Genomic DNA, 40,908 nt, shown 5'->3' on the forward strand with positions numbered 1-40,908 from the left:
CCATGCCGAAACCACGCAGCGTCGTGTCGTCCAGAACGCCGGTGCCATCAGCCAGACTGCTGTCGTTAAAGATATTCAGCACATCGATCTGCTGGCTTTCCGGCGCCTGCGCCGCAATCGCGATCAGAAAGTCGTCGCGCTCACCCGCCAGCTTGATGCCGTTGGTCAACGACCTGTCGGCACCGGCAGGGCCACCTTCGACGGCCAGTGGGCCCTGTAGGTCAGACAGGCGATGCGCCTTGACCGCAAAGATTTTAACACCGTCACGGGTGCTCGGGACCTCGTAGTAGATGTCAGCCTTTAGCGTGATCTTCTGTTCGTCGTAAAAGTTTGCGTCGGTAAAGGTCGCAACGACCGCGATGCGGTTGACCTCGACCATGGTGGCCGATCCATTCGACAGCCATCCCGCATCCGAGAAAGCGTCATCGGACATTGGGTCGAGTGTGAACTGTAACTTGTCGTCCTGCGTGTCGTTGTCGCCGCGGATGATTGCGATCTTGGCATCGACAAAATCGTCGGTGCCGACATTCGTGATCCGCACGCGCTGTCCTTCAAGGAACCCCTCGCGGAGCCACCCCTGAACAGCCGCATCCAATTGGTTGCCAGTGGCATCGGTGCGGATCAGACGGGTGGATTGATCACCGGTCAGCGGATCGGTTTCGGTCGCAAGCTTTGCATAGCCGGTCCAGACGTCGCGTTCGTTCAAAAGCGACAGGATCACGGTATCGACCTGGGTGGCCGTGGGCGACGCATCGGCATCGGTCGTGGTCAGCGTGATCGTCTGCGTCGTGACGCTTTCGATGGCGTAATCACCGTTCACGTCCGCGCCACTGACATCCGTGCCAGCAATGCGGATCAGGTCACCCGTGATCCAGCCGTCGGCCACAAAATCGCCAAAGTCAGCGCCGGGGCCACGGGTCAGGGTCAGCTTGCCACCGATCTCTTCAAAGACGATGGCGCCCGCAAATTTCTGCGTGGCGCGCACACCGCCGATGGTCTCATAGGTGGCCATTTTATCGCCGATTGCGACGACATCGGCAAGACCGTCGGTCAGAACCGCGACATTGACGTCCGACGTCGGCTGCTTGGTCAGACGCAACGTGTAGTCTTTGGTGTCGCTACCATCGGGGATCAGGACGGTCGATCCACCGGACTGCTGCACCAGTGATCCAGCTGTTTCATTGTCCAGCACCGTGACAGGCAACAGACCGCTGCCCGACCGCAGGTTCGGAAAGACAAAGTCGGGGTCCGTGGTGTCGATCCCACGGGCAAAGCCGATGGTCGCGGTCTGCGGGTCTTCGCGCACCGCATCATCGCGGGCTTCCAGCCCGATATTGATCGGGGTGTCCCACGTCAGATCGGTAAAGGTTGCCGTGCCGACGACAAGGTCGCCATCCCCATTGATATAGCGCTCCGCCGTCAGAAGGATTTTCAGGTCTGGGTTGCTGTCGATATTGACCAGACGCAACGCCCGGTCGGACAGATCGTTCAGCGTCAGCTCGACAACAACAGTTCCAGCGGGTTTTTTCGCCAGATCGATCTGGATGATGTCAGTCAGCCCCGTGGTTTCGTCGCCTTCGATCAATATGGTGCGACCATCCTCGACCAAGGTACTGTCGACCTGACGGATGTTGATGCCCGGCGTATCATTGTCTTTGACCTGTACTTCGACGTTGGCCACGTCGATGGCGTCATAGGCGGCACTGTTCGAAATGACCGAATGCTGCATGACGACCACGCGGTCGCCTTCGGCGCGGGTGTCATCCACCGCGTAAAGCGAGACGGTCTGCGCCTGATCGTAGTTGGTGTGATCGAACCGCAGCACAACGGCGCGGTTCTCGATCACGTCATGCAGATCGACGACGCCATCGCCGTTGATATCGAACCCGGCATTGCGGGTAAAGTCACTGGGCACAGCGGCACCTGCCACCGTGGACAGCCAGAACGTATCGCCCGGTCCGTTGGGCAACGGCGCGGGATTGATCAGCGTGTCGTTCCGCTCTTCCTCGGGCGAACGCGCCGCCGACACGGTCACATAGACAACCTCGCCCTCCGCCAGCGCCTGCGCCAGCCGCACCGTATAGCTGTCGACCGCATCCGGCCCGCCTTCTCGAACGGCGGTAAAGCCGTCGGGGCCTTCGTCGATGACGACCAGACCCTCGCCTTCTGTGGCGACGTTGTAGTTGAACCCATCGATCAGCAGACCGTCATAAAGGGTGTCATCAGATGTCACCAGATGATCGACGGCACCAGATACGCCCTCCAGCTCACGGGTCACGATATCCTCTGTCACGTCGCCTGCGACATTGATTGTATCCGACCCCAGACCGCCGATCACGCGGTAGGCCACGCCAAACGCGGTGGAGCGGATAAAGAACTCATCATCGCCTTCAAGGCCATCGACCTCGACCACTTCCATCGTGGAATAGCGGACATTCAGACCGGCACCAAAGATACCCTGCGCTGTGATCACGATGTCATCGGCAAATTCGGTGCCAAGGATCACCAGCTTGTCAAAGCCCGTGCCGCCATCGACCGAAACCGGCGCGTTGACGTTGTAGCGCACTTCGTCCTGACCGCCACCCGCGCGGATATCAGGTGCTTGACCGATCGAGAATCCGAGCCCGATTTGCGGCACGGCCACACCTTTGTCGTCCAGCACGATCTCGTCGTCGGTCACATCATCAGGCGTCAGCAACAGGTCGGTAAAGTTGATGTTGCCGTCACCATTGGTGTCAAAGAGGTAATCCGTCCCGCCAGATGTCACGGTGCGCAGAGAAGCGCGCAACGCGGCGCGATAATCATCGTCCGGTCCGGCCAAACCAAAGACCGAGGTCGCCATCAGCGCGTTGATGGCGGCGTCGGCAGTCAGGCCACCCGTCTGCAGGTCCCGAAGTTCCGACAGAACCACGACACCGGCATCCAGATCGTCCTGTGTGTAGGCACCGTCATGGTTCCAGTCAAAGTCGATGGTCGCGGCCAGTGCAAACGCGCGGATGATGAACAGATCATTGTCGTCATCGCCTTCAAGCCGCAACTCGGACTGATTGGAATAGACCCGGAATTCATCGTTGCCTGTGCCACCCTGCGCCAGCAGCGGCGAAGATGACCCCGCGCTCAACCAGCCCCGTGACGTGGCAACCAGTTCGGGGAAAACGTCCTGCGCCAAAAGATTGCCTTCGGACACGTTGCGCTTTTCGCCAAAGATCTGGCCGATCTGGAACGTGTCGTCATCGGCCCCGCCGTCCAGCGTGGTGATGACTGTGGTGTCATCGGTAAAGAACGCGTCGTTGCCGCCACGACCTTCGACGACCAGACGACCGTTGATGCCGGTATCGTAGGCAATCCGCTGGACCTTGGTGCTTTCCTCGTTGTTGTAGATCACGTCCTGATAGCCGTCGATCTGACCGTGCAGGATCGCCACGTATCCCGGACGGTCCGCTGTCTCTCCCGGCAGGAAATTGGCGGCCCGCAGTAGAAAGATATCGTCCGTCTTGCCGTCGTTGGTGCCGTCATTGCCAAAGATCGACAGTTGATCGGCGCCGTCATCTTCTGCGCCGGTATCCAGCACGTTGATGATATAATTGCGCTCATCGCCTTGGCTGCCCAGCGAATAAACGCTGTAGAAATCAAGGTCCGACTGACCGTCGAGTGTCAGCGTATGCTCGGCGACGACCTCGTGACCCGGCGCGAGATTGCCCTTCGCATCCACAGCGTTCGGTCCGGTCTGCGGCGATGTCTGTGTCGCCGTATCCTGTAGGTAATAGACCGCAAACCGGTCTTCACCGTCGTCAACGTCATTGGCCACATCGGGTGTCGCCCCGCCATGGACGCGCGTCTTTGATCCCAGCTTGATATAGCCGTCCATCCCACGCACCGTGGTCCCGGCCACGCCGCTGGTGTCGCCAAACTGGAAGAAATCGACATCGGAACCGCCGAAAACCTGCGTCAACCGTGCTTCAAAGTCATCGTCCGTACGCAACGGCGCCCGCGTCAGGTTCGGCGAAGAGGTGCCAATCGGGGTCCCGCCGTTACGTTGACCTGCAACGTCCAGAATTGCCCCCGCCATGATGACACCGCGCAGAACCATCGTAGTCCCGATATTTACATCCCTATCGCCATAATCACCGCGAATGATGATCCCTTCGCCCGCGATGATCCCGGCATTGTCGTCAAGGGTCACGTCGTCGCCGACACGCAGTTCGACCGCGCCCAGTTCCGCGTAGACCAGTCCTTCGGCAATGATCCGGTCGGCATCCGCATGGTTGCCCGGTGCAATGCTGTTGCCTTCGGCAAACCGGGCCGATCCGCTTTCGATCAGTTCGAAATTCTCGCTGGTCGAGGTCGAACCGGTGGCCTCGCGAACGGTCAGCCGGATATCTCCGACATAGCTGTGTGCCAGTACCAGACGCAGTTCTTCGGCGACCTCTGTCAACCAGATGCTACCGTCCGCTTCGAGCGCCACATCGTCGGAATCAACCTCTAGGCCAACCGGGGTCAGGCCGTTGCGGCTGTCGATTTCAAGATCGTCACCGACCTCACCAATGGTGGAACCGACGCCGTTGGCATCAAGATCGATGCTCAACCCGATGATATTGGCCGCATCGTCATTGCGTGCATCGACAATGGAACCGCCCGTCGTCCGCAGGGATACGTCCGAAATCGAATGAACGGTGTGGATGTGCAGATCGCCAATCACCTCGTCGATGAAAATGCCATCGCTGGTCGTCGCGGTGTTATCAAACGCCCGCAGCACGCCCGTCCCAGCCAGAGTCACGCTGCTGCGATCAACGTCGATTTCAAGGAAATTGGACGCATAGCCGATCCCGCCGCCGAAACCGCTGGCACCGATGGTCGGCGTTTCGACCTCTCCGTCGGTACCCTGAATGTCGTCCGCGTCGGGATTCACGAAACCCGATGCCGCAATCAGGGTGATGTTGAAACCGGCGATGTCGGCATCCGCCTGATTGTTGACACCCTGCGCATCCACAAAGCTTCGCGGCGCATACAGCAGCACATCGTCGTCGGTGGATGTGATCGTGCCGACCCGGAAATCCCCGGTCAGCTCTGTCATCGCGATCCAACCGTTCGTCAGCGCAGAAACATGGCCCGCGCCCGTGGCATTGCCGGTGGTATCGGTTTCCGTCAGTGCGAGGATGTTGATCCGCACATCGCCTGGGGCAGAATTTGCCGCCGCGACCACGATGTTGCCCGTGCCAGACACAGCGCCCGCCTGCAAACCGGCAAGGGTCCGCAGTTGTGTGACGGGGTCGATACCACGGAAATCAAATGTCGTTTCGGGTGTCGATGAAATGCCTTCGGCAAACGCACCGCGATCCGTCTTGTTGGCTTTCTGATCGATGTCATCGAAAAACACCTCATAGGTGTTGTCCGCAGGCGCCGTATTGTTCTGGGGGTGCTTGACGATCACGCCGCCACCGCCGCCCAGTCCGTCCTGCAGCCATGTTGCCTGCAACAGCACGTCGGCGGTGTTGCCCGCCGCCACGCGATCAATGTTGACCAGATAGGCACCGTCCGCCTTTTCGACATTCGCAAGGTCCTGCCGCAGCAGCGCGCGCACGTCGAGATAGGCATCGTTGCCGGCATCCACGGTGATCACTTCGACGGCTGTCAGCGTGTGACCGTCAGTCAATGTGCCGCCTCCGGTCAGGTCGACCGCAGTTCCGCCTTCGACCAGCGACAGGGTTGCTGCGTTTCCGTCAGCACTCAGACGGATGTAATAAAGATCGCCATCGGTCAGACCGCCCAACGCTGCCGAACCAGAGTCCGTATCATAGCGCACAAGTTGGCCGTCAAAGAACTTGTTGCCCAGCCCCAGGAATATCTGGTTCGACAGGGCACCGACTTGCGCCGTGGTAAAGCTGAACGCTTCAGGTGTGCCCACGGAATCGACCAGGTCGATGACGATACGCTGACCATACCGGCCCGCATCCTGTGCCGCATCGACGTTGATGATCTGGCTGCGCACGACCGACGTGTCACGCGACTGCGTGCCCAAGATAGAGCCTTGGGTGTTTTCGATCGTGGTCACACCGATCGGATTGTTGATATCACCGTTCAATTCGATATCGCTGTTACCGGTGTTCCGAATCGACACCAGTGTCGGTGCGACATCGGTCACGATGTTAAATGTGAGCGTCCGATTGCCTGCGGCCTGGTTCGTCGGCGCCAATACGACAACGGGCGGCTTTTCCCCGAAGACATTGATATCATTGATCTGAATGGTCTTGTCGGACTCGTTCAGGATCGTGATCCGTTGCAGCGAATTGCGGAACGTCCACGTGCCGCCCGATCCCGCGATGCTGTCAGAATCGAAAACGACATCGCCCGGTCCGGGGTTCTGGATGTCGTTGACGTAGATCTTGTCGCCCTCGATGCTGCCGGACTGTATCGCTTTAAAGCTGTCGCCCTGCGCCGCGCTGTCGTCGATCGTGATGACTTCGGCGTTGGTGATGATTGCGTTGCTGTCGACCGTGACCTGCTTTTCGACCAGCAGATCGGGCGACCGACCGGACAGGATCGTGACGTCACTGTCAAAGACAATAGGCTTGGTGGTGGTGATACTGGGGTCATTGCCGGACGCCCCGCCCGAAGCCAGCGACCGTTTGGAGACGACCGCAGTTTCCGTGATATTGGTGCCAAGGTTGTTCTCTGCCACCACAAGGAAGGCCAGACGCTGCGCGTCTGAAGCCGGTTCCTGTGCGTAGTTGTAGAATGCCAGGTTGCCATTCGCCTCGTCGCGCGGGCCGGCCGTGATATTCGCCAGCGCCGCGCCCGTCACGATCGCGTCGACCGTGACAGTGGTTGCGGAATCCGAATCCACCTTGCCGAACAGACCGCTGGAGCGGGAGTAGCTGTAGGATTTTGCAATGACCCCGCTATTTTCGATCAGGATGTCGACGCCTTCCCAGCCAGTCAGCCGGGCAGAGCCACCGATTGTCACGCTGCTGTCGGCGTCAAAGGCGGTCGTCGCCTCACCATCGCCTTCGCTGTAGAAACCGCCGCCGCGCCCGCTGGCGTCGGTGCGCAGATCGACATCGTTCAGATAGGCCTCAAGGCTCAACTCGCTCGCCTCGATCAATGCGCTGCCTGCAATCGTCGTGAATGCGCCGGACCCGTCGTTGGCCCTGGATCCGGCATCGGCCGATCCGTCACCGCCAAAACCGACACCTTTTGCGTTCGCCGTCGCCTTGCCGGTCGTGCTGCCCTCGGCCACGAACTGTGCAAAACCGCCGACAAAGATGACGGCGTTGCTGCCGACGCTGACGTCAGACGTGAAATCGGTGTTCGAATAGGCCTTTGCGTTTGCGACACCGACAAATCCGCCGGTTGTCGCCTTGGAACTGATGCTGGACTCGTTGTCGGCCAGCGATTTGACCGACAGGTTTCCACCTGCGATCAACTGCGTGTTGTCGCCGATGCTCGCCGTCGATGTCAGATCACCGTTACCGGAATTATGATTGACCGTCGCCTTGCCCACAGCAACGAAACCGCCGCTGCCGTTGCTGGCGTAGGCCGTTGTCTTGGTAAATGCGTCGGACTCGATGGTCAGATCGCCACCGGCGCTGACCAGTGTCGCCAGAACGTTGGCAGACACCGTAGGCGTGCTGGTCATATCGGCGGTATTTACGGTGCCAGAAACGATCCCGCCGCCGGACCCTTTTGACGTAGACGATGACTGACCGTCACCGGTCTGGGGGGCCACCACCGCCAGTGACAAGCCACCGGGCGCATTGATGACATCGTCCGTCTGGCCCGTGTTCGCTGTCACGTCGATGCGCAGGTCGTAGAAATTGTTCGACCCGGTCTGGTCGAGGTCGATGGCTTGGGACCCGATGTAGTGATCCTGTCCCGCCACGTTGAACGAATTCAGCGTTATGACGCCGCCACCCGGGGCTGCGGCCAGCCGAATACGGTTTGCGTCGCCCGCATCTTTGGAATGAACATAATACGTCTGCCCATCGGTCAGGCCGCTGATCGGTGCATCCTCCAGCAGCGCCAGCGAATGGATGCGGTCGTCGGACTTGTCTGCGTCCAGCGCCACGATCGGCGTGTCGATCGTATCGGTCTCGGCCGAGGTCCGTTCGACCACGGCATCGGCGTAGGTGCCCGCACCGCTGACGTAGACGGTGTCTAGACGTAGAGTCGTGCCACTGTTCAGAACGACGGAACCGGTATAGACCAGACCGCCCGCTTTAAACCGCACAGTGCCGCTGGTGATCCCCGCATCGGCCCAGGTGCCGCTTGACAGGGTGACAGTCACCCGCAGATCGGGGTCGCCTGCGGTGGCGACGTTGGCCGACCCGATGGTCATCTGCTGATCGACCCGCGTGATCTGGCTCAGCGTCTGGTTCAGGACCAGCGTGTCTCCATTGACCGCTGCGATTGTGTAGGACGAACCGTTGTTGCCGTTGCTGCCCGCAATTGTCAGCGTGTCGCCCACCTGGAACCCGTTGTCGGCCCAGTCCGCCCCGTCTGTGCGCAGAATGCTGTCGCCGCCCGATGGCGTGCGGACGTAGTAGACGTCCGTACTGACGGTGTCCGACGTCTTCAGTTGCAGCGAACTGCCGGCATCGTCCACATTGGCCACGCGGTAGATTCGGCCGCTTTCAAGACCGCCGATAGGGTCTTGGGTGACTGTCGTTTCGATGATCTTGGCCGCTGGCGAAGCATCCGGATCCGGATCGTCGATCAGTTTGGTCGTCGTGGTCGCGACCGCCGTATAGACGACCAGATCGCTGTTGCTGAAGCCGTGCGCAATCAGGTCGCCTTCGTCGTCCGAATTGGGATCGAGATCGACAAAGAAGATGCGGTTGTTGTTGGTCGTCTGTTCCCGGGTATCGGTATCGTCGGCCAGTTGTGCGGCGGTCACATCCACCTGAACAGTCAGGAAATTCGACTTTGGCGGCGCGACATAGGTCACGGCCTGCCCGACTGTGAAACCATTGCTGCCGACGTTGATGTAGTTGTCCGACACGTCGGTCGAGTCGAAATCGTTGAAATTGTTCTCGACATAGCTTGCAGAGGTCTTGGCCGCGCTGTCCACCAGCTTGATGGTGAAGTCATCGACCACAAGAACGTAAAGCGTCGTGCTGTTCAGGATATCGGGCTGCGCGGTATCTTCGCCCGCGCTGTTCACTTCATGCAACACGACCTTGTCGCCGCTAAGATAGTTGTGTGGATTGCTGAACGTGATTTGTTCGGTCAGCGGATCAATCTGGCTACCGTCGAACCGGTTACCAAATGCAATCACATCCGTGCTGAAACGAATGACATTGTAGCTGCGGTCGCGCAGACCAAGACCATCGTCCAGATCGACCTGACCCGACAGGCCCGGAACCGTGCTGCCCGTCGCAGCATATTCGATCAGGTCGCCGGTCTCCAGCCCGTGCCGATCCACGACCAACGTGTTCTTTGTCCCATCGGCACTGTCGATCCGATACGACGGCACATCCGACGACTGGCGGTCGGCCTTGGCCTTGACCGACACGTTCCCCGTGGTTTCAAGAACGACGCCTGCGCGGATTTCAGCAGAAACCGTTGGATTGACGGTGGTTTTGGACTTGGACAGCGCCACGTTGATCGCGCCGCCGCTGGTGCCCTTTGTATAGGCGTCCGCCTCTGGTGTGCCCAGCGCGTCGATGGTGATGTTGCCGCTGGCCAGTAGACTGATTTCACTGCCGATCCAGGCCTTGACGGTCGAATTAGCCTCAGCCTCGGAATCGTTAGTGGTGACTGAAATCACACCGCCCCCCGCCGCATTGCTGCGGGCCGAAGCCGTGTCCTGCGTCACCGCATCCATGTCGAGACTGCCAAAGGTGAAATCGACGTTGCCCGTGGCTGTCGTGCGATCCGCGAAATACGCCTTGGCGGTGCCGTTGGCGTAGGCAAAGCTGTCGGTAATCCCGACTGCGCCCAAAATGCCGACGTTCAGACCGTCGGTCAAAGCCTCGGCCTGATTCCGGCCATTGGCCTCGATCTTGACCGCGGCGTTCGGTGCGTTGAATACCGCCTGATTGCCGACCCAAGATTGCAGGTTGGCGTTGGCATAGGCCTCGGATTTATTGATCTGAACACCAATGCCTGACACGCCCGCCGCCTCGGCCACGGCCCGCGCTTTGCTGGTGTTGCCGTCTTGCGCGTTATGCGTCGTCAGGATCGAGATACTGCTACCGCTGATCGTGCCGCTTTGGATCACGGCATCGATATCTGGCGAAACGGTCGCCGTCGATTCCACGAATCCGACGCCGCCTATTCCCCCGGACTTGCTGTCTGAATTGGCAAAGGCATCGCCATCAGACGTGGCCTTGACGATCACAGCGCCGCCGACAGTGACGTTGCCAGCGATCTTGGCTTCCAGCACCGGCATTACAGTCGCGCGCGAAATCGGCGCAGTGCCAGCCACAAGTCCGAGCGACGCCGCATTGGCCATCGTATCGGCGCGGTTGCGCCCGTTGGCGCTGACGGTCAGCGACGCGCCACCGGTCAGGACACCGTCCATCAGCGACTTGGCGCTGCCGCTGGCCTCTGCAATGGCGACACTGGCACCCAGACCCAGCGCACCCAGCGCAAAGGTCTGCGCATCCGCCGTTGCGGCATTGCGCACATCGGCACTGACGGTGACAAGCCCGGTGCCTGCATTGAAACCGCCGCCATTCATGATGGTGGCGGCCACTCTGGCATTGGCCTTGGCCAAAGGCACAGCACCCTGTCCACCGACCAGCCCACCGCCTGCCGCCAATGCGATGGCATGGGCGCCGCGATCCGGGTCCATCACCAGTACGGTCGGCACGTTGTGCATGGCCTCGACGCTTAGACCGTTCGAACTGCCGGTAAATCCTGTACCGATCTGCGCCGTCGTGTCGGGTGACGTTTCGACAATGGAAATACTGACGCCCACACCCGCCAAGGTGCCCGCAGTGATACCGAACATGTTCGCAGTACCATCGTGACTGCTGATGGCCGTGACGCCCACATTGCCAGTCGCATTGATTGCCACGTTGTTGCCGATTTCGGCAACCACATCGGGCGTGATCTTCAGATCGGCGACATTCACGCCGACCGCGGCCAAACCACCACCCGCCCCGGCGTAGGTCACGACATTCGCGTCGATTTCTGAAGTCGCAAGAACGGCGACAGAGCCAACCGAAGTGGTCTGACCGATCTGCGCACCGTCACCGATCCGCGCCATCGTATCAGCCTGGTTCGTGCCATCGAAGCTGTCGGTGTTGTTCAGCTTGACGATACTGAAGTTGAAACCGGCAGCCACAGAGCCACCCAACGTGACCGAATAGCTGGTGATATCCAGGTCCTGATCGTTCGCTGCCGTGACGTTCAGCTGGCTTGCGCCATCGACTTTGCCGCCATCGCTGACTTCGGCCAATTGCTTTGAGTTGTCGGTGACGACATTCACACCGGCACCAATGGCAACTCCGCCTGCCTGCACCCCGACAGAGGTGGCGCCGATGTCGCGTGTTCCGCTACCCCCCACCGTGACGATTCCGCCCGCGACGGTTTCGCCGCCCAGACGACCGCGCACGTTGCTGTTGATGTTCAGCACCGTAATGGCCGCGCCGACGGCAGCCCCGCCGACCTGTGCGCTGGTGGTGATGAACTTTGTCTCGATCACCTCTTCTGCCATGACGGCGACATCACCGGCCGTCTTGATCTTGGCGTTGCCCTGCACGATGGCCGACACGCCCGGTTCGTCCTGCGCCGCAAGCAGCAGGTTGGCATTTAGCGTCGCCGTGCTCAGCGACCGCGACGTGATGTCGACGCCAGACAATCCACTGGCCGCGCGACCGTCCGCGCTGTTGGCATCCGCACCCGCAGCTCCGCCTGACACGGCACCCAACTGGCCGTCGACCTCACCCGCGGAATTGTCGGCGGTCTTGCCGCTTTCGTCCTGTGCGTTGCCGCCGCCGGTATCCAGCGCGCTGCCGGTGTCGTTGCTGCCGCCATTGTCGGCGGCTTCGTTATTGTTTTCGTAGGTATCCGAAAATGCCTCTCCCACAGCAAAGACAGAGATAGCGCCGCCCAAAGCCAAAGCCCCGCCCGCGCCCGAAACGGTGAAACCCCGGATCAGTTTGTCAGACACGGCGCCGACCACGACGATGTCCTGCGCGTTGACATCGGCCCCGGCAAATATCTTGGCGCTGACGTCATTGGTAATCATGCCGTAGTTGACGACACCCGAGATGCCCACAAGCCCGCCAGCCACGCCAACCGTCGCTGCGGTCAGCGATGTCCGGTTCGCCGCCCCGACCCAGACGCCCTGATTGGGGCCGGCATCATTGCCGACGGTCAGATAGTTCGCGCTGAACTGATTGATCTGCGCATCGCGCCCGATCCAGGCCGCAGTGTCGCTGTCGACGATTGTCGCCCCGACCGCGCCAGCCACACCGGCATAGCCCCCCGCAGCACCGGCGGCCTGAACTGTCAGGAACGTCTCGCTGCTTGTCGCCTGAACGATCACACCATGCGCTTCGCCCGTGAAGAACGCGCCGGTGTCGTCGTTCATGTCTCCCGTCAGGATGTCCGCATATCCAGTCCCGTTGCCGCCCGCATCGACCTGCGCGCGATCGCCGATTGACGCGATGGTGCTTTTGTTGACCACGAAGATCCCGACGCTCGCCCCAACACCCGCACCGCCGATGCCCACCCCCGCACCACCGGCGATCATGGTCATGTCGCTGTCGTCGTTGGCCGATACCAGAACATCACCACCCGCATCTATCACCGTATCGTTGCCGACCGACGCTGTTGTGGTGTTGTCGATGGATACCACCCCGACACCGCCGCCGATGGCAAAGGTTCCGCTTGCGGCAACCCCGGCAGCCACGATCAGGAATTTGGCTTCGGCATTCGCACGCACGATCACATCGTCTGCCGCAGCGACGCGGACGGTCCGGCGGTCGTTTGCATCGGCGACGGATTCGCCCAGCAGCGCCTGCGTGTCCTGATTGATCACCGACACGTTGACGCCCGGCGCACCAGCCCCTGCGCCACTTAGCGCAAGGCCGACGCCGACGCCCGTGTGATTGAAATCGCTTGCAGCCGCGACCAGAACGGACTGTTCCGTGTCTGCTGCGGTCGCATTTCCATCGGGGGCAAAGCTGTTGATGCTGCCGCCGTCCTTGACCTGCGCCGTTGTCGTCACATCCACGATATTGACGGCGGCCCCAATACCCACCGCGCCCGAGCCGGACGCCGCAAAGCCAAAGGCCAGCGATTCCACATCGTCCTTTGAACTGGCCGAAACTGCGACGCCGCGCACGATCTCGGTGCCGGCCAGCGCAACACGCTCGCGCGCCAGACCGGGATCGCCTTCCAGATCATCGCCATCGGCGGACTGGTTGCTCTTGTCCGGGGTATCGGCAATGTCCTTGTCCAGATCGCTACCAGCGGGCGTTCCGATCTCGAACGCTTCGCGGTCGGGCGTCTGGCTATCGAGCTTGATCGCGTCCTCGTCGATGCCGGACTTTGTGCTGCCTGTGTCGTAGTCCACCGTAAAAGTACCATCGCGCGCGATCACGGTGTCCAGCCCCAGACCGGTCACATCCGCGCCCGTGTCGATGGTGGCAGTCGTGGTTTTATTGATGACGGCGACACCCGCGCCGCCACCGACACCAGCGCTGCCGCCGACGGCAGCCCCGCCGACCAGCAAATCAGCCTCTGTTTCGTCCACAGCCTGCACCAGAACCGACCCGCGTGCGAAAACGTCGCTTTGGGCGCCGATGCTTGCGGTCGTGGTCAATGTCAGGACATAGACGTCCGCAGCCACACCGACACCGACACTGGCGCCGCCCGCTGCCGCGACCGAGAACGTCTTGATATCCTCGGTGGACTGCGCATTCACGATGATGTTGCCATCGGCAATGATTTCGGACGATCCGCCTATCTTGGCCTCGGTCGTCTTGGTGACCGTGTGAACGTTGACACCGGCACCAACGGCAGACGAACTGGACAATGCAATCGCACCGGAAACGGCCAGTATTTCAGTCGTGCTGTCCGCGTCGACGATGACGCCGGGGTTGTTCGCGGCCGCGGTCGCATCGACCAAGACATGATCGCCGATCAAGGCCTTTGTGTCTTCGGTCAGAACCGACACCAGAACTGACCCGCCGATCCCCACCGAACTGCCCGACACACCCGCAGCCGCCACGATATTCAGAATGTCATCGGTCGAGACCGCCCTGACCGACAGCCCGATCGGACCACCCGTCACAATACTGGTGTAGTCGCGAACATCCGCTTCGACATCGTCGTCATGGACAAGCACGCTGCTTGCGATTCCGACGCCTGCCCCGCCGACACCAAAGGCCACACCGCCGGAAATCAGTTTCAGATCGAAATCGCCGTCTGCCTTGACCGTCACATCGGTCCCGGCGGACAGACTCGTCGTGTTGTCATCATCGGTGCCCGCCAGAACCAACGCCCGCGTATCGGTGATCGCCACCATCACGGCCACCGACAACGCCACGGCGTTGCCGCCACTGGACGCGCCAAAGGTCGCAGCAAAACTGGTAAAATCATCGTCCGCCGTCGCGTTGACCGAAACCGCACCGCCGCTACTGTTTAGGGCCGCGCCCGAACCGACCTGCGCAAGTGTGTCGCGCGTGATGACATTGACGTCGATGCCGACGCCGACGCCGGATCCACCCGCCGACAGGCCGATTCCGCCCGCACCGGTGAACAGCGTCGTCATGTCCGTCGCATTGACCGTGATGTCACCGCCCGCATCGACGGTCGTGTTGCTGCCGACCGACGCTTCGGTGTTGATCAGCATGACGTTTACGCTGGACGACCCACCGACAGCAGTGCCACCGTTGGATGCCGCGACACCAGCCGCAAAGTTGGTGAAAGCCACATCGACAGAGACTTCGTTCACCTGAATCTCAGTGACGTCACCCACGTCGACTTCTTGACGCTCGATCAGGACAAGCGTTTCTTCCAGGGGTTTGATGGTGCTGTTGGCCGTCACATCCACAGTGCCCACAGCATCCAGATCGGCGTTGTTGCCGACGATAGCTTTGGTATCCATCGTGTTGAATATGTTCACAGAAATCGCGATGCCGACGCCCGTGCCACCCTTCGTGCTCAGCGCGGCCCCGCCCGAAATGTTCTGCAGGATCGTGTGGCTTTCGGCCTTTACCGTGACGTTGCCGGTCGTGGCGTTTAGAACGGTCTCGTCCCACGGATCAACAGTATCTCCCGTGGCGCGGGCGCCTGCGACCTCGGCCTTCATCGTGCTGTCGACGTAGTTCACGGCGATTGATCCGCCGATCCCGGTTCCGCCGGACACGGCACCGGACAGTGCCCGGACTTGATAAGTGTTCGCATCATCGTCTGTTGGATGCACCGCCAGCACGGACACGTCCGAACCGGTCAGGCTGGCGCCTTGCCCGACACGCGCGGTGGTATCCAGCAGTGAAATGTTCAATGCGACCGCCGCAGCGACGCCGGTATTGGCGCTGATGTCGGTGGCCGTGGCAATCCCGATGGCACGTGCCGTCACCTTTGACTCAGCCTTGACCGTCACGGCGCCGCTGCCCACAAGTGTCACATCATCACCGACGCGCGCGTCGATTTCCGCGTTTAGGTAATTCACAGCAACGGTGGCCGCGACTTTGGTGCCGCCGGATTTGACCGATGCCTGATCCTCGACCCCCTTGCCGCCCTCGTCCTGCGCCTTTGTATCGGCCTCACCGACTGTAGAGGCACCTGTTTCCGTCGGTGCCTTGTCGGCCTTGGCACCGCCCTTTTCCTGCGCGAATGTCGTGTTTTCGGCCGCTTCCTCGTCCGAGGTATTCGAATCCTCGGCGCTCTCGCTGCCATCGCTGTTGGTCTTTTTCTTCTTCTGGCCCGTCGCACTCGCCTTTGACGTCGCACTCGATTCGATCACACCCTTGCCGTGGACATCGATCGTGCTGGCCCCAGTGAGCGACCGGTCAATAAAGGCATCCGTTTCGTCGTCACCGATGTTCAACGCGACCGATGCACCGACGCCGACGTTGCCGCCCGCGGCCTCACCGTCGGCTGTGGTCGTGATCGTCGCCGTGTGATCCGCTGCGATCAAAAGCGCGCCACCGGTCAGGACCAGCGTTCCGCCGCCCGACCCCAGAACGGCTTCTGTAACGTTTTCGACATAGGCAACAGCCACGCTGCCGCCGATGGCGGTGTTACCGGCGGCACCCGCCTCGGAATTGGTGGTCAACGTGTCGCTCGACTGGGCCCGCAGGGTAAGCGCACTGACGGCCCCGTTCAGCGTGGTGCCCTCATCCACGGTTGTCCGCGTCTCGTTGAATCCGACGGTCAGCGCGATACCCGCACCGACACCCGTGCCCTGACGGGCCTTGCCGATGGCGGCCGATGTGGCCTGCACGGTCGTTGTCTCGTCGCTCACAGCCTCCAAAACGACAGCCCCGCCGGTCAGCGTGATCGTGCTGTCAGCTCCGGCGGAATCGCCGATGATGGCTTCGGTCGTGGCATTGGCCACAGACAGTGCGAAAGACCCCGCAATCCCGATCTTGCCGCCGCTCGCGCCCGATGTCGCCTCGGCCTTGAAGTTATGTTGCGGGTCGCCGCCCACATCCTTCATCGTCGACTGCAGGGTCAGACCCGTCGCCGTTATTGTCGATCCTGCGCCGATCCGGGCACGGTTGGTCATGTCGGCCACGTTGATCGCAACACCGACACCCACAGAGGTGCCCGTGCCGGTCGTCGCGGAATCGCCTTCGCCCCGTGCCGTTGCGTCCATGTTGTTACTGGTGATCAGTGACAGGCCCGCGCCGCCGCTGCTGACTGTCAGCCCGTCGGCCAAAACGGCCTCGGCGGTGCTGGACGACACGTTGACCGCGAGTGCCGCCGCGATGCTGACACCCTTGCCGTTCTTGCTGGCCGAAGTGCTGGTGCCCTTGCCGGTGTCAGAGGCATTGTTCGCCATCGCGGTGTTCTGAGTTTTCTGGGTGTCTGCCGTCTCGCCGGTGCTGGCGTCGTTGTCACCATCAGTGTTCTTGTCCTTGGCCCCCTTGGCCGACGCTTTGGATATCGTCTCGGACGCCCCATCGACCCGCGCGCTTAGACTGATACCGCCGGTCGCAGTCAGATCACGCTCCAGCGTTGCGCGACCGGTGTCATCGACCAGACCGATCGCAATCGCAGCACCGATGGCGGTCGACGCCTCGGCCGTACCGTCCGCCGTTGTCGTGGCCCTGCCGTGATGCACCACGTCGGCGGACAGATCGCCGCTGATCGCCAGTGCAGACGGGGATATGCCGATCCGCGCCGTTGTCATGTTATCCACGACCGCGACGGCCACGCCGCCACCGACCCCGGTTTCGGACTGTTTGCCAGCACCGCCGCCCGACGCAAAGGTCGTGTTTTCGTAGCTGCCATTGGCGACCAGCGCCAGATTGGCGACACCGGTCAGAATCGCACCGTCGGCGATCTCGGCTTCGGTCACCGCATTGTTGACGTTGATCGCGATGGACACACCCACGCCTGTCTTGCCAGAGGTCGCGCTGGCCGTCGCAGAAACTGTATTTTCGGACACGGACGCAGCGGACAGGCTCACGTCTTCGTCGGTCGCGCTGATCCGTCCGTCTCCGTCGATGCTGGCGCGGGTATCGGAATCGATGATCCCAAGGGCAAAAGAGCCCGCCGCCCCGACATCGCCGCCGCTTGCGCCCGACACCGCCGTCGCGCCAAAGTCGTGCTGGCTGTTACCGTCCTTGTCGGTCATCGTCGCGCTGGCCGTCAGGCCACCCGTGACCGACGATGTGCCCTGCAGGCCCGCGACATTGCGCATGTTCGCCACATTGATCGCGACCGCGACACCGACGGATGTCGTCTGCGCACCCTCGCTGGCGATACCAGATGCATCCGCCTTGGCGTCCATATTGTTCGACGTGGTCAGCGTGACGTCACCCGTCACCGCGCGGTCGATCAGCGTGGCGGATGCTTCGGCCTTTGACACGTTCAGGGCTAGTGCCGCAGCGACGCCCACCGAATTATTAGAGCCGTCCTTGGCAGAGGTGTCGTTGTTGCCCTCATCGGGGTTTACGTCGGCACCCTTGTTCTTCTGGTTCGCAAGCGCGACCTTGTCGTTTTTCTGCTTGTCGGCATTCGCATCGGTTCCGTCTTCGGCGTCCGCCTCGCTGCTGGCCCCTGCCGCCGACGCCTTGGACGTCACGATGGACGCGCCATCCGCGATGGCTGTCATCGTCAGTGCCGCGACGCTTGCATCACGTTCTAATTCCGCGCTTGCCTTGTCGGTCACGAATCCCAGCGCGATTGAGGCGCCGATGGCCGCATCCGCGCCCGTCGCGTCGCTGCCGGCCTTGGTCGTGGAACTGCCGGAATGGGTCGCGCTCAACGTCAGAACGCCAGCCGCATCCAGATCATCATCGCCTGTGCCGATCCGCGCTTGCGTCAGGCGGTTGTCCACCGCAACGGCAACCGCACCACCGACCGTGGTCCCGCTGGATTCAGCGCCCGATTCAGCCGTCGTGGTCGCCACATGGGTGCCGCTGGCCGTCAGTGAAATATCGTTTCCGTTCGTCAGATCAGAGCCGTTTGCGACCGTGGCGGTCGTGTCGTGATCTGTCACGCCGATGGCGATCCCGGCCCCGACGCCCAAGGTTCCGCCATCATCCTGATTGGCGCTGGCGGTCGTGGTATCCACACTGTCAGAGGTCGCGGTCATCGCGGCATTGGCGCCACCCAGATCGACCGACGACGCGCCGTCCATGCTGGCGGCCGTATCGGAATCGACGATCAAAAGCGCGAAAGAGCCCGCAACCCCCGTGTCACCGCCCGACGCACCTGCCGTGGCTGCAGCGCCAAAGCTGTGCTGGCTGTCGTCGGCGTCGTTCATGGTGGCGGACAGGACCAGATCGCCGCTGCCGGTCTGCGTGACACTGGCACCGTCTGTGATCTGGGCCACGTTGCGCATTTCCGCGACGGTGATGCCGACCGCGATGCCAACACTTGTGCCAGACCCGGCGGCGGCAGAACCATCGGCATCCGACGTGGCATTCATATCGGCTGTTGTCGTCAGCGACACATCTGCCGCACGCAGCGTCACGCCATCAATCTGTGCCACGGCCATGCTGCTGGAAATATTCAGCGCCAGCGCGCCCGCCACGCTGACGTTGCCACCACCGCTTGCGCCGCCGTCACCCGATGAATTGGCCGATGCTTGCTCATCGGCGGATACGTCGGTGGTTTTGCCCCCGGCATCGCCCCGGGTGTTGGCATAGTCGATCTGCTTGTCGCGTTGTCCGTCCGCGCCACCATCGGCAGCGTCGGGCGCGGCCTCTTTCTCTGCCCCGGCAGCGGATGCTTTCGCTTCCGCCTTCGATTCGGCTTTGGTCAGCGCCGACATCTCGAAGCTGCCTGTGGTCGTCAGATCGCGGCGCAGGGTCGAACTGCCGTTGTTGTTGACAAAGGCGAGACCGATGGCCGCGCCGACGGCTGTCGTGCCGCCCGCGGCTGTGCCGTCCGCCAGCGTGGCACTGGTGCCGGTGTGGGTCGTGGCCGCCGCCACATCGCCGTCCAAATCCAGTGCGCTGCCCGGATCACCAAAGTCGGTCACCGTATCGTTGTTCACAACGCTGATCGCGACCGCCCCGCCGACCGTGGTGCCGGTGCCTGCCGCGCCGGCCTGCGCCGTGGTTGTATCGCTGTGTTTTCCAGTCGCGATCAGGGTCAGATCGCCCGTCGCACCGGTGAAATTTGCATTGCCCAACAGGGCCGCCGTGCTCAGATGGCTGCCGACGTAAAGCGCCACACCAGCCCCCACCCCGACAGAACTGGTGGCAACAGTGCCTTCGCCCTTCAGCGCAGCGGTGTCCGTCTTGGTGGCAGAGCTTGCCGACGCCAAAACATCCGCGCCATTCAAGTTCAAATTGGCGCCGTTTTCGATGATCGCCTGCACGTCGGTGCTGACGATGCTGATCGCCAAGGAACCCTGAAAACCCGACTCCGCCGATCCGCCACCACCCGAGGTCGCGGTCAGCGTATAGCTGCTGTCAGCATTCAGCGTCGACAGAACCGACACCTTGTCTGTGTCCGTAAAAATGACGGTTCCGCCGATCGCGGCGGTCACTTTGGTATCGACAATGCCCATCGCCACCGCCACGCCGACGCCTGTGCCGCCATCGGTGGTCACCGTTCCGTCCGCCGTCGCGGTAATGCTTTCCGTCGCGGTGGCGTCAAGGATCACGTCACCCACAGATGCGATGGTACCGCTGCCCGACACGCTGACGACGGTATCGGACCGATAGTCCGACACCACGACCGCCCCTGCAAAGCTGACGGAATTGCCCTCTGGCGTGGTCGCCCCGTCGTTCTGCGTGCTCGCATCCTTGTCGGAATCCGCCAAACGCTGTTCGGATTCATTTTTCTCGTCGCCGGTGCTTTCAACTGCGCCGCCTGCCGTCGACGTGGATTTTGTGGTGATGTCGCTGTCCAGCGTGGCAGTCAGATCGACACTGTCGGGCGTATCGACATTGCCCAAGATCGACGCGCTGTCGCTCATTGACACACGTGTCGTGGCCTGCACTGAACTGACCGCAACCGTTGCACCGGCGCTGCCCGCCGTGCCGTCCGCATTGCTGACCACCAGCAGGTTGGTGGCAGCGTTCAATGCGACCGCGCCATCGGCGCTGATGATTGAAGCACCCAACATGTCAATGGTCGATGTTGCCAGAATCACGGTGACCGAAACGGCTGCATCCGATGTTTCGTCGTCGTCCGTGCCATCGGCCTTGTCCGTCGCGTCGATGTCCAGCGTTACGGTCGTCCGCGCCGTCACATCGCCCGTCGCCGTCACCGTTCCACCATCCAGTCCGATCGTGGCCGACGGCAATGCCACCACCAGCGCCCCACCCAGCGGACCGATGATCAACGGATCGGGCGTGAACGTCGCGGACGCCGACGCTGTCAGCGTCACGGCGCCACCAGTTGCGACGACGCTGCCAGCGATGTCGATATCGGCGACAGGCGCCGCCACGTAAACGCCGGGAATCAGGTTAGTCGGGTCGATGGCATAGCTGTCTTCGGTCGCCACCGCGTTGAACGTTACGCTGCTGCCCGTCACAGATGCGCCCGACGCGACCGCGATGCTTTCGGCATTCACCGTGATCGCGCCTGCGGTCACGGTCCCGGTAAACAGGACGGAATCGCTGCCACTTTCGCCGTTGATGGTCAGACTGGCAGGACCCAGATCCAGGTTTCCGACGGACAAAAGATCGCCCTGCGCCTGCGCAATACCATCGGCAGAGGGCAGACCCAGATCATCGCCCATGTTGATGGTCAGGCTGGCCGTTGGTGTCGACAGCGCCAAGCTTTCGAACGTGGGGATCGCATCGTTCGAGGTCACGACCACAGTGCCCCCCGATTGCGACAGTGTGGCGTCGTCCGACACTTCGACACCCATCAAACCCATGTCGAACGTGTAATTCTCCACCGTCATGTCGGTGGCGTCGATTGGTTCCAGACCGTCAAACTGCAGCACGACGCCATCGCGGTCGATAGTGCCCGACGTGCCGCCGGTGGCCGCGTAATGCACGCTGTCAAACGTGCCACCGTCCAACACCATAGAGTCGTAGCCGCCGTCGCCACCATCGATCGTGCCGCTCAGCACGCCGGTCGCACTGACGATGAAAGTATCCTCGTTGTCGGCGGCGCCCTTTGCGGTTTCGACGTTGACGAAACGCACGCCTGCGACGGTTCCGGTATCGCGCCCGTCGATGGTCCATGTCGTGTCACTTGACGGACCGGCTATCGTGTCATCACCCCCTGCACCGTCGAAACGCACGCTCACGTCCTGCATCGCAGCCGTCACGCTTAGGGTCAGGCGGTCGTTGTGCGCGGTGCCGGTGATGATAATTTCTGTTGTCTCGGCGGCTGCACGCTCGCCCACGATTTCGCCGGTTTCATCGTCGTAGACACGGTAAGCTGTGGCCGTTTCGTCGTATTCAAGGGTGTAGCTGGCCCCACCGTCCCCAGCCATATCGACCGACAGCGGCATCAGATCGGCAGACAGCAAAAAGCGTGGTTCCATCGCCTCGAGCTTGACAGCCGAGACCATGACCGGGGTCGTCACCTTCGGCGAAGGCGCGACATTTGCGAATGTTCGGTGGCGCGTACGACCGCCAAACCATGACAACGGAGACGTTCGACCGCGTGGCTTGCGATTCTCTAGTCCAAACGCCTTGGCGCCAAATGGAAAAGCCATCTTGTCCCCCCTTAAGAGAAGCAGTTTAACTGGCTTTTGTCCAAAAATGTGCAGCTAGAAGGATCGACGAAGCCAGGCCGGCAGTGGTCAAAACGCGCTTAATCTTTAAGTTGAGTCGAGGGTAGGTTACTGCAAGTGAGGCGACTTTTGGAAAAAAAGTTAAATTAACTTTTGATACGCCCCAGTAATGCCCTCATCCCTATTCGAATGTCAGGGTGCAGCGGTGTCCACCGGGTAGCGCGCCGTCTGGATTGGGCAGTTCCAGTTGCACAACAAAAGTGCCACTGGCCGCGTCGAACACTTGATCGACGGACGTGACCGCGGCGCTGTATGCGCCGCCAACAGGCGCGGCAGGCAGAATGGTCGCGTCTTGGCCCAGCGTAATTTGTCCAAACAGCGATATCGGCACAAAGGCTTCGATCCGCAACGGGTCCATCTGAACGATCCGAACAAGGTAATCGCCCTGCCCGATGAATTCACCCGCGGACAGATTGCGTTCTGTCACCACTCCCGACAGCGGGCTGACGATCTTGCGCTGGCCCAACGCCGCTTCGGCGCGGGCCAACTCCTTGATCGCCAGATCCCGGTTCAATTCCGCCTGCGCCAAAAGACTTTGTGACGCGATCAGCTCTGCCTCTACCTGATCCAGTTGCTCCTCTGTCGCCACCCCGCGTTCGCGCAATGCCTTGATCCGTGCGTAGCGCCGGTCGACCATTTCAAGCTGCCGGGTCTGGGATTCGATCACGGAGGTATTCGTCGCCCGCAGCCGCAGCAGATCCACCGTGCCTGCTTCGATCTTGTCGTTCAGTCGCGCCAGTGTCTGCCCCGCGATCACGTCGTCGCCACGTTCGACCGGGACGCTTTCCAGCAGGCCCGCGACCGGGCTTCCGACCTCGACGACGGCGGCAGGGTCCATCAGGCAATCCACGTCCGCCGCCGCGACGGCAGAGGGCCAAAGCATCGCCAAAGCTAAAACCGTTCTCATCCCAAACCTCCCGTGAATGACAGCATCTTGTGTAGTCGTTTGTCCTGACGCACCAGATCCTTGCGCGCCCGCGCATGGGCGCGCTCTGCCGTGCGCTGGGCCCGGTCGAACAGTTTCAACCGCACACCCTGCGAAATCAGCGGAAGCTGGCAAAAGCTCTTGGACAGCGGCGCCCGGATCACGTTCAGCAAATCGTCCTCCATCGACAGATAAGTCGACACGCTGCCCGGCTCGCCCCGGCGACCGGCGCGCCCGGCCAGTTGCCGGTCGATCCGTCCGGCATCGTGCCGTTCGGTCAGGATCACATGTAACCCGCCTGCCGCGACGACTTGTGGCGACAGGCCGATATCCACACCGCGGCCCGCCATGTTTGTGGCCACCGTGACGCGACCGGCCTGTCCGGCTTCGGCGATGATTTCAGCTTCTTCGCTGTCGTTCGTGGCATTCAGCACGCGGTGCGCGATCCCCGCCGCCGTCAGCGCAGCACTGACCTGTTCTGACGCGCCCACCGACCGCGTGCCGATCAGTACTGGCCGTCCGCGCAGTGTTTCGGCACGCACACTTGCCACCACGCGCGCCCACTTTGCCACCGACGTGCGCAGCACAACGGGCCTGCGAAACCGCAACCGCGACCGTTGGTTGGGCGGGATGCGCTGCACGTCCAGCCGGAACACCGACCACAACTCTCGCCGGGCCTCACGCGCGGTTCCGGTCATCCCCGAAAGCCGGCGATAACGACGAAACAGGCGCTGGTAGGTCATGCGCGCCATCGACAGGTTTTGCGGCGTGACTTCGACCCCTTCTTTGGCTTCGACCAACTGATGCAGCCCGTCCGACCAGCTTCGGTCGGGTTGCACCCGCCCGGTGTATTCATCGACGATCTGCACCTTGCCGTCGGTCACAAGATACTGGTCGCCACGGGTAAAGAAATTCAGCGCCGACATGGCCTGCCGCAAGGCTTCTTCACGCTTGATCGCGGAACGCCACGACGGCCCCAGCCGTCCCGCCCGCGCAGCAATAAAAGCCCGCCCGGCGTCCTTTAATTCGACACGGCGTTCATCGGGATAAAGCTTATAATGGCTGCCCCGCGTCATTTCCCTGGCCAGCCGCAAGGCCGTTTCGGCCCATACTTTTTCGTCCTCGGGATCGCTCTGACGAGAGATGATAAGCGGGGTGCGCGCCTCGTCGACCAGCACAGAATCCGCCTCGTCCACGATGGCGAAATGCAGGCCCCGCATCACCAGCTTGCTTTCAAGCGCTGCATCGCCCGTCAATCGGCGCAGCCTGCGTCGCAGATCGCTCTTGTCGTCGCCAAAAGCCATCTGGTCGCGCAGGTAATCGAATGCGATTTCGGTGTTGGACGCATAGACGATATTGCACGAATAGGCGTCCTGCCGTTCATGCGGCTTCATATCTTCGGTCAGCAACGCATGGGTCAGGCCCAAGCGGTCATAGATCGGTGCAAGTGTCTGCAAATCCCGCGCGGCCAAGTAGCCATTGACAGTGATCACATGGACCGGCAGCCCCGACATCGCGGCAGTGGCCGCTGCAAGGGCGGCGGTAATCGTCTTGCCCTCGCCTGTGTCCATCTCGGCCAGCGCACCGCGCAGCATCGCCAGCCCACCGCGCAACTGCACGGGATGGTGCCGCAAACCCAGTTCGCGGCCACACACCTCGCGGACCAACGCCAGCGCGCGCGTGATTGACCGCCGCGTCAATCCATTGCGGCGCAGCACATTGCGCACCTGCGCGATTTCAACGCTCAGCGCCTCTTCAGACAGGCGTTCCAGTCTGCCAGCCTTGCGCAGGATCGCGGACAGCGCCCACCGATCCCGCACCGGCCGCGCCAGATGGCGCAGCCAAAGTCCGCTGCCCGCAACAATCGTTTCGGCACGGGCGATCCAGTCGTCACCCGGATCTTCCCTCTCGGGGTAGAAATCCAGCCGGACGTCGCGCGGGGCAGCGGCGGTCATTGCTCAGACCTAAATCTTGGCCTTTGCATCCTTCTGCTCCTTTGCGGGCGGCGCCGTGTCTGCATCGCCCATGTCGGGCACGGCCATCCGGCCCACCATGCTATTGAAATGGCGAAGCGAATGCAGGTGCAGGTAGGCGCATTCCAATTCGTCGGTATTGAACATCTGGGCCAATGTGTCGGCGTCGATCTTCTTGAACCGCTCACGGTCAATGACTTGAAAGCCCGACAGCGAACGTGCCTCGCCCCCGACCAGATTGAATCGCGCCTGCATCGGCTGCAACAGGTCCAGCGACTTGAGCCGTTTGCAAAAGGCCTGCGTGCGCCGGAAATGCGCCTGATATTCCTGCAGGAAGCTCAGCACGTTTTTAAGGTACTGGGTCTGCTCTCCGTCGCTGTCGAACAACCGTTCGCCGCGACCATCCGTATTCACACCTTCGAAACCTTCGTCGATGTTCAGGATGAATTGCTTGCCGGTGCTGTCGGTCGAAAACACAAAGGGATAACGCCGCACAAAGGCCGGGATATAGCCGCCGGTCCAGTGGCCGTCATCGTCCACGAACAGGTTCTCGTCTTCACGGCTGCCCAGAATGGCCGAAGGCATCACGACGTCTTCGTTACCGGCAAAAACAATCGGGTAATGCGCCGCCGCTGCCGAAAACTCGACCGCGGTCAGCGGGACCGAATTGACGTTTTTGGCATAGGAATAGGTCTCACCCGCCTTTAGCGAGGTATTCGCGTGCTTTTCCTGACTAACGGGTGTCGCCTTGGTGTAGAACAAGAGTTGCGTAGCCATCTTAAAGTTCCTTTCGGTTTCGAAGTTGGTTGTTGTCAAACGATGGGGGCAAAGACGCGCAGAAAGACCTGTGCTGCGCTGCGGTAAAGGCGGGCGGCCAAGGGCGAGGTGTCATGCGAAAAACGGACATGCACTCTGTCGCCATAAGCGGTGACGGTCTGCGGTTCGGTCAGCCTGAGTTCCATCTGATAGACCCCTTCAAGTGCGCGCCGTCCCTGTGGCGGGCTGGCCGGGTCCAAAAGGATCGGACCGCCACCTTCCTCTGACAGTGCAAGGCTTGGCAATTCGCGCGACAGCGATGCCGCGGCGCGCGAAACGGTCGCGGGATAAACATGTTCGGTGTCCTGTGCGAAACGGACCGACAGGCCTCTGGTTTCGCGGCGGACCAGTTCGGCGCGGGCTTCGGGGACGGCGATCCGGATCAGCGGGTCATTGAAATCCGCGACCACCGCAATCAACTGCCCGGCCTCGACGTAGCGACCTATCAGATCGGCCTCGTTGGTCAGAACCACGCGGCCGGGCGTGTCTGCGCGCAGGATCAAGGCGTCGACCCGTTGGTCCATCAAAGCGATTTCCGCGATGCCGGCGTCGCGTTCCTCTTTGATGATCTTGCTGGCGACCGGGTCGATGGACCGCTGCGCATCCAGCCTGCGGTCCAGTTCTGACAGCCGCGCTTCCAGCACCCGACGTTGCGAAGCGAGCAGCGGATCGTCGATTTCGACGAGGGGCGTGCCAGCGGCAACCGTATCGCCGGATTTGACCAGAACCGCGCGGATCACACCCGATGATGCGGCATTTACAAATGCCTCCGGGCGGGGAAACACCACGCCCTGCGCAAGCGTGTTATGCGGCACCGGCACAAACAGCAGCACCCCGGCAATCCCGCCAATGGTGGCGACTGTCAGCCCCAGCGCCCGGCCCCGTTTGCGCCGCAGCACCGGGCTGCTGAGAAGGAACCAGCCCATCTTGAGCACCGGCAGCAACAGCATCAAAAACACGGCCCAGATCGCCAACACGATCCCGATGATAAAGAACCGCGTCGCCACCAATGATACGATCGCAAAGGTGATGAACAGGCGGTAGAAATATGCAGCGATGGCATAGACCACGAACCAGCCCCGCTCGCCCCGCGCGGTCACAGGGCTTTCGGCCCATTTGATGCCGAACGCATAGCGCTGCACCAGATAGCCCAGATATTTGTTGGCGCGCTGGCCCAGGTTCGGGATCTCGATCAGGTCGCACAACACATAATAGCCGTCGAACCGCAGCAGGGGATTGCCGTTGAATAGCAGGGTCGAAACGCCGCCGATCAGCATGATGTTGAGCGCAAAGGCCCGCACCAGACCTTCTTCGGCATTGGCCCATACGATCATCGCAATTGCAGCCAGTGCGATTTCGACCAGGATGCCCGCTGCCCCGACAAAGGCCCGCTTCCACTTGCTTTCGCAATGCGATGCTGTCCGACGCGTCGACATAGGGCACCGGCATGAAGACAAGGAACATGATCCCGATCTCGTGGACGGCCCCACCCCACCGCTTGATTGCATAGGCATGGCCCAACTCATGCAGTGCCTTGATCAACGGATAGGACACGAGCAGCAAAAGCAGGTTTTCAGCCGACAGGACCCTGTCGATCGCGTTTTCGGTCAGCGGACCCGCATTGATCGCGAACAAGATGCCGCCGTAGATCACCAATGCCAACCACAGCAACGCACCAAAGACCGACAGCAAGGGCCGGACCAGCGGCACGGTCGCGGTCAGGAAATCGTCGGGATCAAACACCGGGATGCGCAGTGCAAGCGGGTTCAGCATCGACTTGATCAGCTTCTGCCGCTCCATCTTGCGGCCACGGTCCGACATCTCGACGATATCCGGCGGCACGTCGCCGCGCAGGACATCCGCTGTGTGCAACCGCCCGACCAGCGACACCAGTTCGTCCTGTGTCACTGCATCCACATCAAACTGGTCAGACGCCAGCGTCCAGATCTGGTCCAGTGTCCGCGCCCCGTCCATCATCGCGATCAAACGGTAGGCTTCGGGTGTGAACCGGTGAAACCGGCCCGAACTGCGGTCCTGCAAGACGTACCAGATGTCACCGCGAAAACTGTGGCGGTAGATACTGGCGTGGGTCCGCAGACGTGGCCGGTAGTTGGCGACGCGATACCACGCATTGCTGGACCACCGGCGCTGGCTCATGGTGCCCACCGCCATGCGAACAGGCGCGCCCAGTCGACCAGCCGGTCAGTCAGCGAAGTAATGAGCAGCCGCTCGTCAATGTCAGTGCGCGCAACACCCTGCATGCCCGGTCGCAGATCGGCGGCCTCTGTCAGCAGGGTCGCCTCCACGCGGAACCAGTTCCTTCCGTCGCTTTGCTGCGCCAGCGGCGTGATTGTCTCGACGCGGTAATCCAACGGCGTCTCAGGCATGGCCGAAACCCGCAGGCTCCCTTTTTGTCCCACCACGATATCGTCCAGATCGCGCTCATCCACCTCTAGGATCACGCGAAATGCCCCCAGCGGCGAAATTCTGAAAAGCGTCTCACCGCGTTCAACAGAGCCCCCGATGGACTGCCGCAGGTCGCCTTCGACCACGTAGCCATCGAATGGCGCGCGGATTTTTGTCCGGGCCAGTTGCTCTTCGCTTAGGGCCAGTTGTGCGTCGGACTGAGCCATCTGCGCGCGAATGATGTTGACCTGCGCCATATCGCGTTCCGCCAGTGCTTGATCCAGCTCGCTTTGGCGTTGCTGCCGAGAGGTGACCAGCCGCAATTGATCCAGCGTCAGGTCCTTGTCGTCCAGCGTCGCCAAAAGCTCGGCTTCGGCCACCAGATCGCCCGCGCTGGCGTATTGGGCGGCCAGATAGCCGGTGAAAGGGGCGACAATCGTGCGCTGCACCTCGCCGGTGATCTGTGCGGGCGACTTGACCACATGGTCGGTCTTGGCGAAGGCAAAAAAGGCCACCACGGCCGCCAGCACCAGCGTCGCCAGTTTCGTGCCGAAATAGGACGGCCCAAGTGTCGCCTTCGTGAAACCGACGACGCTGTGCCAAACCTTTGTGGTCAGCCACCGGTCATTTGCCCGCCGGTCAGTCAAAACCGGCCCGATGACGCTGGCCACCGCGTCGCAGGACTCGATTTCGGACGATGTGAACCCCGCACCGGCGGGGCGTTCGAACAGCAATGCGCCGATGATCTCGCCTTCGGCTTGCAATGGCACGGTCAGAACCGCACCGGCGCTATAAGTTTCGCCCAGATCCTTATGCGCGCGGACGACGCGAAAATCCCAATCGTCGGGCGCGGGCCACAGAATGACGGTCCGCTGATCGGCGGCTTCGTCCATGGCGATTGCGATGTCCCGCACAAGGTTCGCACGCTTGCTAAAGCCCGAGGTATGCGACATGGCCGCAATCCGGTGTCGCTTGCGTTTGACAAAGCCGATGGAAACACGTTCGCAATCCAGTCGCCGCGCCAGATCGGTAACCAAAGCGTTACAGGCGGTCGCAAAGCGGGGTTGTTCCAGCACTGTGGCCAGCATGTCAAAGGCGACCGATACCCGCTCGCGCAGTTCACCGTCCTTGACCTCCTGCTCGCGCCGCAGGACCGCCTCGATCCAGCCGGTTCCCCATTGCAGTTGCCGGAAGAGTTGCGCCGTTGCGACGCCATCAAAAGCGCCAGACACGACGATGGCCCCGAAAAGCTGGCCGAACACGACAAGCGGCTGGGCCATGGTGCGTACAGGCTCGCCCTCGCCCAAAACGACCGCACTTCGGGTGTTCAGCGCCTGATCGGCGGCCTTTTGCATTGATGCCGTCCGCCGTTGTCCTGCAGGCCACGCCGCCACAGGTTGAAACGGACCGCTGTCGGGCACCTCTCCGATCACCAAAAGTCCCTGCGCATCCTTGCCCAACTGACGGCATTGCAGGGCGAGCCACGTTTGCAAGAACTGTTCGGCATCGGCCGCAGATTGAAACTGCGCCCAAAGTGTCTGGTCGAGCATCGCGTAGCTGACAGGGGCGCCCAAAGACGCCGGGTCGAGCGCTGAAAGAGTGCGTGCCTCTTCCGTCACTGTTAAGTCCTCAAGCGGTGGCTAACGAATTGAAAAAAAGGAGAATGGCATAGAGACATGCCGCAAAATTCACTCAAACCCTATCAGTATTCTGCCATACCGCAACTTTTTAATGGTCTCGTGGGCAACCTGCTGGGTGGCGTAGGCTTGGTGACCATGTCGCACGCCGTCCAGGCGAAAGGCGCCAGTTAGCAACAGTTGGCGCGCACCTCTTCGGGCGGCGGCAACTCCTCCTCCGTCTGCGCGGCAATCTGATCATGGGTCTGCAGCACCGCTTCATCGGTCACGCTGGCCTCGATCTCGCGCATCAGGAAATTTAGCCCGTAGCGTCTTCGCGGGCCACGTCAGTGGCTTGTTCGACGATCAACTGATGTGCGGAAAACAACAAGATTTGAGCTGCTGACACGGTCAAAAAAACCATTTCAATTCATAGAACTATTTTTCAAACGTCCTATTTTGCACACTCCTGCAACAGACCCCTTGATGGTCCAACGTGGAACCTCGCCAAAATCTTGCGCGTTTAGGTCCATGCAAAGAGGAGGTTTCCGATGACCAGATTGATGACATGCACCGCACTCGCCGCAGTGTTCGCGGTCCCGGCTTTTGCACAGGACGACGCGCCTGAGGTATCTTATTGCGAACAGGCGTTCGCCCCTGCAGATGCGAACAGCGATAACATGATCGACAGCGAAGAGGCTATCGCCGCCCGCGAACGTCAGTTCGCAGACATCGACGTGAATGCTAACGGTGCAATCACGCGCGATGAATGGACGACCTGCACACAGAGCGCCACCGACGGGCGTACCCTGACCGCCGCCCCAGAAGATCTGTTTCCCCAACTGGATACTGACAGCAGCGACGACATTTCACCGTCAGAACTATTTAATAACACCCGAAATGCCTACGAGGATGTCTGGGTCAAAAACCACACGCGCGACGAATGGGACGATCCGATGATCGCGATGCCCTCTGGCATCACGAATGAGCAAATGCGCGAGTGGACGTCCGAAGAATATTTCGCGCAAGTCGGCAACACTTACGCCATGACAGATACGGATGACGACGGTTCCGTCAGCCGCGATGAATTCATGGACCGCGCCCAAACCCACATGATGGACATCTCCAAGGTCAACTCCCGCTTCGACGAGATGGACGCCGATGCAGATGGCAGCGTGACAAATGAAGAATTCAACAACGCAGCGCAGGCGCGCGTGGATGATGCGATGCGCGACATGGACATCTCTGGCGAAGACGGGGTTCCGGTCGTGATCTGGTTTGCGACGTCGATGTAACCTGCCTGACTAGTCAACCGTCCGTCAATTGACCCGACGTACTCATCCGCATCGATGCAGTTTGTCATCAAAACAACGACGACCCCGATCAGGGCAAATGTCAGGATCGGGGCCACGTTCAACGCGGCCAGCGCTACGACACCAATCATCATTCCGACCTCAATTGGTGCCTTCGTGCGCCGATATGGTCGTGTCTCGAACGGCGATAGAACAATCAGTTGTTCCTGCTCGACATGGCTGACGATGTCTTCGGGCGCTCCCTCCAGAAGTAAAGTATCGCCAACCGCCAGTTTCGCCGTCGACCGTGGATCAATCCTGGCCATAGATAACTGACCTGAACCCCAAATTCCCTCCTTTGGGCAAATGAGTCCGGCGATTTCCGTGGTCAAAATATCCTTTTCGTTCCGTCCTGATGACTAGGTGTTTTTCTGCCAGAATCCTACGTCATCGACGCGGGTCAGGCGCAGCATGGTATCATAAGTGTGTGGGTTGCCGCCCGCGACCGGCGCGGGCGATGTGATGTCGTCACCCAACGGAAATGGCAGGACCTTGCCGCCCGCCTGTTCGATCAGGCAATAGGCTGCCATGCAGTCCCACGCGCTCATCCTTGGTTCCAGGTAGCCGACCAAACGCCCCGCCGCGACCCATGCCAGCATCAGCGCACCAGAGCCATATCGCGTCCAGCTCGCACCCGCCGCCATCAGGTCAGCCAGCATCACGCCGACCTTGTCCGCAGAGACACGATCGTTTGCGCCGACGCCCAGCAGCCCTGTCGTGAGGTCTAGGTTCTCGGATACTCGGATCGGTTCCCCATTCAGACGCGCGGGAATGCCGCGTGCGGCGGTATAAGTTTCACCCAGCATGGGCGCGACGATCACACCGATCACCGGGCCGTCAGCATCGCAGGCACCGATCGACACGCACCAGCCTGGCAGTCCGGCCAAATAGGGTGCCGTGCCATCGATTGGATCGATTACCCATGTCAGGCCGGATGTGCCGGGGGTCACGCCATGTTCCTCACCCAGCAGTGCATCGTCGGGAAACGCCGCAGCGAGCGCGTCGCGGATCAGCGTTTCGACCTCGCGGTCCGCTTCAGAGACCATGTCCTGCAAGGTCCGTTTCGCTTCGATATGAAGCGTATCGCGGTCGTGAAAATAACGCAGTGCAAGCGTGCCCGCGCGCGCTGCGATGTCTTTGGCTGCATCCAGGCGACGCGCCAGTTCAGTGGTATCCATGATGACTTTCATTCGATAAGGGCAAGTCCGCGAGACCGAAAGCCGAGCGTGACAGATGTTCCGGGTGAGAGGGGTATGTCGCCTTCCGCATCGACGGCGAACAGAGAGCCGACAGACGTGTCGATCTCGTATTCAAGATGGTCCCCCAGATAGGCTGAAGACGCGATGCGGCCCGCAAATGGACCTTGTCCTTCTTGGACCGTAATGGCGTTGGCGCGCACGGACAGCTGTGCCGGCCCGACGGTGGCGCTGCGAGCGGGGACCTGCTGGGTCAAGTTTCCGACGCGCACCTGAGCGATGCCATCCATGACCTTTTCGACTGTGCAGGAAATGACGTTCGATTCTCCAATGAAATCGGCAATAAATGCTGATGCCGGTTGTTCGTATAATGCACGCGGCGCGCCTTGCTGGGCGATACGTCCGTCCTTCATCACGACGATCCTGTCTGATACCGCCAGCGCTTCCTCCTGATCGTGGGTGACATAAACTGCGGTAAATCCAAGTCGTTGTTGCAACTGTCGGATTTCAGTCCTGACGCGCCTGCGTAGTCGCGCATCTAGGTTCGACAGCGGCTCATCCAGCAGCAGCACCTGCGGTTCCAGAACCAGCGCGCGAGCGACGGCGACACGCTGCTGTTGTCCACCGGACAGCTCTGACGGTAACCGTTCCCCCATGCCATCCAGCCCGACCAGATCCAGTCCCTTCTCAGCTGCATCACGGGCAGGACCGGATTTCATGCCGCCCGATTCCAGCCCATAGGCGACGTTTTGTGCAACGGTCATGTGAGGAAACAGCGCGTAGGACTGAAACACCATCGATACATCGCGCCGGTTGGCTGGCAGGTTCGTCACATCCTCACCCCCGATCAAGATGCGCCCCGCGGTTGGGCTTTCCAGTCCCGCCAGCATCCGCAGGGTTGTGGTCTTACCGCAGCCGGACGGGCCAAGCAGCGTTACAAGTTCGCCCGGTTCGATCTGCAAGGTCAGGTCAGGAATGGCCGTGAAAGCGCCGAACTTCTTTTGCACGTTCTGAAAGGCAACGGCGCCGCGTCTTTGGGTCGTCATGTCGGGACCTCTCGGGGCTTGATCTTGGGGATAGGTTCGATACGGCGGCGCAGGCGACGTTCACCGACCAGCAGCTGAAAGGTGCCGATGACCGTGATCATCACGACGATCAGGACGGACGAATAGGCAATCGCGATCCCGTATTCGCCGTTTTCGACCAGTCCCACGATATAGGCAGTGGCCAAGTTGTATTTTGCCGACACCAGAAAAATCACTGCCGAAATGGACGTGATCGCCCGCACGAAGGAATAAACCAGAGCAGCGAGGATCGCAGGCCGTAACAGTGGCAGTATCACCTTGCGCAGCGTTCTGGGCGATGATGCACCAAGCGTGAGCGATGCCTCGTCCAGTGACCCATCCAACTGCGCCATCGCTGCGATGCCGCCCCGCACACCCACGGGCATGTTCCGGAACACAAAGCAGAAGATAAGGATCAGCGCGGTTCCCGTCATTTGAATCGGCGGCAGGTTGAATGCCATGATGTAGCTGATCCCGATCACCGTGCCGGGGATTGCAAAGCTCATCATCAAGGCAAATTCAAAGATGCCGCGTCCGGGGAACCGCTGGCGCACGATCAACCATGCGGTCAGCAGACCGACGGCGGCCGTAAGCGGTGCCGCGATCAGAGCGATTTCCATCGTCGTCCAGAAACTGTTCCAGGCAACGCCAGTCCACGCAATGCCAGTCCACGCAATGCCGCCATCAAATGTAACCGAGAATGCGCGCGCGTAGTGTTCCAGTGTCAGTGTATGGTCCAGCCCCCAGGTTTTCACAAAGCCGCCGAACAGGATCATGCCATAGACGAACACGGTAAAGGCCGCCCAAAGCACCACGATCGCGGTCATCGGCCAGGCCAAACGGCGGGGCAAAGCGGCATGATTGCCGCCATCCCCCTTGCCCGATACGGTGGCAAAGTTGCGCCGCCCCAACCACAGCCGCTGTGCGAGAAACGCCGACAGGGTGAAACCCAGCAACACCGTCGCCAGCACCGCCGCGCGTGACGGATCGTGCTGCGCGCCGACCACGGCAAAGAAAATCTCTGTCGACAGCACGCCGCCATTGCCGCCCAATACCAGCGGGTTGCCGAAATCAGCCATCGATTCAATGAAACTGATCAAAAAGGCGTTTGCGATCCCCGGTGCCATCAGCGGCAGAGAGACACGGCGGAACGTGCGCCAGCGCGTCGCGCGCATGGTCTGGCTTGCTTCTTCCATGGCGGGGCTGACGCCTTCCACGACGCCGATCAGGATCAAAAAGGCGATGGGCGTGAACGATAGCATCTGTGCGACCCAGATTCCGGTCAGGCCGTAGATCCAGCGGCCCAGTTCCCACCCGGTCGTATCTTCGATGAATTCGGTGACAAACCCCGCGCGGCCCAGCATCAACGTCAGTGCCAGACCAATTACGAACGGCGGCGTGATAATCGGCAGGACGGTCAGCAGCCGGATGCTTTTCTTGAACGGAAGTCGCATGCGCGTGGCGACAAGCGCGAATGCCAGTCCCAGAAACGTGGTGCCAGTCGCCGTGCAGATCGCCAGAAAGAACGTGCGCCATGCGACCCCGCATCCACCGGTTCCCGTCACGCACCCCAGGCTCCAGATGTTTGGATCACCGATGTTGCGGGCCACACCGGCGGCTGTAAAAGAGCCGTCGTAGTCCTGAAACGCGCCGGTGAACATTGACAGCAGCGGATAGAATACGAACAGCGTGACCAGCAGGATCAATAGGGTGATCGACCCGATGACAAAGGCGTCGCCCTTTAGCGCGCCGCGTTCCGCAAGGCCAAAGGCGATCATGGCGGCAAAGCACAAAAGTATGCCGACAGCACCGGCGCCAAAAGCCTGTTGCCCAGCCACGTCGCCCAGCATTTCCAGCGCGCCCCAGTTCCAGCCGCGCAGTCCGACCGATAGCCCCTGGATCACCATCCAAGTGATCCCAGCCGCACCGGTCAACGCCAGCCATCCGCCCCGCTGGCCCGCAGGACGCGTGAACCTCAAAATGGCGGCAATGGCGATCAGCAGCGGCACCGGCCACAGCCACCACTGGTCCAACTGCGTCAGTCCAGGCCATGTGCGATCGTCGCTCAGGTAGCTTCCCACCCAGTCGAGCGTGAAAAAACCGCCGCGCAGGCGATACCATGGCAACACGGCAAAGCAGATCAGCGCGGCGATGAACAAGACGTCCAGCCGTCGATTGTCACGATTCATGTCGTCAGCCTCCGGACGAAGGTGCGAGAGGGCGCAGCCGCCCTCTCTTTCGATTATTCGGCTGCGACTCCGCCGACCTCGTCGACCCAGCGGGACAGCAGGGCTGTGCGACGGTCGGCACTGCCGTATTCCGCGAAATCATAGTCGATCAGATTGATCGTCGAGATGTCGGGGGCTGCCTCGGGGGCTTCAGCGTTGATGTTCGACGGGATCTGGAACGATCCTGCTTCCGGCATGATGGACTGCACCTCAGCGGTCAGAACCCAATCGTAAAATGCTTTTGCCTCGTCCGGGTTCTGCGCGCCTTCGATCATCGACATCGAACCAATCTCGTAGCCGGTCCCCTCGCACGGGGCGACCACCGCGATAGGGAAACCCTCTTCGGCCTGGGCGACCGCATCGTGCATGAACACAATCCCAAGCCCGGCCTCGCCGCGCGCGGCGGCCTTTACCGGCGCAGAGCCCGATTTGGTATATTGCGATACGTTGGCATCCAGCTCGCGCATGAACGCAAAAGCCTCGTCTTCGCCCATAAGCTGCACCAGTGTCGCCAGCGCGGTATAGGCGGTGCCGGACGAATTCGGGTCGGCCAACTGGATTTCGCCTGCCAGTTCTTCGTTCAACAGGTCGGCCCAGCATGCAGGCGGGGTCAGGCCGCGCTCTTCAAAGATTTCGGTGTTGTAGCCCCAGCCCAAAGCACCCGAATAGACGCCGACCGTGCGGTAGCCCGACGTTTCCGCCTGACTGATCGCCCACGGCTGTAACTGCTCCATCATCGGCGATTGATATTCGGCGGTCAGTCCATCGGATGCAGCCTGCAGATGCGGGTCGCCGGTGCCACCCCACCACAGGTCGGTCTGTGGGTTACGGCCTTCGGCGCGAATTTTGGCATATGCTTCTCCGGACGACAGGCGCACCATGTTGACGTCGATGTCGTGGTCCGCTTCGAATTCCGACACCAGTCGTTCGCAGATCACCACGTCGGCCGAACAGATCAGATTCAAATCCTGTGCGGCCGCGGCAGTGCCTGCGGTTGCGGCAACAGTTCCCAAAAGGGCAAGTTTAGCTTTGGTCATGTTGGGTCTCCCTTCCCTGAACCTGTGCGCCTCCTCCCGAGGATTGCACAGCTGTGCATCAGGCTGGTCCCGACTCGGGTCACTTGTCAAATAAAAAGTTTCGGCGTGACTATTTTACTTTAATCCGGCAGATTTCTTCTTGCTGCACTGCTGTGCAGTCATGTTACAATAAGACGACGAAAGCAGGAGCTTTGGATGCGATCGAATGGTGCCGTCAGCGCGCGAGATGTAGCAGAGGCCGCAGGCGTTTCACGCACCGCGGTCAGTCGCACATTTACGCCCGGCGCCAGCGTGGCGCCAGCAACGCGTGCCAAGGTCATGGCCGCTGCAGAGCTGCTAGGCTATCAGGTTAACAACCTTGCCAGAGGCCTGACGCGTGCCGAAAGCGGTCTGGTCGCGCTGATCGTGGCCGAACTTGAAACGCCTTATCGTGCGTTGCTGGTCAGTGCGTTGACGTCCAAGCTTCAGGCCGCAGGCAAGGTCGCGATGATCATCAACACCGACCGATCCGATGCCAGCGTCGATGCCGCACTGCGTCAGGCGATCGGCTATCGCACGGATGCTGCGATCGTTCTGTCCGGCATGCCCGATCGCGCATTGGCAGAGCTGTGTCAGCGTAACGGTCTGCGGCTTGTGTTGATTAACCGTGACGAAGAGCTGCCGGGCGCCGTCCGCATCCGGCTGGACGACGAGCAGGCCGGGGCGACCGCCGCCAGAACCCTGCTGCGGGTCGGCTGCAAGCGTCCCGCACTGGTCATGTCTGCGTCAGCGACGGTCAGCCTGGCCGCGCGCGCACGCGGATTTCTGGATGCACTGTCGGGCGAAGGTATCGACCCGATGGTGGCAATCGATGGGCCGACGCACTACAAAACTGGGCTGGCGTTAGGGACCGACATCCTGTCCCGCGCTGACAGGCCGGATGGCGTTTTCTGCGTCACCGACCTGATCGCCTTTGGCGTGATTGACGCCGCGCGGCAGCGGTTCGGCCTGCGCGTTCCAGAGGATTTGTCCGTGATCGGTTTCGACGACGTGCCGCAGGCCAGTTGGGAAGCCTATAATCTGACCACATTCCGGCAGCCAATCCCGGGCATCGTGGATGCGTGCGTCGACTGGTTGTCGCGACCTCTTGACGAAACATCGGCGAAAACCGTCTATCTGTCCGCCGACATCACGTGGCGCACGTCTGTTCTTTCATTGTCGCAGCGTGCGACTTCAACAACGGCCTGACCTTGGGCTACGGTTGCGTGAAAGCCATTCCCTCAACCGAAACAGCACACCGAAGCTTTGTCAGGTGACGCTTCATTGAACTGCCGCGTATTTTGATAATCGACTTTTCCTTGAAACGGATACTGCGGAAGCTTCAATGCAAGGTTCCAAGACGCGCTTTTAGCCGGTGAGGTCTTATCCGCGCGACGCGAGGTCCAGATCCTGATCGAGAAGTGGCGCCGCCACGACAACACTGTCAGACCGCACAGCGCTTTGGGATACTGTCCACCGGCACGCGAAATCATCGTACCGATAGACCAAAGACCGACCATGCACTAACGTTCAAACCGGACCACTCAATGGGGGCAGACCACGCTGCTCTTGCGTGGACGTCTGCCGCATCGCCAAGCCGCCTCACGTCCAGATCACCCGGGAACACGGGCACGCGTGCCTCTATCCGCTGAAGCGGACCATGCAGCCGACGGAGAAGACATGAGCTACGGCATCTATATCGGGCGCAACCATACCTCGGACGGCCACGCCTGGCTGGCTGGTTACGGTGACGAGCCGTCGAGCCACTGGCTCGAAATCGCGGAGCGCGCCGATCACGCGCCGGGTGCCACGATCACCGTTGGCGTCGGACCCGAAGCTGACCTGCCGGGACAGCGGAGCGATATCCCGCAGGCCCCCCACACCGCGCGGCATCTGCGCGTAAGCTACAGCTACTATCTTGGCGTGCCCGCGCCCATTACGAATGGCGGCCTGAACGAACATGGTGTCGCGGTCCGGGACATCTGGTCGGCCTCTCGGCCAGAGCTGATCGCGATGACACCTGCCGACCAGACCGGCCCGAACTACTCTGACCTCGCCCGTATTGTGCTGGAACGCGCCCGCACCGCACGAGAGGGCGTCGATCTGATAGCGGCGCTGATCGCCGCGCATGGATACTCTGATTACGGTGGCAATTCGCACATCATCGCCGACCCGCACGAGGCATGGGTCGTCATCCAGTTTTCCGGCGGTAAGGGGCTTTGGGTCGCCGAACGGCTTGGCCCTGACGAGATCCGCGCATCGCGTCCCGGCTTTGTTGGCATTGTCCCAACTGAGCCGGATGAACGGATACTTTATCCGGAACATTTCATCACGACGGCCGTGGATCTGGGCTGGTTCGATCCAAGTAGCGGTCCATTTGACGTCAACGCCATTTATGGCGACGGCAAAGGGCCGTGGCAGGGTGCAATCTGGGTCGAGACCGAGATGCGCAAGCGCGCCGCGAGCGAGGCGAAGATCACACGCGAAGACGTATTCTGGTCGATTTCGAATTCCGTTCTGACCGGCGACACCGCAGGATACGGTCAGGTTGTGCCACTGGTCCATCCGCCATTCGCCGAGTTGCGCATGATGTGGCACGCCGCGATTGGGCCGGTCGCAGCGCCGCTCATACCGGTCTTTATGGGTCAGACGAACATCCCCGACGAATATGCCTGCCATCGCTATTTGACGACTGGCGAATCGTCGCGGTTTCTCGATTGTCGCATGCAGGCGGTGGCTCCCGAAACGGTCTCGCAGGTTGCGCAGGGCGTGGAGGTGTCAGACTCCGCCGTGTACCAGTTCAAACGCCTGATGCATCTCGCCTTTCAGGACAAAGCGATCCTGCAACAAACATGGGATCACTGGCGCCGCATGGAGCAAGGCCTCGCGCAAGAGGTGCCCGAGGTTTTGAAAAGCGCCGAAATTCTACTGCAAGCGGATCAGGCCCATTTAGCGCGCCGCCTTTTGACCCGCGAAAGTCAGGCATGGCTGCAAGGTGCGTTAGGCGACTGCAAGCTTCTTGTTGATGCCGGGCTCACTGTTCTGCGCATGTCCAAGCGTCTTAATCGCGGCGGCCCACCAATATCACCGAAACAGCTATGGTAATCGTGATCCATGTGGTTTTTCAATGCAGGCCGGGCGGCCGTGGGATTGCAACGCAGGTCAAGCAAGCCGTAGCAGATGTCCGGTCCGGTAACGTCGCACCGCAGCGTTTGTGATCAATGGCCGGTATGGGCCGGCAAGGCATCCAAACTCACCGAACGACGCGCCCATTTGGGCAGGATGTTCGAGGTAAACCGGATCTTCTCGGCAGGATCGAGTGCATCCATCCGATCGCGCACTTTGGGCCGCTGGACATCCAGCGCACCAATCCCCGTCTGGATCTTCCGCTCTGGGCCAAACCCATGCCGCACAATCCGTTGGCGACCATCCTCCAGCTGCTCATCGGCAAAGCTTGCTACAAACGCGTCGGCTTCAGCTTTCAGCGCTTCTGACAGCATCCGTCGCGCGCCTTCACGCGCAAGCTCCGTCAAAGGGTCCGCTATCGATTCAGATTGGCGAAAGGGTAGGATCGTTGTATCGGTCTTCATAGGCGTATCGCTCCTCGTGAGGTTCTGGTTGGCTTTGACACCACCACGATACGCCGCCTTTCAAATCACGCCATCACCCAAATTCCCGCATAGCTCTCGGGAAGCTCCTGCCCTCCCCTTCTGATTGGCCGACATGGCGCGCGGGCTCAGCGGTCAGGCAGCCGTCCCATCTGTGGCACATCTCTGCCACGCGTCGGAACAGTTTTGCGGGATCACTATTCAAACCGTCGTTGCACACCTACCTCCGCAGCAGCAGCGGCAGTGTCGGCAAGTGGGGAAGCGTCTTGGATTACATCTACATCGTGGCCGGGTTGATCGGCCTCTTCTTCGGCGGCGAAGCGCTGG

13 protein-coding genes and 2 pseudogenes (1 of these 15 cut by a window edge) are annotated in these 40,908 nt (G+C 61.1%); 4 read left to right on the top strand and 11 right to left on the bottom strand.

Features of this window, described 5'->3' with window-relative positions; all coding sequences use genetic code 11:
- The 6 genes from GZH79_RS11485 to GZH79_RS11510 form a co-directional block, all read right to left on the bottom strand.
- Positions 1-22,117: the 5' portion of an LEPR-XLL domain-containing protein gene (locus GZH79_RS11485; RefSeq protein ID WP_211643929.1), read on the bottom strand. It extends 6,860 nt beyond the left edge of the window; 22,117 of the gene's 28,977 nt are visible here — the first part of the coding sequence; the start codon lies at positions 22,115-22,117; its stop codon lies off the left edge, out of view.
- Between the two features lie 346 nt (positions 22,118-22,463).
- A complete protein-coding gene (locus GZH79_RS11490; protein ID WP_211643930.1) occupies positions 22,464-23,249 on the bottom strand; it encodes an efflux RND transporter periplasmic adaptor subunit in 786 nt (261 codons plus the stop codon).
- Entirely contained in the window at positions 23,246-25,222 is a 1,977-nt protein-coding gene (locus GZH79_RS11495) for a hypothetical protein (RefSeq protein ID WP_211643931.1), read from the bottom strand. Before GZH79_RS11495 ends, GZH79_RS11490 begins: the two co-directional genes overlap by 4 nt.
- 9 nt (positions 25,223-25,231) lie before the next feature.
- On the bottom strand, positions 25,232-26,017 hold the full coding sequence (locus GZH79_RS11500; protein ID WP_211643932.1) for a SapC family protein: 786 nt from the start codon (positions 26,015-26,017) through the stop codon (positions 25,232-25,234).
- 35 nt (positions 26,018-26,052) lie between these two features.
- Positions 26,053-27,492: an HlyD family secretion protein gene (locus tag GZH79_RS11505; RefSeq protein ID WP_211643933.1), complete on the bottom strand. Its 1,440-nt coding sequence runs from the start codon at positions 27,490-27,492 to the stop codon at positions 26,053-26,055.
- Between the two features lie 717 nt (positions 27,493-28,209).
- On the bottom strand, positions 28,210-30,081 hold the full coding sequence (locus GZH79_RS11510) for an efflux RND transporter periplasmic adaptor subunit (RefSeq protein ID WP_211643934.1): 1,872 nt from the start codon (positions 30,079-30,081) through the stop codon (positions 28,210-28,212).
- A gap of 548 nt (positions 30,082-30,629) precedes the next feature.
- Here GZH79_RS11510 and GZH79_RS11515 point away from each other — a divergent pair.
- On the top strand, positions 30,630-31,373 hold the full coding sequence (locus GZH79_RS11515) for a hypothetical protein (protein ID WP_211643935.1): 744 nt from the start codon (positions 30,630-30,632) through the stop codon (positions 31,371-31,373).
- A gap of 416 nt (positions 31,374-31,789) precedes the next feature.
- Here the strand turns inward: GZH79_RS11515 and GZH79_RS11520 are convergent, their stop codons facing one another.
- Genes GZH79_RS11520 through GZH79_RS11535 form a run of 4 tightly spaced genes read right to left on the bottom strand, consistent with a single transcriptional unit; the run spans position 31,790 to position 36,955 of the window.
- Positions 31,790-32,608, bottom strand: a complete 819-nt coding sequence (locus tag GZH79_RS11520; RefSeq protein ID WP_211643936.1) for an inositol monophosphatase — start codon at positions 32,606-32,608, stop codon at positions 31,790-31,792.
- A gap of 8 nt (positions 32,609-32,616) precedes the next feature.
- Positions 32,617-33,672, bottom strand: coding sequence for an ABC transporter ATP-binding protein (locus GZH79_RS11525; protein WP_211643937.1), 1,056 nt, complete (start codon positions 33,670-33,672; stop codon positions 32,617-32,619).
- Positions 33,669-35,879 carry an iron ABC transporter permease gene (locus tag GZH79_RS11530; RefSeq protein WP_211643938.1) on the bottom strand — a complete coding sequence of 737 codons (2,211 nt, stop codon included), beginning with the start codon at positions 35,877-35,879 and terminating at the stop codon, positions 33,669-33,671. The genes GZH79_RS11525 and GZH79_RS11530 overlap by 4 nt, the downstream gene beginning before the upstream one ends.
- Before the next feature lie 53 nt (positions 35,880-35,932).
- Positions 35,933-36,955, bottom strand: a complete 1,023-nt coding sequence (locus GZH79_RS11535) for an ABC transporter substrate-binding protein (RefSeq protein WP_211643939.1) — start codon at positions 36,953-36,955, stop codon at positions 35,933-35,935.
- A gap of 195 nt (positions 36,956-37,150) precedes the next feature.
- Here GZH79_RS11535 and GZH79_RS11540 point away from each other — a divergent pair, with 195 nt between their 5' ends.
- The 3 genes and pseudogenes from GZH79_RS11540 (at position 37,151) to GZH79_RS11550 (ending at position 40,078) form a co-directional block, all read left to right on the top strand.
- Positions 37,151-38,182, top strand: coding sequence for a LacI family DNA-binding transcriptional regulator (locus tag GZH79_RS11540; protein WP_211643940.1), 1,032 nt, complete (start codon positions 37,151-37,153; stop codon positions 38,180-38,182).
- 114 nt (positions 38,183-38,296) lie between these two features.
- Positions 38,297-38,500 (top strand): annotated as a pseudogene (locus tag GZH79_RS11545) (transposase); the annotation flags it as partial.
- A 153-nt stretch (positions 38,501-38,653) separates the two neighbouring features.
- The gene (locus GZH79_RS11550) at positions 38,654-40,078 is read left to right on the top strand and encodes a C69 family dipeptidase (RefSeq protein WP_211643941.1); all 1,425 of its coding nucleotides are present in this window, start codon (positions 38,654-38,656) and stop codon (positions 40,076-40,078) included.
- Positions 40,079-40,212: 134 nt separating this feature from the next.
- On the opposite strand, the pseudogene GZH79_RS11555 reads toward GZH79_RS11550, so the two are convergent.
- Positions 40,213-40,563: pseudogene (locus tag GZH79_RS11555) on the bottom strand (IS256 family transposase); the annotation flags it as partial.
- Positions 40,564-40,908 lie beyond the last annotated feature (345 nt).

The organism is Loktanella sp. SALINAS62, assembly GCF_018263905.1.
Lineage (GTDB): Bacteria > Pseudomonadota > Alphaproteobacteria > Rhodobacterales > Rhodobacteraceae > Loktanella.

Excerpts from the sequence above, each read along its gene's own strand:
- GZH79_RS11490 (WP_211643930.1), bottom strand. The coding sequence starts at position 23,249 with ATGAGAACGGTTTTAGCTTTGGCGATGCTTTGGCCCTCTGCCGTCGCG.
- GZH79_RS11495 (WP_211643931.1), bottom strand. The coding sequence starts at position 25,222 with ATGACCGCCGCTGCCCCGCGCGACGTCCGGCTGGATTTCTACCCCGAG.
- GZH79_RS11500 (WP_211643932.1), bottom strand. The coding sequence starts at position 26,017 with ATGGCTACGCAACTCTTGTTCTACACCAAGGCGACACCCGTTAGTCAG.
- GZH79_RS11505 (WP_211643933.1), bottom strand. The coding sequence starts at position 27,492 with ATGTCGACGCGTCGGACAGCATCGCATTGCGAAAGCAAGTGGAAGCGG.
- GZH79_RS11515 (WP_211643935.1), top strand. The coding sequence starts at position 30,630 with ATGACCAGATTGATGACATGCACCGCACTCGCCGCAGTGTTCGCGGTC.
- GZH79_RS11520 (WP_211643936.1), bottom strand. The coding sequence starts at position 32,608 with ATGGATACCACTGAACTGGCGCGTCGCCTGGATGCAGCCAAAGACATC.
- GZH79_RS11525 (WP_211643937.1), bottom strand. The coding sequence starts at position 33,672 with ATGACGACCCAAAGACGCGGCGCCGTTGCCTTTCAGAACGTGCAAAAG.
- GZH79_RS11530 (WP_211643938.1), bottom strand. The coding sequence starts at position 35,879 with ATGAATCGTGACAATCGACGGCTGGACGTCTTGTTCATCGCCGCGCTG.
- GZH79_RS11535 (WP_211643939.1), bottom strand. The coding sequence starts at position 36,955 with ATGACCAAAGCTAAACTTGCCCTTTTGGGAACTGTTGCCGCAACCGCA.
- GZH79_RS11540 (WP_211643940.1), top strand. The coding sequence starts at position 37,151 with ATGCGATCGAATGGTGCCGTCAGCGCGCGAGATGTAGCAGAGGCCGCA.
- GZH79_RS11550 (WP_211643941.1), top strand. The coding sequence starts at position 38,654 with ATGAGCTACGGCATCTATATCGGGCGCAACCATACCTCGGACGGCCAC.